This is a genomic window from Mucilaginibacter sp. PAMC 26640, from assembly GCA_001596135.1.
GTDB lineage: Bacteria > Bacteroidota > Bacteroidia > Sphingobacteriales > Sphingobacteriaceae > Mucilaginibacter.
Genome location: CP014773.1, coordinates 3,229,601 through 3,287,271 on the forward strand (window position 1 = coordinate 3,229,601; position 57,671 = coordinate 3,287,271).

Genomic DNA, 57,671 nt, shown 5'->3' on the forward strand with positions numbered 1-57,671 from the left:
TAAGGTGCAACTTTTGCGGCAAGCGCTAATGCTTCCTCTGTTGTCAATAAGTCTATTGCTACTTGTAATTTTGCCATTGTATTATTTATTAATGTTAAAAATGATATGATTAATTTATTGATTACTCCATGTTCGCGTGACGTTTCCAAAGCTCTTCGGCAGGTGTTCCTTCAAGTTTCCATAACTCCATAAATACCGCATCGCGTACTAAAAGAACTGCCTGTTCAAATAGGCTCCCGGCATATTGCGTTGATTTGGCTCCGTTGTGGTCTTCTTTTTCTGCTGCGGGAATCAGGATGTGTACATCTGCAATTCCGGCCAGCGTTGAGGATGCATCAGTGGTCATTGCGATAACACATGCACCAACCTGTTTAGCCTTTTCGGCTGCTTTCACAATCGTGCCCGTCGTTCCAGATCCTGACACGGCCCATAACAGATCTCCTTTTTGGATAGCCGGGGTAGTTGTTTCGCCAACAAAGAAAACTTTAAGTCCCAGGTGCATTAAGCGCATCGCTACCGAACGCATAGCAAAGCCGGAACGGCCGGAAGCGATCAGGAAATGGCAGACGCCTCGTTGATGTTGCTGATCAGTTTTCCGAAATTGCAATAGTCGATCGTCTCTGCCAGGGCAGTGTTCTCCTGTAATACCTGTATCAGGTTCGCTTGTATGGAAGCGGCGGTCTCTTTGTTGTGTTGATCTGTTAACTCCATTTATAAGCGTTTAATTCTTCGACAAAAGTATCTGCTCTGCCATCGGAAACGGTTATACAAACAGCACCATTGGGTGGACTATCTGGAAATAGGATCAATCGAAAGTCATATAAAGGGAGGCCCAAATAGATTATTTCCGAATAGTCCACCATTATTATATGATTATCCACCACCTTAATGCTGAAGTAGCTACCTTTACGTAATGACAAATGATACGAAGGACAATCGCTTGGAAAGTGCGATGATCTACATCAGGAATTTGAATAATTGCCCGCCCAGTTATTTAAATGATCCTGGAAGAAAGGACTTCTTTGAGATCGTATGGTTAAAAAATGAAGATCCGCTGCACGCCCTGAAAACCAATGATTTTGAGGTTAAAGGAGACTGGATCTACCTGATCCCGCCGTACCGTGTTCACCAGTTGAACAAAGCCGGTAAAAACGGAGAATTGATCTCCTTTAAAAGAGAGATACTGGAAGAAGAGGACAAGGAATTTTTACTGGATATTTTCAAGATATTTAATGTGCAGGGCGAATTTTCCTGTCTGCGTTTGGACAAGGCTGCGGCAGATGATCTTAGCGGTGTTTATAATCTATTGATCGGCGAATACCAGAAGTCATCTGAAGACCTGATAATCTTGAAAACGTTGCTGAAAGTTTTTCTGTTAAAGCTGATCAAAGTTAAAGAGGAGGAGTTCACCACACATGACATTCAACAGAAAAGGGTGTACGAGTTCCTGATGCTGCTGGAAGGGAATTATCTGCAGGTTCGAAATATTGACTTCTATGCCGGCAAACTGGACATCAGTTCCAAGAGGCTGAATCAAATACTCAAAGACAAATTGGGCAAAACAGGTACACAGATCATTCATGACCGGATCATACTGGAGGCGAAGCGGCTGATCATCCATAGTGAGCACACCATTAAAGAGATAGCCTATGAACTTGGATTTTCTGACCGGCCTTATTTCAGCCGTTTTTTTAAGAAACAAACGGCCCAAACGCCGGACGAATTTCAGAAACAGGCGCAAAATCATTTAAAACTAAAATCTAATACGCTAATTTAACCGTAAACTCAACTGACTTGGATACTCAACATTTGCCGGTTGCTTCATTAATCAAATTTTTTGAACAATACTTCCCGCTTAATATGGCTGAACGTAAAGAGGTAACAGCCCGGTTTACCGAACGCAGCGTCAAACGACGTGGTTATATTTTACAGCAGGGCGACGTAGCCAAATATTTCACCTTTGTGGTATCCGGATGTTTCAGGCAATACGTGATCGATGAGACGGGGAAAGAATACAACTTGCAATTTGCAATCGAGGATGATTGGATCACTGACCTGTGCAGTTTTTATTCAGAAACGGCAAGCAATACTTATGTAGAGGCGCTTGAGCCATCCGTCATTTTGCAAATCAAACATGATGATTTAATATATCTATACACCCATTACCATAAGTTTGACCGCAATTTTCGGATTATTGTCGAAAAGAAATACATCGATCTTCAAAACCGTGTAATGCAGAATATTAGTATTACCGCCGAAAACCGGTATTCAAACTTTATGGCCCGTTACCCAATTCTGGCCAACCGTTTACCTAATGTTCACATTGCCTCGTACCTGGGTATAACGCCGGAATTCCTGAGCAAGGTTCGGAAGAAACTGGCGCGCCCGGCCTGATTCTTAAACTTGTTTAAGATTATTTCTTAACATATGATATTGGCCTGTAGCCGTTGCTCTGCCCATCTTTGCATCGTTTAACAACAGAGACGATGAAAGGATCAAAAACAATAACAGCTTTAGGTAAAATCAAAATAGCAGCTTTTGCAGCTCTTCTAATTTTAGGCGGAACTTTTACCGCGAACGCGCAGGAATACGTGTCACTGACCAATCCGGCAAAACCCGGCAAGGCGCCCGGTGCAAAAGTTAAACTGTTAAGTACGAACGGAAAAACAAAAACCTACCTGTTGGTGCTGGCGACGGGTGACGAAGTAACCTCAGGTATCGCAGAATTTGCCCAAAAATACCAGGTGAAAAATGCGCATTATACTGCATTCGGTGACGCGAGTTCGGCTAAATTTGGCTGGTACGATAAGGATCGCAAAATGTTTAAGCTCTCGGACATCGCAGAACCATCCGAAGTAACCGGCCTTGTAGGCGATATTTCGCTTTACAACGGTAAACCTTTCGCCCATTCTCATGGCAGCGTTGCTACAAGTGACGGCATCTGCCATGGTGGCCATTTGCTGGAACTGATCGTTGGACCAACCTTTGAATTCTATATTACCGTTGAGCCGACCGCAGTCTATAAAAAGATCAGCCCGGAATTTAATGCCCTGGTTGTGGATCCCGATTTAGATAGATAAATCAAAGGTGTTCGTTAAACAGCTCAAAGAATAAAATCAAAAAATCATGTTATTAAATACAAAATCAGGCTTTCTGCTGATAGTTATATCTTTAATATTTTCGTTGGGTATTGATGCTCAGGATCTAAAGCACCTGAGGGGCTTTATGCAGGCCGGTCCGACTCCTGTTAATGCTATTCCTTATGGCAACAATCCGAAGGCTGGCCACTACCTGAATACCGGCAACGCACGGATTTACTATGAAGTGTATGGCAAGGGTAAGCCCTTTGTTATTCTACATGGTGGAGTTTTCGGGTCTACTTATGAAATGGGAAGATTCATTGATAGTCTTTCCAAAAACTATCAGGTCATAGCGGTCTCTACCCGGGGCCATGGCAAATCAGAAATGGGAACTACAGAACCTACCTATGAGCAAAAGGCCAATGACGTAAACGCTATTGTAAGCACCGTGACCAAAGACAGTGCGATAGTTTTAGGGTTCAGTGATGGTGGTTATACAGGTTATTATTTTGCCGGTCTTTACCCCGAAAAGGTAAAGAAACTGATCACCATCGGCGCAGGAGAATGGCTAAAGGGATCGCGGTCATTTAACATCACCCGCAAAGATGCGTTTTCACTGGATAGTTTGTATTGGAAACAGCAGCTTGCCTTAAGTCCCCATCCGGAAAAATTTGATGAGTGGCTGGTGTCGATCAATCAATATTACAATACAGTCAATGTCAGTAAAGAAGTGTTTGGTAAAGTTCGTTGCCCGGTATTGCTGATGGCAGGTGAGCTTGATCAGAATGCAGTGCTGAAAACAGTAATCGCAGCATACTACATGTTTCCGAAAGTACAGTTGGCTATTATACCCAATGCCCCACATCCGGCATTCCTGGTCAATTTTCCGGCAGTTTGGGCAGATATAGTTCCTTTTATGCGGCAATAACTGAATTAAGCACTATTTAAATTTAAAAGATTGATATGAGCACTAGAAATGAAAAATTGTCCGCAGAGCAAGTATTACACGGCTATGCGGAAGTATTGAACAAAGCTAATATCGCGTCAATTTCATCCTTTTACGCTTCGGATGGCTTATTTATGCCTGACGGTTTCAAGACGCTATCAAAAAAAGAGCTGGATGCGGTAAGCGGCAAATTTTTGAAGGACGGAAATTTTAAGATCAACTACGACATCAAAAATATTAACGTCGAAAATGAATTTGCATTTATTGATGCCACCGCCAGGACTACAACCATCGGCCGCGGCGGAGAAGCAGCAAGTAAGAACAGCCGGGACTTTTTCGTGTTAAGAAAAGACGGTGCAGATTGGAAGATCTACCGGTACCTGTTCAACAAAGTACAGGATTAATAATCGCTGATAAGCCATGCATAACATGAGAGCAGCATTGATTTATGAGCCGGGAGGTCCCGAAAATTTTATTTTGGAGGAGATCCATATACCAAGGCCGAAAGATGGTTGGGTATTGATTAAAGTTAAAGCTTTTGGCCTCAACAGGTCGGAACTGATGACCCGGAAGGGTTACTCTCCTGACGTCGTTTTTCCGCGGGTGCTCGGTATCGAATGTGTTGGCGAAGTGGCTGATGATCCTTCCGGAGCGTTTAAACCGGGACAAAAAGTAGCCGCCTTTATGGGTGGTATGGGAAGAAATTTCAACGGCAGCTATGCGGAGTATGCCTTATTACCTAATTTCCTGCTTACTTCCTTTGAAAGCCAACTTTCCTGGGAGCAATTGGGTGCCATGCCCGAAATGTTTCAAACAGTATATGGTTCATTGCATTTGTCCCTGAAGATTCAGCCGGGAGAAACGATCCTGCTCCGTGGCGGTACATCTTCTATAGGTATGCTGGCAACGCAACTTGCTAAGAACAGCGGCCTGACGGTAATCGCGACTACACGGAACCCGGACAAAAAGCAAACACTGCTGAAAAACGGCGCAGAGCAGGTTTTGATCGATGATGGTAATCTGACCGCTCAAATAAACGCCCTCTTTCCTGAGGGTGTAAATAAAGTATTGGAATTGGTAGGTACTTCGACGCTTAAAGACTCCCTCAGCTGCGCTGCTCCTGGTGGTCTTGTGTGTATGACGGGAATGTTGGCAGAGCAATGGTCATTTAACGAATTCGCCCCAATGGAATACATCCCCGCTACCGTCGGCCTGACCGTTTATGACAGCGGACAGATCCGAGTTGATGCACAAAGCTTCCAGCAGTTTATTAATGATGTTGAAGCGGAAAACGTCAAACTTCCAATTGGGCGCACATTTCATCTTTCTGAAATAGCAGCTGCACACCAGTTAATGGATAGTAATGCCGCTGGGGGCAAAATCGTCATGCTCACTTAAAGTTTAATTAGTCAATTTAATAATACGCCCAACCAACGGCCGCTCAGAAGATCAGGTTGTTAAAAGCATCTACGCACATTTTTAATAAAAAATCTATGAAAAGAATCCATCAAATAATTCTGCTTATTAATTTATGCACGATTGCTGCCTGTAAGCAAAAACTTACTTTAAAAGATCAGTCATTCGAATTGGTGAACGTCACCGGGTCTGTCATTAAACTTAATGGCGAGGAAGTACTGAAGGTTGAAAGGGATTTAAAGACATTGCCTTTTGATATCAAACACTTAGGCGCTACGGTTAATGGGCCTTTGTACGCAAAATTGAAGAATTCAAATTTTGAAAACGGAACTATAGAGGTAAAAGTATTGAGCCGGATACAAAAGAACACGCCCTATCCGGACTCCTGGGGCTTTATCGGCCTTGCCTTTAGGATTAACGACGACAATTCGGCATTTGAATCGATGTATCTACGGCCTAAAGTTGGCCGCTCGTCTAATGCATTTGTAAGAAGTCAGGCGGTTCAGTATTATTCCTATCCGGATTATAAAATGGACAAGATAAACAGTACACCTGGTGGGCCTTTTGAAACAAGTGCCGATATTGGCCTCAACGAATGGATAACACTAAGGATAGAGGTGAAAGATCAACAGGCAACGCTTTATATAAATGATAAAAAAGAACCCGCCCTTACCATAAAAAACATGAAAGGCAACTTAAAATCTGGCGCAATTGGTTTGTGGGTTGATATAGGAACAGAAGGATATTTTAAAGATTTGAAGGTTACAAATAGACCCTGAACGGTTGATATTCCTACAGTCAGTCATCTACCAAACTTGACTTTAAAGTTAATCTTCAACAACCGAAAGTGTTGAGTTGATTTTTGTTTACACTTTAATGGGTTATGGATTTTGAAAAAATCATAGTGCCGGGTATAACTTATCAGTATTACCTGAATTCGAAAAGATGATTTGCGTAGTCCAGCTGGAAGGAAGTTTTAAATTTTAACACAATCTCACTTAAAAGTTAAGCAGAGATCATTCATATATAATTTAATCAAATGAATAATTCAATTAAAAAAGTGCTGGTTACCGGCGCAAGCAACGGTATCGGTTTTGAGCTGACAAAAAAATTACTGGCCGAAGGAGCGGAAGTAATCGCTGTAACGCGTTCAGGTAAAGTCGGCGATTATACACATGATCATCTTACGGTTTTCCAGGGCGACATCAGTAATAAAGAAAGCATTAATAAAGTTGCCCAACAGATCGAAGAAGCAGGAATCAAATTAGATGTACTGGTGAATAACGCGGGCGTTGGTTTAGATTTAGGCGATGAAGTGCCTACAGCTGATTTACTTAATGCAACTTTTGCCACGAATACCACAGGCACGGTGTTGTTCACCGAAGCATTATTAAACAGTTTGAACGATGGCGGACAGGTGGTATTTTTATCGACAGCAATGGCTTTGCTGCGTAACCTTGCGCCGAACGCACCGGGTTACCGCATGTCGAAAGCAGCCATTAATGTCTATGCCGTAATGCTGAGCCAAAGGCTTGCCGAAAGAAATATCAGGGTAACACCATTGCACCCGGGATGGGTACAGACCAGGATGGGCGGCGATACCGCACCCATTACTATTGAAAAATCAGTTAACGGTATTTTTAAAGCCATTACCGAAAATACAGAAACCGGTAAATTCTGGAATATTGAGTTAGGCGGATTAGAAGATTACTAATCTTCTGTTAACTCTTCTTTTGCTACCGATTCACTTTTGGTAAGTAAGTAAACTCCCGAAGCTTGCCGATACGACATTTACAAAAAATTAACGGTTCAAACAAGGCGGTCAGATTTGACCGCCTTATTAATAAACTTGAAATCGTGTATAAAAGTTATGGGCTAGGCATCGTGACAATGTCGTTATCTCTCCATGATTTATTGTTATATTTAACCTTTAATCCTGATTTTATCTATGTCCCTGAAAAAAGTATTGTTTATCGATGATGATGAGGATTTACTTTCTTTAGTTGCATTATTATTAAAAGAGGAGAACATTGAGGTAATATCAACGACTGCTTCCTTATCGGTTGCTGAAATATCAGCTATAAATCCGGATCTTATCCTACTCGATGAATGGCTTAGGGATAAAAATGGAAGTGAAATTTGCAAAGCCTTGAAAAATACACCGGGTTGCAGCAAAATCCCTGTGATATTATTTTCCGCTGTTAACAATCTTTCTACCATTGCAAAGCAGTGCGCTGCAGATGCGTTCATTGAAAAGCCTTTTGACATCGATAAATTGGTATCGATCGTAAATGCACTGATCTGCGTCGAGCTTACCACAAAAATCTAACAGCACGTAACAAACGACTGGATTTCGCTTACTAAATGGGATTCCCGATTTGATAAATTTACCTATTACCAAAGGGGCAGATGATTCATGATCTGCCCCTTTGGTTAGATACAAAACATTACATCGTAATGCCGCCATCCACGGCAATAGCCTGGCCGGTAATTCTTGGTGATCTGGCGATAAAGACAACCGCTTCCGCGATATCTTCCGGTGTTTGGTCAACCCCCTGGGGAATGATTGCTTTCTTATTCCTTTCCCACGATTGCTCTTCAGTCTCCCCTTCCAGCTTCCAGCGGTCAGCTACGCCGCCTTCTCCGCGCCACATGCCTGTACCAACGATGCCCGGACATATCGCATTGACAGTGATGCCGTCTAGTGCCACTTCTTTTGCAATGCTATTGGTAAATCCAATGACCGCAAATTTGGAGGCCACGTAATGAGAAAGATGAGCCATACCCATTTTTCCGGCAATGGAAGCCGTATTGATAATGGCGCCGGATTGCTTTGGTTTTAATATTTCAAGTTCTGCCTTTGTGCACACAAATATACCTTTAGCGTTAACGCCTAATACGCGGTCCCATTCTTCAGGTGTAATTTCTTCGATACTGCCGATACCAACCACGCCGGCATTGTTAACCGCGATATCCAGCGTTCCGAATGTTTCCACTACTTCCTTTAGTGCTGCTTTCACCGAGTCATAATTGGTAACATCTACGGTTACGCCTAACACGTCAGCACCCTGCTCCTCCAATATTTTAACTGTTCCGGCAACGAATTCCTGCTTAATATCACCAACAACAACTTTAGCGCCTTCTCCGGCGAACGCGGAAGCGATCGCTTTTCCAATTCCACCACCAGCTCCGGTGATAAAAACTACTTTTTCTTTTAAGTCATTCATAGTACTAAATTTTAAGATGTAAGAAATGAATATGCAACTGATTAAGGCTTATTTAGCTTCGGCATTCGGGAGCTCATGTTCTTTAATAGCCGGCCGGACAATCATCCTTAGGTATTGATCCTTCGAAATGTAAGCTGCGCTCCAGCTGAACAGTGTTTTTATTTTATTCCTGAAATTGACAAGCGAAAGCAAGTGGACGAACAGCCACATCAACCAGGCAAAGAATCCCTGGAAATGAAGAATTGGTTTAGGAAGATCGGTTACTGCTTTGTTCCTGCCAATTATTGCCATTGATCCTTTATCATAATATCGGAATGGCTTTAAGGGGTGTCCGGTCAATTCTGCATGAATGTTATAGGCAAGGTTTTTTCCCTGCTGTATGGCTACCTGTGCCAGCTGTGGATGGCCGTTGGGGAAACCTTTATCCAGAGTTAACAGGCAGCTGTCTCCGATCGCGAAAATGTTGGTTGTGCCTTTTACTCTATTACAAGCGTCCACCAGCAGCCGTTTACCGCGTCCATAAAACTCAGCCGGTATACCTGCAAAGATCTGGCCGGTTACCCCGGCGGTCCAGATCAAGGTTTTGGTTTCGATCCGTGAACCGTCGCCAAGCAACACACTTTCGCCGTCATAGTCTTTTACTAATTGATTTAAGGTAATGATGGCACCCATAGACTCAAGCGATTTTAGCGCATACTCTTGTGATTTTGGGGTCATTGGGGCCAATAGCGTCGGCAAGCCGTCCAGCACATATATATCAAACGGCAATCCTGCCAGTTCAGGATAATCCTTTTTGAAAACGTTTTGCTTAAGTTCCGAAAGCATTCCTGCTATTTCTACGCCAGTAGGGCCGCCTCCTGCAATGACGACACTAGTGAGTTTTTTTTGCTCAGTCGGATTGTTGCTAAGTGTAGCCTCTTCGAGTCTGGTAAGAAGCGTGTTTTTTAACAACAGTGCATCGGCAACGGTTTTCATGGGAAGGGCATGTTTCCGGACGTTTTCGTTTCCGAAAAAATTACTTGCCGTTCCGGTGGCTAAAATGAGTTTGGAATACCGCAGTTCCCCTGAAGATAAGACCACCAGGTTTTCTTCAGGTTTGATCTCCAGCAGCTCGCCCATTCGGAAGGTGAAATTAGGATGATTCCTGAATAATTTCCGGTAAGGGTAGCTGATATTAGAAACGTCTAAAAAGCCTGTCGCTACCTGGTACAGTAGGGGAGGAAAGAAGTTATAATTATTTCGGTCTACCAAGGTAATGTGCAAGTCTTTAACTTTGTTCAAAAGGTTTTGAGCGACATTTATTCCGGCGAACCCTCCGCCGATAATGACGATATTATTTCCATATGGTGTCATGATATTTTTAAATTAAAGCTGTGTTTTAGCTGGTTTTTTAATTGGGACAATGATGACAGGGAAACCTGCGGGTATTTGACCGGAAAGGCATCTGGCATAACTTGTTATATTAATATGATCGCCGGCACGAACAAGTCTGGTTGCCGGGCCGGAAACAAAACATGTCTGGCTGCCAATACGTGCCTTAAGCGCGTAAGTGTCGAACCTTGCGCCGTTTGAATGATTACAGATCAGCACTTTTTCGTTCTCCAGAATGAGTGCCTTTTCTAAAATGGCCTCGTCAAGCAGCAAATAATCTTCTCCATCAGGATACACCCTGATGACCGGCATGTCTTGTATTTCAGATTTGAGGAATAATGACGTAAGCTCCATGATATATGAGTTAATATTGTTCCTTATCACTGGGAAATTTTCGCGACTTGACATCTGAGACATAGGCATTAGTCGCGTTGGTGATCTGGCTATACAGATCCAAATATCTGCGCAGGAACCGGGGAGCAAAATCCTTGGAAATGCCTAACAAATCGTGCATCACCAGCACCTGTCCGTCCACATGTTTGCCCGCACCAATGCCGATTACAGGTATTTGAAGCGACTCCGCAACTGTTTTTCCAAGGGTTGCCGGAATTTTCTCTAACACGAGAGCAAAACAACCGGCCTCCTGCAATGCCTTTGCATTATCTAATAACATATTTGCCTCGTCCTCCTCTTTTGCCCGAACAGCATAGCTTCCAAACTTGTAAATAGATTGAGGGGTCAGCCCCAGGTGTCCCATAACTGGGATACCTGCCTGGATCAGCCTGCTAACCGAATCTATAATTTCTTTTCCGCCCTCCAGTTTTAGCGCATGTGCTCCGGCTTCTTTCATCAGTCTTACCCCTGAACTAAGCGCTTGCTTACTGTCGCCCTGATAGGTGCCGAAGGGGAGATCTGTGATGATCATCGCCCTTTTAACCGCTCTTGCTACGCTTTGCGTATGGTAAATCATATGGTCAAGGGTGATCGGCAGGGTTGTGTCGTAGCCTGCCATGACATTCGCAGCAGAATCGCCCACCAGCAGCACATCAACTCCTGCCTCATCGAATATCCGGGCCATGGAAAAATCGTAAGCGGTGAGCATACAGATTTTCTCATCGTTGGTTTTCATATCCTGCAAAACTTTGCTGGTGATTTTTGGAAATGCGGTTTGTACGGACATCATTTTTTATAGTTGCCAGCTGTCATGTTAATAACAGCTTATATGGTCAGTGCAATAGTACAGGTCAATTTTTAGCCGTTTTCGTCGTAATAGCTTCAGAGTTCGTTCAAATGGAGCAAACGGACATATTTTAGGATAAATAGTGGCAAAAAGAAATTTCAGTTATTTTAATATTGTATTTTCACGCTATTGGAAGAAATCAAAACATTTTCGCTTTCCAGGCATAGCCGCCTTTTTTCTGTTGCAGATAACAGCAAAGAATACTTGTTCATATCCGCGGCAAGCCATCCTTATCCGGAAGAACCATACCGGGCGGAGAGTTACGCCATGGCTTATCTTACTGAGGGAAGTATTTATCTGCAAGCAGGTCTTAACAGTTTTGAGATCGAAGCACCCTCTCTTATCACCCTTGGTCCGTCAGTGATCCGCAGTTTCCGTAAAAGAAGTAACCAACTGAGGATGGATATCATTTTTTTTAAAGACACCTTTTTACTGGAACAATATGCTGACCGGCTTTTCCTTAACAAGTATGATTTTTTTGAAAATAATGATCTCCACGTATTGGCTATTGGGGATGCCTATCAGATCAAATTCAGCAAGATCTTTGAGATTATCAAATCAAGCCAAGCTACAGCCAATTATCATCAGGCCGAGATTATACGAAATTATATCTTCGCGTTGATTTACGAAATCGATGCCTATCACAGACAGCATACAGCGGGAGTTCATTCTTCACTGACCGGCTATACGCTTTTTGCAAAATTCAAACAACTGCTCAACCGCAATTACATGCACGAGCGCAAATTGGAGTTTTATGCTAACCATCTGCATGTCCAACCCAAGTCTCTTTCAGCTGCTGTCAAAAAACACACCGGAAAATCTGCCGGTAAATGGATCGATGAAACGATTGCGTTGGAAGCTAAAGTGCTCTTACAGAACAAATCGCTTACCGTTTCTCAGATCAGCAACATGTTGAACTTTTCAGATCAGTCCGTTTTCGGTAAGTTTTTCAGGGCCAACACCGGCCTTTCCCCGGTAGCTTATCGGAAAAGGTTCCTTTAATAAACAATTTCTTCTGCGCCAATGGTGTAAAATAGATAATTAATACGCCATTTCGACGAACAATGAGGTAATACAGCCGAGTTATGCCGCTGATTTCGACGGAAATTTGTCCTATCAAAAAAGATAAACAGGACATGACCGTACCGACAGATCATTCTACTCAAGATAGCAGGCAGCTCTTACTAAAAGGTGCTGAAGAGCTATTTGCCAGGCATGGCTTTGACGGGACGTCTATCAGGCTTATTGCAAAAGAGCTGGATATTAATTCCGGGATGATCAGTTACTACTTTGGATCGAAAGAAGCCCTCTATCTTGAAATATTCAAGAACAGGCTAATCGAAATTACGGCAGAGATCAAAGGGTTTGATAAACTTAAACTTGATGCCGAAAAAAAATTAAGGGGCTATCTACTCCTGTACATCAAAAGGATCTCTTCGAATAATAGTTTTCATCGACTGCTTTATAACCAGTTAGCCACGCGCCGCCATCCCGCTGTAATTGAAATGGTAACGGAAGCCCGCGTCCAGATTTACCGGTTCCTGCTGAAGATCATTCAAACCGGTATGGATACAGGGCATTTTAAGGCCATCGATGCAGAGATCTTTGCGCTCAATATCCTGTCATTTATCCCTTCTGTCTTTACAGGTAACCTGTCTTCACTAATGCATCTATACGAGCCGGTAAGAGATGATATGACCGGGCGAATGATCGACTATATCTTGTTAATGGTCGTCCCTGAAAAACACCCTTCAAACAATTTAAGTCATGTCTAAGTGCTGCTTCTATGCTAAAAACCCCTGCCTGTCTGTGGCTATACTGTTAGTTGTTATATGGACTGGGCATTCAGAGCGCCTGTTTGCCCAGGTAAACGGTCCGGCTAGTTTCAACGTTTCTTTATCTGAAGCAATTCAGTTTGCTAAAAGCCAGAACAAATGGGTTCAGGCAGCCCGGATCGAAGAAAGCGCTACCGGTGAAGACCGAAAAGACGCTTACCGGGCGGCACTCCCAACGGTCAATATGAGCGGATCTTATCAGCGTTTTTCTGACCTTACTTTATTTACCGAAGGTCTTAGTCATTCCACAACCGGCCCGCGGAAACCAACTCCAAATGCTGCTGCCTTTGGGGTGGATGCCTTATTTAATATTTACAGTGGCGGACGTCAGCGGGCCTTCCAAAAAGAACAAACTTCGCGGCTGGACCTCGCAAAACTAAATGCCGAGGACCAGTCAGGAAACATCGCGCTGCAAACTGCAGGTCAATACCTTGATCTGGTCAGGCTTGCTGACTTGAAAAAATACATTCAGGATCAGTTAAAGAGAGCGCAAACCCGCCTCAAAAACATCAACGCACTGTACAAAAATCAAAAGGTTACCAAAAGTGATGTATTACGCGCTGAGGTTATGCTTTCTAACGTTGAACTTTCCCTGCAGCAAACCGATAACGATATCAGTATAGCTAATCAAAAGCTGGACGTACTGATGAATGTGCCGGACAGCGTTAGTTTAAATCCTACCGATTCTGCCGCCATGCCAAAGCCAAGGCCTGATTCCCTGCTCCAACTGATCGAACGGGCCGGTATATCTTCTATCAGCGTACGTAAAGCAGGGGAGAATGTGGAAATACAACGTGCGCGGGTGAGTGGTATTCAAAGTGCCAATTTGCCATCCTTAGCTTTTTATACCGCTTACGGCTTAAATTACCCGAATTATCTGTTTTTCCCTTCCGTGAACCAGGCGTATGCCGTTGGCTTTGTAGGTCTCAAAGCACAGTACAGCATTTCCTCACTTTATCACAATAGAAGCAAAGTAGCTGCCGGTAAGCTTAGGGTCAAAGAACTGGAACTGCAGCAGCAGGCAACCGCAGATAATATCACCACCGATGTCAAATCTTACTACATTAAATATATAGAGGCACTGAACCGGATCGCTGTTAATCAGCGTTCTGTGGAACAATCGCAGGTCAATTACCGCATCGTTACCACCAAATATTTCAACCAATTGGCTCTGCTCACGGACCTTCTGGATGCAGATAACCTGCTTCAGGAATCAAGGTTCAACCTGATCAGAGCTCAAACTGATGCACTCACCATTTACTATCACCTCTTATACACCAGTGGTAACTTGTAATTAATGCCTTCGACATGAAAAAAGAAAATCAAAAGATCCACCCGGGAAATATTGTCATCACGATCATCGCTGTAATTGTTGTTCTGACCGGCATATTTTACCTCATTCAATATTGGGGTTTTAGCCGGCATTACGAAGAAACCAATGATGCCCAGGTGGATTCCTATATCAACCCGGTATCTGCACGGGCAGGGGGATACATCGAACAGGTTAAGTTCGAAGAGCATCAACTGGTGAAACGCGGTGACACGCTGGTCATTTTGGATGACCGGGAATATAAAGCGCAGTTGGAAGCTGCCGAAGCGGCTATGGACGACGCGCGTGCGCAACTTACCGTACTGTCTGCCGGAATCCATTCATCCGAATTAGGAACTGATGTCAATAAGGACCAGATCAGGGGAGCCCAGGCCAGATACGTGCAACAGCAACAGGATATCAGGCGTTATAAAAATCTGGTCAAAGAAGAAGCCGCTACAGGTTCCGATCTGGAACAGGTACAGGCGCGATACGATGTAGCCGCCAGCGATTACAGCGCTGCGCAGAATAGTCTAAGAACCAATCAGGCACGGGTCAATGAGCTAAAAACACATTTCGCGCTGCTTAAAGCGGATATCAAACGCAAGCAGGCTGCAATGGATCTGGCCAGGCTGAATTTATCTTATACGATCATCAGAGCACCTTATTCGGGAAGGTTAGGACGGAAAAATATCCTGGAAGGCCAGCAGATCCAGCCGGGGCAGCCATTAGTCAGCATCATCAATGAAAATCAGAAATGGATTACCGCAAACTATAAAGAAACGCAGGTCGAGGGCATGTATGTCGGTCAGCCGGTCGACATCAGGGTTGACGCCATAGGCGGCAAAGTATTTAAAGGCCGGATCGAAGCGATAGCCGGCTCGACAGGCTCCCGGTTCTCCCTTTTACCGGCGGATAATTCGACCGGGAATTTTGTTAAGATCATTCAGCGGGTGCCCGTAAAGATTGTCTTTGATGCAAAAGACACTGATCAGTTTATACCCGGAATGAATGTGACCGTATCTGTTAAAAAGAAAACATCATGAGTAAGCCGGTTTATTTCAAGGACTGGATCAATGACTGGCAATGGGGCGTAAGGATCGCCTTGTTCCTCATCTTGCTGGTTTCGCTCATGCAGTTCGGGATGTTCTCACTGACCCAGAATTACATGATCGCCTTTCTCGGCGCACAACCTGAAGATATTTCGTTCGCCCTGTTGCTATGTTATGCCGGGATCATCTCCATACTGCCGGTTCAATTCCGTTTCCTCAAATATTTCGAAACAAGGAACTATCTGGTAACCAATATCCTTCTTGCGGTATTGCTGAACTGTTTGTGTCTGAACTGCCAGGACATTCATTACTTTTTTATCCTCCGCTTTTTACAGGGTATTTTAGTTGGTAATACCGCTGCCTGTGCGCTCATCCTCATCTTTACCCGTTTAGAAAGTGAACGTGCCCAGGCTATCGGTTCGGCGGTGTTTTACGGCACTATCCTCGCCAATACGGTATTAATTGGTTTGGTAGCAGCATTCGTGATTGTCTCGGCGGATTGGAAGGTGACCTACTATTATCTGATCGGATTTCAAATACTCACCCTGCTGATCTGTTTGCTGGCGCTGCGGGGAACATCGGGTCATAAGCCCTATCCTTTGTTCCAGATCGACTGGTCCGGATTTATATTATTTACCTGCACTTCTGTGGGGTTCGCCTATACCATGATCTATGGCTCTAAATACTACTGGTTTTCAGACCCGCGGATATTTTCCAGTACCCTGATCACATTGTGCGGCGCACTGCTGTTTTTCTACAGGCAATCTATCGTTAAACGACCGTTGATCCATGTCAAAGCGTTCAAATACTCCAACTTTTTAATCGGGCTTTGCCTGCTGGCTGTTTACTATGGCAGCAAGGACAGTATTAACCTGATCTATAATTACGCCGGAGGGATTTTGAAATGGAGCACCATGCAGGTTATCGCTTTAGGATTATGCAATGTAGGAGGGATTGTCGTATCGCTCATCTTCTCCACCAGGCTTACCTTAGCCAAACGTCATTCGACCAAGGGCTTTTTAGTAATTGGATTCTTGCTTTTGGTAGCCTATAATCTTTGGATGTGTTTTTTAATGACACCCGACCTGGCTTTTACCGACCTGTTGTTTCCCGTTATGATGCAGGGAGCAGCATCAGGTTTTTTGTTCGTTCCCATTATTATTTTTACAGTATCCTCCTTACCTGCGGAAACAGGCACTACCGGGCTTGTGGTAGCTGCTTATGCCCGGTTCATCGCGTCCTGTAATTCAGTAGCCGGCTATTATAACCTGCAGCTGTATTTCAACCAGCACTTCAAAGAAGGTTTTTTGGGTTACCTGACTGTAGACAATGTAATTACGGCAGACCGGATCAAAGACTTTAAAGCTTTGTATACTGGTAAAGGATTTTCTGCTGATCAGGCTTCAGCATTAGCTAATGCAGCGCTTGGCCAAAGTCTTGCTCAGCAAACCCAGTTATTAACCAACCGGGCTGTATTCCTAACCATCGCAATACTACTTTTCGGTGTGGCCATGCTTATCCTGATGATACCGGCGATCAACAAAACTTTTTTACACTGGAACCGGCGCATGGTAGTGCCAACAGGGAATTTATAGCTTATTCTAAATTTAACAGGAAATAAATTAATCACATTATTCAAAACTAAATTAAATCATTATGGAAATCACAGCAGCTGTCGTTAAAGCACAAGGCAGCGAATTTGAACTGACAAAAGTAATTTTAGACCAACCCAAATCTGATGAAGTGTTGGTCAGGATCGTAGCAACCGGTATTTGTCATACCGATATGGTGGCACGCGATTTCGTCATGGGTTCTCCCAACTTTCCGGTGATCCTGGGTCATGAAGGATCGGGTGTTATCGAAAGCATCGGCGAGGATGTTCATCACCTGAACGTAGGCGACCACGTGGTACTGACCTATGGCTATTGCGGAGAATGCGAGATCTGCCGTTCCGGTACGCCGGCTTACTGCTATGAATTTTTTCCGCGGAACTTCTCGGGTGCCCGTATGGATGGTTCGCATAATCACCATTATCCGGATGGCAAGGTGCTTAATGACAATTTCTTTTCACAATCGTCTTTTGCTACCTACGCCATAGCGCATAAAAATAATGTGATTGCAGTTCCCAAAGATGCGCCATTGGAAATATTGGGCCCATTGGGTTGCGGTATCCAAACTGGTGCAGGGGCCGTTATCAACTCTCTGAAGGTTAAGATCGGCAGCTCTATTGTGATCACAGGCACCGGTGCAGTAGGATTAGCGGCATTAATGGCAGCCAAGGCGTCTTCCGCTACCGTCATCATTGCCGTTGATATCAATGAAGAAAGATTAAATTTTTCTAAAGAGTTTGGTGCAACCCATACCATTAACAGTTTAACCGAGGACGTATCGAAACGTATCCTGGAGATATTGCCCAATGGTGTGCAGTATGGCATCGATACAACCGGCAGAAACGAAGTGATCAACAATGTTTTATCCAGCCTGGCGCCATTGGGCGAAATGGTCTGTATCGGCGTGGCCCGTAAGCCGCTCGAACTGGAAACCAATATCTTTTTGACCAAAGGTTACAAGATCAGGTGGATCAACCAGGGCGACAGTGTCCCGCAGGAATTTATTCCTAAACTGATCCATATGTATCAGTTAGGTCAATTCCCTTTCGACAAGCTGATCAAAACATATGCTTTCCAGGATATTAACGAGGCGGTTGAAGATTCGGAAAAAGGAAGGACGATCAAGTCTGTGCTATTGATCGGCGAATACAAACAATAGGCTGGCAATCTTATTAATCATACACAGTCACATCAATATTTGACCCAAACTAATATTTATTAGTTTGGGTCATTTCACCCTTATTCAACCATCAAACAAATAAAATCATGAGCAAAACAATAGGTATTCTTGCTGGAAGTCTGCGCAAGGAATCATTTTCAAAAAAATTAGCAAACGCTGTATTAAATATGGCACCGGAAGGATTCAAATTTAAAGTTATCTCTTTAGCTGATCTTCCGATTTATAACCAGGACTTTGATGATGACAACGAAGTTCCCCAGGCCATTGTAGCGTATAGAGAGGAGATGGCATCAGTTGACGGCGTTATATTGATAACACCGGAATATAACAGATCCGTTCCAGCTGTTTTAAAAAACGCCTTAGATGTAGGGTCAAGGCCTTATGGAAAGAGTGTTTGGGATGCAAAACCTGCTGCAGTTTTTAGCAACTCACCGGGGAATTTGTCTGCCTTTGGCGCTAATCACCATTTAAGGCAAAGCCTGGTATTTTTGAATGTACCCACCATGCAACAGCCGGAGGTTTATCTCCCGAAAGTTAATGAGCTATTTGATGATGATGGAGTAATAAAAGATGGAAGCACTAAGGACTTTTTGCAGAAGGCGGTAGATGCTTATATAATTTGGTTTCAGAAAAATAGTTAATAAATCTCAATTTTATGTTATGGAAAAAGTAGAATATAGATCGGCAGCTACGCATGCCGAACCGGGAAAAGCTCCCGCCATGAAAGTAAAATTGTTAAGTGCTGTCGAAAATGTCAGCACTTATCTAGTCAGTTTTTTTAAGGGCGATGAAGTTGTATCTGGTTTGACAGGGTTTGCTTTGGAGTACAATGTGAAAAGTGCTCATTTTCAAGGCATAGGAAGTGCGTTCAGTGTGGAGCTGGGTTGGTTTGACTTTGATCGACTGGAGTATGAAGTAATCAATGTAGGAATTGCTGAAGTAACGTCTCTTGACGGGAATATAACCTGGTATGAAGATAAACCCGTAGTTCATGCCCATACCACAGCTTCAGAAAAGGGTGGTTTCGTTAAGGGAGGTCATTTATTAGCCATGCACGTCGGACCAACCGTAGAGGTTATTGTAACGGTTGAACCGACATCGTTGCATAAAAAATTGAATCCTGAATTTAATGCAACGATGATTGATTTTGATCAATAACGCAAAAGTTGGATAATTTTAGCGTTAAAGCTGTTTTCTTACCCTGCTTAAACTTTCCGGGGTAATTCCCAGATATGAAGCAATGTAAATCAACGGTATACGCGCAGCAATTTGTGGGAAATCGCTTATGATAAGTCTGTACCGCTCTTCTGCATTCTGACTTACCGTCGAACTGAGGCGTTGCTGAAGGCTGACATACGCCCGCTGAAATAACTGCCGAAAATATCTTTCCAGCGCAGGTACTTGGTCATAAAGCAGATCGAGTTCGTGATGTGGTAACAACCAAACTTCACTATCTTCGATTGCCTCAATACTGACATTTCCAGGTACCTGCGTTATAAAGCTGAGCAAATCTGCAATCCAATGATCTTCAATGGCCAGCTGAATAACATGTTCTACACCGTCTTTATCCGTAGTGTATGATCGAAGTGCACCTTTTTCAATAAAATAGATGTATCGGCTGATATCGCCCTGAGTGAGTAAGGCCCTTCTTTTTTTAATGAACCTTTTAACAATTACCTTTTCGATCTGTTCAAAATCAGTTGCCGTAATCCGGGCATATTTATTAAAATTGTCGAAGAGGAGCGTTGAAAGCATGCGGATAAATTACACCGCAATTTAAAGACTTTTGGCTGAAATCCAATTAACCAGGTCAGCAAGTTCTTGGTCACCCACGGTGTGCACCATGTTGTATTCGTTAAAAGTGATGTTATCAGTCAGCGGTTGTAAGTAGGCAAGCGCGTCATGAGCGTAAGCTAAAGGTAGCACAGGGTCATTTTTGCCATGGGCAATAAAAATGGGCAAACTTTGAAGTTCCTCTTTTGATCTGATCAAAGGCTTAACCTCTGGCAGCAACCTGCTGCTCAAAATAAATATTCCTGCTAATTTTTTAGGGAAAGTGAGTCCGACACTATAAGACATGATCCCGCCCTGGCTGAAACCACCTAAAAAGACCTTATTTGAATCAAGATCATATTTGTCAGTCAACTGGCTGATAAATGTATTGATTACCAAACGGCTCTTTTCAGCCTGTTCTGCGTTTATTACCCGCTCTCCATTGCAGAACCCTAATTCAAACCAGGTGTATTTACCGGTCGAGATCGTATATGGTGCTCTGGCCGAAACAATAACAAAATCAGGTGGGAATCTATCAGCTAACCTGAAAAGATCTTCTTCATTACTACCGATACCATGCAATAGCAGGATCAAACCCGGCTTTTTTTCTGACGCTACTGGTTGATGTACTTTATATACGAGCATCAGCTCTTCCCCCTTCAGGGCGTTCGTTTTATTTTCCATTATATATTTTTTGAATAATATTACCCGGCCTGAAAACAGCGCATGCTTAAACTGCCAAACTGATAGCCTTCATAAATGTGTTTGATAGACTCGTTTTTGTCGATCAATCCCAGCGCATACATCAGCGGCATGTAGTGGTCATTCGTTGGGATAGACAAACGCGCAGCTGCTCCTGCTTTTTCATAATTGATTAAAGCCTCGAAACTCCGGTTTTCTAATTGATTCTTTACAAATTGGTCGAATTCCAGATTCCAATCATAAGGTTTGGCATCAATATCCCGCCAGTCGATCATTCTTAGGTTATGCACTATGTTGCCGCTGCAAAGAATGAGTACACCCTTACGGCGCAGTTCTTTAAACTGTTTGCCTAATTGATAATGGAATGCCGCTGGCTTCGAATAATCCATGCTCATTTCAAATACCGGTACATCGGCATCGGGCCAGATAAATTTCAATACTGTCCATGCTCCGTGGTCGAGGCCCATATCGTGATCTTCGATTACATCAGTAATGGAAACCATTGACTTTAATTCACGTGCCAGTTCGGGATGGCCCATTGGTTCGTACCTCACATCAAATAACTCCTTTGAGAAACCGCCAAAATCATGGATCGTGCGTGGTTTGGGATTGACGCTGACATACGTCCCAATAGTTTCCCAATGCGCTGATATAACCAATACCGCACTCGGTTTATCCATGTTTTTACCAAGTTTCGTAAGCGTTTGCGTAAAATCATTATCCCACAAAGCATTCATGGGATGGCCGTGCCCGATAAACAACATGGGCATCGTTTTTTCCCTAACCGGGAAATTTCCGGCGATGTTGGCCAGTTCCTGCAGTTTCATTTTTTTTATCCTTTAAGCAGGCATACTTTCGAAGTATGCCTGCAATATTATATTTGATTACTTGCCTAAACCAATTTGGTCAAGGTAGGCCTTGTTATCCCAGAATAAATGCTCTTCAGTCATTACACCATCTTTCCAGATGCCGATGGTTGCCATCGGGATATTGAATTTTTTGCCGGTCGGCTGGATGAATTTTCCATTGCCTACAGGCATAGGTTTTGTAAAAGTACCTTCGAAAACACCGGTAACAGCCGTAAAATTTCCAGAACCGAAGCGAATAGGGTGTTGTTTGATGCGCGTATCAGGCGCATAAACAAATAATGCTTTCATATCGTCAACATGTTTAGCCAAACCAGTTGTGATGTGACCATCCGGCCAGTATACTTTAATATCCTTACCATGGCTTTCGTGAAAGCGGGCCCATTGCTGGCCGCTGAATACGGTATAGTCTAACGTGTCAAATGTTTTTAAATGTTGTTGAACTAATTTGTCTGCTGCTGTCAGTTGTTTTAACTGTTGCTGCATCTTTGCGATTTCCTGTTTGGATTGTGCTTTTACACCTAAACCCATTGTGCTTACTATTAATAATAGTATCACGGTAGCCTTTGATAAAGTTTTCATGTTTTTGATTTTTAATTTGTTCTTTAATTAACATGACAAAGTTGGTGCTAATTGCGCTGCATCTATTTGACCTATGGTAAGAAATACGCTTGAGCTATGTTAAGATGGAGCGGCCTATCCAGAGGATCTGCCGATGGCAGAGATTGAAGGAAAACTGCTGTAACAGCTTGGTTTACCGGCTGGTTACTTCCGGATGCTCTAATTATGAACACTTTATTCCCGCGCAAGTGCTATCACAAACGCTATATATATTATCGAAATCCGAGATCAAATAAAATTCAAATTCTATGGAAGGGTGTCCGGGAATCGACAAAGTGGTAGGAAATGGCAATATGCACGATGGCAATTCTCCCGAAATCATCCGGTCGCGAATCTTTGCAGTTATCATCTGTAAAAGATTAAGTGGAGGAGATAATACGCTCATGATCCCGTCACTATCAGTTCAGCCGCAACAACCAGGTTTCCTAACCAGGCATCGCCCGGATTCAAACGAATTTACGGGTGCTGATGGAAAATAGTCTCCCTAGGAGCACTTATGAGGTTTCAATCGACAATTGAAGACTCAACTGATCGGCCCAAATTATATCGTTTGTTTTTTCCGGAATTTCATAGCCAATTGATCAATAATGAGGTACATCACCGGAACAACAAATAATGTCAGTATCATGGAACTGGTCAATCCGCCGATGATCACCCAGGCCATACCGTTCTTGATCTCCGAGCCCGCACCAGTAGCAATAGCAATGGGAAGCATGCCCAGGATCATGGCCAATGTGGTCATCAATATCGGTCGTAAGCGCTCTTTGCCCGCTTCGATCAATGCCTCTTTAGCGCTATAACCATCCAGATCTTTTAACTGATTGGTAAAGTCAACGATCAGGATGGCATTTTTGGACACCAGGCCCAATAACATGATCAGGCCAATGATCGAAAAGATATTCAGCGTTTCCATGGCAAGCGCCAACGCGAGCAAGGCACCGATTAAGGCCACTGGTATAGAGAATAACACGACAAAGGGATAGATTACGCTTTCATAGAGCGCGACCATAATGAGATAAACCAGGACAATGCCGATAATGAGTGCAAGGCCCAGGCTGCCAAAAGCATCTGCCTGATTTTTAACATCACCAAGATATTCCACCGTAATTCCTTCGGGAAGTTTGATCTTTGCCGCCTTCAATTTGATCTCACTGGCAACTGTGCCCGTTGGACGTCCGGCAACATTGGCGTTAACCGTGATCGAACCCATCCGGTCGCTTCGCTGTAATACACTTTCCCCCAGCCCGTCTGAGACTTCTGCAAATTGGCTCAGCACAAAGGCTTTGCCGTCACTATTGATAAAAGGGAGGTTGCGCACGTCGTTGATATTAGACCGGTCATTACGGTCCAGACTGATCAGTATGTCATATTCATTTCCTGACTGTTTGAACTTGCCTTGACTGTTGCCACTAAAGGCATTTTGAAGGGAGCCTCCGACCTGGCTCGCATTGATGCCCAGCAAGGTCATTTTATCCCGGTTCAGCTTCACGTCCACCTGCGGCTTTTGGTCTTTTACCGACAGCTGCACAAACTTGGTTCCCGGTATAGCAGTTACCAGGCTTCGATAGCGTTCCGCCACGCTGCGAACAGCCTGTCGGTCCACCCCTTTAATTGCGATCTGTATAGGCGCGGAACTGGCGTTGCCGGTGATAGACGTCGATGATGCTGTTATTTTAACACCTGGAATTGCAGCACTCAGTTTTTGTTGTATCAGTACACCGAACTCGTCGGCAGTCATACCCCTTTCTTTACGATCTTTAAGGCTGACCGTAAGCTCAGCCCTGTTCGCATTATTACCGGTACCCACGACACCGCCGCTTACAAAACCGATACTGGAAAAGACTTTCTCCACTTCCGGCCGGGCCATAACTATTTTTTCCACCTGCTGGGTGACCATATTGGTCTGGTAGATGGAGGCCGCCGGTTCAAGTTCCAGGTTAAGCAATAATTCGCCCTGATCACTCACAGGGATAAAGGAAGCGCCGATAAAACCTTTGCCGACCAGCATGAGCGACCCAATGATGAGCAAGATTACCATGGACAGCAACCAGCGTTTTTTGTATAATACGACTTCCAGTAATTTACCGTACTTTTCTTTTAACACATCAATTATATGTTCAAAGCCCAGGTTCAGGCGGCCCCAAAGCGTCTCTTTTGTCAGGTGCTCCAGCCTGCCGAAACGGCTGGCCAACATGGGAGTTACCGTAAAAGACACAAACAAACTCATCAGTGTGGAGAATACGACAACCAGAGAAAACTCCCGCAAAATCGAACCGATCATACCACCGGACAATGCCAGGGGCAGGAAAACAACAACATCCACCAGCGTAATCGCCATGGCTGTAAAACCGATCTCGTTACGGCCATCCAGCGCCGCCTTACGGCGATCAGATCCCATTTCCAGGTGCCGGTAGATATTCTCCAGCACCACAATGGAATCATCGACCAGGATGCCAACGACCAGTGACATGGCCATCAGGGTCATCAGGTTAAGTGAAAAACCAAGGCAATACATTGCAATAAAGGTTGGTATAATAGAAGAGGGCAGCGCGACCATTACGAACATGGAACTGCGGAAACTATGCAGGAAGGCTAACATGACCACCCCTACGATCACAACCGCAATCCCAAGGTCTTCCATTACCGCGTCCGCCGAGCGAAGCGTATAGGTGGATTGGTCGCTTGAAACCGTAAAACGAATGCCTTGTGCCTTATATTGGCTTTCCAGTCGGCTGAACATCGCTTTTACACCTTTACTAACGTTTACCGCATTAGCGTCGGTTTGTTTGATCACCTGTACACCAACGGATGGCAAACCATTGATGTGATTGATAGCCGTCACTTTTGCCGTCGCATCAACCACCTCGGCAATGTCTTTCAGGTAGATGCTACCGCCGCCTGGCTGTTGTTTGATGATGAGCTTACTGATCTGACCTACAGAGGCCACGTTAGCATCGAACTGGATGGAAACCTGCTGGTTTTGGGTTTCTATCCGGCCTGCAGGAAAAGACCTGTTTGCGTTATTAATCGCTTCGCTTACCTGGGTAATATCCAATCCATACGCCCGTAGCTTTCCCTGATCGATGTTGACCTGGATCTCCCTTTCGTCGCCGCCGATGATATTGATTTGCCCCACACCGCTAACATTCTGAAGCAGGGGGCGAAAGTCCTGATCAACCAGGTCATACAGTGCTTTTGGCGCAAGCGTTGACGTTACTCCTGCCCGAATAACGGGTGTTTCCTCCAGGTTGATCTTGTTAACTATTGGACGGTCGATATTATCAGGCAGGTCATTTTGTGCCTGGTCAGCCTTACGTTGTATTTCACGTTCAGCCTGATCCACATCTGTCCCGCCTTTTAGCTGTACTGCGATCTGGGATACGCCCTCCTGTGAAGTTGAACTGATCTTATCCAGGCCTTCTACAGAAGCGAAGGCATCTTCCAGTTTTTTAGTAACGGATGTTTCTACCTCCGAAGCAGAAGCGCCGGGATAGACCGTACTTACAGATACAGTTGCGACCTCAATGTTTGGTAGGAGCTTGTAATTGAGCTTAGAATAGCTTAACGCGCCAAACAGGAAAAGTACGGTAAAAATGACGATGATGAATAAGGGCCGTTTAACGGCAATCTCTGCTATTGACATGTACCGGTGTATTAGTTTGTAAAATGGATCTTGTGATCTTTATTTTCAGATAGATTTGCAGGACGATTACCAACAGCAGGATTATACCAACAATAATAGTTTGCCGGGATGGCCTGCCTTGCTGATCATTCGCCGTCACGCCGTTACTTATTTGGAAATGCTTACCGGCGTACCATCCTTCAGGTTGATCTGACCCGATGTGACTACCTGATCTCCGGCCTTCAAGCCGCTGATCACAGCGATCTCGCCGACCGTTTCTATCCCTGTTTGAATGCTTCTTTGCCTGGCCAAACCATTTTCAACCACATAAACGGTCGCATTTTTAATGCTTGCCGTCAGTGCCTCACGTGGAATGACCAGCATGCGCTGAGACGTTTTGCCGGAGAAGTCGGCATAAACAAATGTTCCGGAACGCAATAAGATTTTCTGCGGATTATCGAACTGTATTTCCACCGGGTAATTATGTGTCTGGTCTGCCTGCGGACTGATAAAAGTGATTGCGCCTCCAAACACCTTTCCCGGGTAAACATCGGTGGTAATTTTAACCCGCTGCCCCTGCACGACCCGGTAAACTTCGGTCTCGGTCAGGTTGACCTGTATCTTTGCTTTAGACAGGTTGACGATCGTAGCGATCTCAGCACCCGCATTTACAAAAACGCCCGCTTCAACAGGACGGGCGGAAATGATCCCGCTGGTAGGTGCCCGGACCGCAGCGTCTGCCAGATTTTTGCGTGCCTGGGATGCCTGATTAAGGGCATTTGAATAATCCTGCCGGATATTATTAACCTGCTCCTGCGTAGCAGCTTTACCTTGTAGCAGCTCGGTGTAAGTATTCAGGTCGTTTCGCAATTTAGCCACACTCGTCTCGGCCTTTTCCAGTTCCAGGCGCTGACTGCGGGTATCGGTGATGGCCAGAACCTGTCCTTCGTTTACCTGATCACCTAATTGAAAACGCACTTGTAATAACGTCCCCCCGGTCTTGGCAAGGGCTTTAGCCTCTTTGAAGGGCGCCAGGTTTCCGGTTTTTACCATAGCGATCACCACTTCTTGTTCTTTTGCTACAAAGGTTTTAACGGGAATGCGGACCTCTTTTACTGGCGCCGGCCTGTTCTTTTCATCCAGTTTCCGCTTATTGGAAACCAGCCGGAATACGACTATTACTGAGATCGCTAGCAGGGCGGTAATGACAATATATTTAGTTTTCATGTGCTGATGATAATCCGGAATAGAAATTCTTTAATGTGCCACCTGCTTTTTCCAAATCCATGCGGGCCTGGAAAAAAGTGTAAAGTGAATTGAGGTAATTATTTTGCGCTTCTTTTAACGAGTTTTGCGCATTTAACCAGTCGGTAAGGTCAGTGGTGCCCTTCTGTAACTGCAAGTCGGTTGTCCGGAGTACAGATTGTGCCAGTGCAATATTGCGGCGGTTATTTGCCACATTGCTTTGTTCTTTAAGCACCTTGGTTCGCGCGTTTTCGTAGTCCAGCTGGTATTTGTCTTCGTCCAGCTTCAGGTTTTCCTGCGCGTTCAGCCGCTTATATTTGGCCTGGCTATATTGTGCATTACGCTTAAAGAAATCAAATAGCGGGATGTTCAGCTTAAGGCCTATCGCCGAATAGGGTGACATACCGGAAAAGGCTGGCCCAAGCCGGTCGCCGAAACCGATGAAACCATATTGTGCATAAGCGGTCAGTTTTGGTAGCGCACCCGCCTTGATCCGGCTTTCGTCGATCTCCAGGAGTTTGGCATTTACATGCGAAATGCGGTAGTCGGTACGGTTAGCCGCCGTAAATGAGCTGTTACTGGCAAACGTCGGGGTGACAGGCATAAACACATCGACGGAAGTTGTACTGTCAATGGTCATTGTATCGTTGATTGGGTAACCCATCTCATATTTGAGCTGATTTTCGGCAAGGGTAAGGTTGCTCTCGGCCACCTGAATCTGTGATTGGGCGTTATTATAGTCAACGGTCACTTTATCCGCATCCTTTTGCAGGGCCGTACCCTTTTTTACCTTAAGGGAGATAATTTCCATTTGCCCCTTGTAGGTTTCCTGATTGGATTTTAACAGGTTAAGTTGCTCCCGGTAAGCGAATATCTGCGAATATGCCGTACTGATATTATAAATGATGGTTTCGTCGTTCTGGCGTTGGTTCAGATCTGCTTGCTGAACATTGTATTTATTCGCTTTTAAACCGGTAAGCAATGTCTGATCATAAATGGTTTGATCGACGCGTGCCACATGATTGGTATTAAATTTCTTAGTGAACGCAACGCGCAGGTCGTTTGGACCAAAGATCCCGGCAGGGATCACCGATACCTGAACCTTTAAGTTGTCGTCCAGCGTACTGCTAACGCCGATGCTGGGCAAATAAGCGGCTAATGCCTCTTTGGCTTTGGCATCAGCCATTTTTTTTTCATTGGCGTATACGGCGTTACTCCGGTTATTCTTTAACCCATAGTCAATGCAGGTTTTAAGCGACCAGGTGGACTGGGCGGCTAACCGGCAAGGTAGAAATGCGAGTAATAGAATTAAGATATTTTTGCTCATGATACAACGGATTAATCCTGCCGCTGGTGTTTGATGATGAATGCCTACCGTCTTTTTCTGGCAAAAGGGTTGAACGATAGGCCAATATTGAAATATGGGGAAGCAGCTGGTTTGGCCTCAAATATTTGATCATTAAAAGATTCCTGCCGGTCAAATATCCTTGCTGAAGGGTTCAACTTCAATCCGCCTTTTGCGGTCAGGATAAAGTAGTTGAAGAGCCGGTGTTCGTAGATCAACCCGTTATTAATGTCCACTTGGCGGAATTCATACGTCTTTCCGGTGTTATCCAGATTATATAAGTAAAAGCTTGTACGGTCAAGTTCGGTTCCAAGGGTTATCCTGCCATTCCGGAATACGTGTTTACGGATAAAAATATTACGAGGCAGGGTGATATCGACTATTAGCCCATTGTCAAAACGATGTTCGTAGGCTATAATGGGCAGGATAGGTGTTTGCGTGCTAGGATCAAAATTGCCAAGCAAGCCTACGGTCAAGCGGGTCTTCGCATTGGATTTCAATACCATGCTGGCTGTTACCAACCCTCGTTTACGCTCGAATTGTTTTTCGCTACCGTCAATGGTAAAAGTTCCGGTAAAGACGGTCGTTTTATTAAACAATCTCGATATCTTAGTTACGTTCAGGGACGAAGCATGATACTGAAAATTACCATCAAACGTGCTGTTTAAGCCTGATACCGGCTCATCCAAAGCTGCGGTAAGCGATGTTAGGCGATAACTAAAAGATGCACCTACGATCCAGCTTCTGGTCTGTATGAAGTTAATATTCGCACTGGCCCTGGCTTGCATAAACTTGGTTATCCTTCCGGCAGGCAAAGCTTCTCCCCTAAGCGTAGAGGTGAAATTGGTAGCCCCGGCTCCGGAAAATTCGAAATTGAAAGTTCTCGTTGACGGGAATTTATTGGCAGCTATGGCGATAAGCCGTTGTGTTAGACTATCTTTCCTGGCCAGGCTGTCCCTGGTCTGGGCTGAACTGGCATTCGCCACAAATAATGCTGCAAATGCAAGCGTAAAATTAATCGTGATTTTCATGTGATTTGATAATATGGATTGCTGATTGAAAAAAGTCGAAGAGGAATATTTTGTCAAAAACGGCGGGCAGATCATAGCTGTCGATGAGTTCCTTAAAGAAGGGAGAACGGCTCGTCAAACCATTCGCAACAAATACCAACCAAAGTTCAGAGATATTGGTACCTTCAGCCACAACGGGGAAATTTTGATCTTGAATTGCCGGGCAGGTACTGAAACGCGATGGCAACTGCAGATCACAAAAGGCAATCCCCGTTTTAACACCCGCATCTTCCATAATATAAATTGGGTGACGCTGCCAGTCAGCGATACGCATAGCCGGACGATAACATTGCGTGAAGTGGCACAAATAGGCCAATTCCGTGAATTGACTGCAAGATTGTTCTGCGTTCAGGCCCGGTAAGGATGACAGTTTTTCTGATAATATTTGAACTATTTCCCGATTCATATCGCATTCGTTTAGCCCAAAGAAAGGCACTATAACAAAGCGGGATTTTGTTTTTATACAAAACCCCGTGTTTTTTATACAAGAACCCGGTATTGAAGAATTTTTGGTATAAAAAAACAGTGCCTTAGTATAATTTCGGATATACCTAAACTGCAATAGCCTAATTTTGAATTCAAATAATAGAATACATGAAGGAATACGCTGAAACATCAAATAATGAGCAGATCATTTATATTCTGATCGATAAGCGCTATCGCCTTGTCAGGCATACCGTGTTTATAATCGGGCTTTTGCTTTTTGTATTGGGTTCAAAAAGATTGAATGATTATAGTGGACTGGCCAGGTGCGGCAGGATGATGTCTGTTTACCTGGGTTTTCTGGCCATGTTTTACATCAACATGTATGTGCTTATTCCCAAATTCTTTTTTAAGGCTAAGTATGTGCTGTATTTGTTATTACTGATTGTCATGGTTATTACCGGACTGTGCTTTATTTCCTTAGTGATGAATAAATTCTTTGATGATCCCGTAGTAACTGCAAAAAATAAAGATGATATGGGTTTTTATGCCGGTACACTTGTATCCGCGGCCATTATTTTGGTGACGACCAGTATGAAACTTTTTGTCAGATGGATTAAAGATCATAAGCGGATGACAGAGTTGAAGAACCTGACTTTGAGCATGGAGCTTAATGAATTGAAAAACCAGATCAATCCGCATTTCCTGTTTAACATGTTGAATAATGTAAAGGCCCTGATCCGTATTGATCCGGAAAAAGCCACCATGGTCATTATGAAACTATCCGAGTTCCTGCGATACCAGCTTTATGAAAACGGAGACCAAAAAACATCGCTGAAATCAGAACTTGACTTTCTTTCTAATCTGGCAGAATTGGAAAATATCCGACGGGATAAGTTGACTATCACCATGGAAGTTGCCATCCACCCGGAGCGCCTGAAAACAATTTTTCTGCCACCCAACCTTTTTACAACATTCCTGGAAAATGCCATCAAATACAGCGTGGATATAGCAGAAATGCCGGAATATATTCGTTTAAATATCTCGGTTAGCGAGGAAAGTCTTAACTTCAGGTGTGTCAATTCCAGGGCGGCGGATATTTGGACTGGTGATCGTAAAAATAGCGGGCTTGGCTTGCCTAACATTAAAAGACGGCTGGAGCTTTTATATCAGGAAAATTTTATGCTGAATACCTTTTCAACCAATAAAGCATATTTTGTAGATTTAACGATACCCTTATGAATTGTATCATTATAGATGACGAACCGTTAGCCAGAAACGAAATGGAAGTCCTGATCAAAGAGGTTTCATCAGTTGAGGTGTTAAAGAAATTTTCCAATGCATTTGCAGCGATGGAATACATGCGTGCAAACGAAGTCGACCTCCTTTTTCTGGATATTGAAATGCCGGGACTAAACGGTATTGATTTCGCAGCCAGCCTCCCCGGAAAATCCCTCACCATCTTTACAACGGCCTTTCCACAGTATGCGCTGAGAAGTTACGAACTTGACGCGATCGACTATTTATTGAAACCCATTGATAAGGCTCGCCTGGAGAAAGCGATCCGTAAAGCGGAGTTGTACTGCAAGATGTTAGCTGATGATACTACAAAAGATGTCGTAGAAGATAATACCAACGAATATTTCTTTATCAAATCGGAACGTAGGACCTATAAGCTTAACTTCACGGATATCCTTTACATTGAAGGGCTGAAAGATTATGTGGTCATCTTTACACATAATCAAAAGTTAATTACCGCAATGAATTTAAAAACAATTCATCAAAAAATTCCGCAGGGTTTATTTTTTAGAGTTAGCAAATCGTTTTTGGTAAATATGGAACAGGTTTCCTCGTTTGATAACCATGCTGTATATATAGGAGCAACGGAAATTCCACTTGGAGAAATTTATCGGAATGATTTTGCCAAAAAATATATTGACGGGCATTCTGAAAAGGGTTATTAAATTAAACACGGCGCAACTATTGTTGAAGTGGGCTGGGTCGCTCGAAATACTTTTTTAAATTATGGTATGGAAAAGTTGTTTATCGTTGGCTTCCCGAAAGACCTGGAGGAAGTAGAATTAGTAGAGATGTTCAGCTTATACGGAGCGGTTGCCAAAGTGACGATTGTCACCGATCAAGTTACTCATGCCAGTAAAGGCTATGGTTTTTATTTTTATGGCTGATCAATTCGGAGCAGAACGCGCTATAGCCGCCATGGATGGCGCAACAATAGACAGTCGCACCATCGCAATCCGCTTTGCTGACAACAAGCAATCGCCGGCAGTAATTTTATCATCCCTGCCCAGGAAGAAAAGACCGAGGCGATAGCCGGACACATAAATTCATTGCATTCGGACTTGCTTTCTGTATGGTTCAGCGTTCATTCATTGACCCTATCAACCAATCACCTCATATCATAGGGGAACGCTAAACCGTCATTTTTTAAGATCACCATTAACCACTCATGTAACCTAAATTAAAGGCACCCGCTTCACAAGATGCCTTTAACTAACTATTATGATCTTAAAGAACGTATGAAGACTTTGATGATTTGCCCAGCGGGTATTCAGTGTAACCAGTCATTAATTAATTTTAGGTCTAAGCGTAAAAATAATCTCGTTATGTTCATTTAAGAACCTCTGGCTGTAGCCAACACTTTCTTTACTACCAAGTAGTTTTATCAATGTGCCATTATTTAATACGGTTGATAACGGCTCATTATTCTCCAGTTGCTCCTGCAAATAGCCTAACCAAAAATCATTGCTTCTTAAGGCAAGTTCATCTTCCCTTGACTGTTCTGCTTTAAATTTGTTCAGGTCGTCCTGGCTAACACCGTTTTTGGCAAGCAAGAATATTTCCTCTTGGGTTGCTTTAATTAATTTATCCATTTTACCGGGGTCACAATCAAAGGTTATCATCAGCGCGTAAAAGCCGATAGGTTCTTTAGCTTTGGTAACATAAACCGCAGGGGAGTATACACCTCCTTCTTTTTCACGCAGTCGTTCTGTCAATCTGAAGTTCAGCGCAGATTTCAGCAGATCCAGGTATAGATTATTCTTACTATTAAAATCATATTTACCGCTTAATACCAGTTGGACGCTGGCCTTATCACCTTTACCTTCCATCAGGTCTTTTCGTATCCGGCCCTCCGGAACACGAATATTCAAATCCCTTGCCACCTCTTTGGTACCATTGCCGGGCAATGAAGCCAAATAATGTTCAACCCATAATCTTAAAGAATCAGTTTGCACATTGCCGGTAAATACAAAATTGAAGTTTGATGCGTCTTTAAAACGTTCCCTAAAAATAGCATGTACTTTTGCAGAGTCAATCTTATCCAAATCAGCTATGGTCGTCGGCTGCCGGCGGGGATGATTGCCACCAAGCACTTTGGTTATCGTGTCCGAAAAATCACGGTCCGGATTGCTTGTCCGGTTTCTAAAAGCTGCCTTTGATTGTTGCATGATCAGGCTAAAGCGGGCTGTGTCCAACCTGGGTTCGCTCATGTAAGCATGCACCACTTCAAGTGCTATACGGAGGTCTTTGGTTGAGCTTGCTCCAGAGATACCTTCCGAGCGATCTTCAATATAAGGTTTCACCTGCAGGGCTTTGGTATTTAAAAAGCCATTGAACTGGTTTGATGTAAACCGCCCCAGGCCGCTGCTTGCTATGATGGCCGCTGCGCTTTTTGCCGAATAAAAATCAGCCAGGTTGTAGAGCGATGTCCCGCCTTTGCTAAACCCGGTAAAAAGCACTTCGTCATTTTTAAAAACGGTGGGTTTTACGTAAACATTCATCCCGTTAGATAGCTGCCAATGCAACAGACCCAACTTTTCTATTTTTTCTTCTTTTAAAATTTTGCCGGGCTCGGGTTGCTTTACCAGCAGCGTTTGGCCTGTGGCTTCCGATTTAAAGGCAATAATTGGTTGTGCAACTGCTGCTGTTTCCCATTCAGCTATTCGGCTTTTGTCCGGTAAGTTGCCTTTGCTTTTTTCGGGACCAAGTACAATTATAGTTCTATCGGCACTATTTAAAAATTTGGATAAATAGGTTTTCAAATCGGCTTGGGTAATCTGGCCTATAAAGCGTTTAACCAGCTGATCTCTTTCCGCTACGCTTAAATACGCATCACCTTTCGTAAAGTATTGGAGGTAATCATCAGCATAGTCCGCAGATTTGGTTTTATTTTTTTCGGAAACGGCCAGTTCCATTGCACGGCTTAGTCTGCTTTTCGCTGCCTGCACCTCTTCTGCCGTAAATCCAAACCGCTTTATCCTTTCCATCTCCAGCCAAAAAGCTTGAAAACCTGGTTTAATTAGTTCGGGATTGAGCGAAACACTCAAAGTTAATGCATCAAGGTTTCCCACAAGTCCACCGACCTGGGCTCTCGCACCTAAGTAAGGCATTTTACTATTACTCATTAATTCACGCAGCCTGTTGGCGTATAAAGCATTGGTTAATTGCCGGACGAGCTGAAGCTCGAAATCGTGCTCGGTACGTAATGGGGTTGCAACAGCTTTATAATAGTATTGAATAACATATTGCTCCAATTCCGGATCGGTTACTTTTAAGAATGATGATGAATCACGAAGCGCGATCGGATAGCGCGGACGTACGACCGGCTTTGGAGATAGCTTAAGATCTGAAAACAATGCGGTGATCTGCTTTTCAACTTTAACAACATCAATATCGCCCACTATGATGAGTGCCTGTAAATCCGGGCGGTACCATTTTTTATAAAAAGTGCGGGCAACATCTACGCTTGCACTATCAATTACCTTGTCCTTACCGATGGGCATGCGGTTGGCATACCTCGAGTAATTATACAGCAAAGGCCGGTACAACTCACCAACTCTTCCCGAAGCCGTATTCCTGAGCCTTTTCTCTTCCCTGATCACGCCTCTTTCCTGCTGAAAATCTGTTTCGCTCAATGTAGCATCCGCTGCCCAGTCCCGCATAATCAGTAAACCTTTTTGCCAAAGCGTGGCATCATCGGTAGGCAGCGGCAGTTGATACACGGTTTCATCAAATGAAGTAAAGGCATTCAGGTCGGCGCCAAATTTCACACCTGAACGTTCCAGGTAGCTGATCAATTCATTTTTGGGGAAATGTTTGGTTCCGTTAAAGTTCATGTGCTCAATAAAATGAGCAATGCCCTGTTCCTGATCTGTTTCTAAAATGGAACCCACTTTGTTAGCCAAAAAAATGGTAGCCCTGCCTTTAGGTTCCTGGTTATGCTTTATAAAATATTGAAAGCCATTTTTTAGCTTTCCTGTGGTTACGTCCGGATCGTTTTTTAATGCGGCATCCTGACCGAATAGCAGGTTGGTCGATAACATGGTTAAGGCCATCATGGCCATTACGCCTATTAGTTTTTTCATAAAATATTAGCGTCTTTTTCTTACAATCAATACGGATGATACACTTACACCAATGATGAGGGGTAATATCCCTAACCAGGCCCATCTTATCCATTTCAGCTGATTGCTGTTCATCATAATTTGATCATCATGGCTTTCGGGGCGGGTAGTATCAATAGGGAACTCGCCGTTACTGAACCATTTAAATAAATCGGTCATGAAGCTAAAGTTGATTGAGCGGGGATTAGTACGTCTTAATTCGGCATTGTTCATAAAATCAGCATCCGCAATAACAAATACACGCTGTTCGCCAGTTTGTACTTTTCGTTTAAGAGCTAATGCTACAGGATATGATTTCTTATCTTCATTTTTCCGAATATCATTGAAATCCTTGGTCCTGTCTACCTGCAGACCCGGTATCAGCCAGGTATTGGCCGCTTGTGATACCAAAATGGGTAAGCTTACAAAAGGCGTATTGGGTACTACTTTTAAATAGCTTGCGGTAGGAGTAGTCACAAAGGCGCTGTCATGTTTTAAATAATCGGCAGTACCGGCAATTTTGAGCCAGTTTTTGGTAGCTAAACCACTTAAAACAAATGATGGTTCAAAGTTCTGGCTCTTTTGCACCAGCATGCCTTCGCCGAATTCTGCACCAACTAATTTTAAAATAGGGTCTAAAACGGTTTGGCTGCCTGGCTCGCCTGCAATAAGCAGGTTACCACCTTCAGCTATATACAGCTTTAGTTTTTCCAGTTCAGCTGCAGTGTAGGCTGTTAACGGGTCGGCGATAACCAATATATCCACTAACTTTTTTAAATCAGGATCATCAATTTTTACTGAGCGGATATCGAACCCTTGATTGAGTAGGGAGTAGCGGAAGGCTATTTCATTAGTGGAAACTTCATAATCACTATCACCTGTTTTGGTGATATTGCGTTCGCGGTGGCCGCTTACAAAACCTACCCTGGGTGACCTAAACACTAACTTTTTCAGAGCGGCAGAAATCTCTTTTTCGGAAGGATATTTCACCAGATCATCGAACATCCGCAAAAACACTTTTTTATCTTTGTAAGTTAGCGTACGTACTATTCTGTTTCGTTCAGGTTTAAGATCAATGATCTTTTTTATTTGTTCGGGCCGCAAAAACTCATCAAAATCCATGTCATTGATCTTTGCTATTTTTTTGGCCAATTGTTCGTCGGTTAATCCCGGATTTTCCTTGTAAAGACGCTCGTTTTCTGAGTGGTCCCAGTAACAAACATATTCCATGCGCATGTAAGGCATAAAGCGGAAATACTTATCGAATGCTTTTTTGTCATTGTTTTGATTGCTGGGTAAACCGAAAAAATAGTTTTCATCTAAAAGGTTTACATAGGTGGTCATTACCACTGGTTCGTCCATTTTGGCTATTACATCCCTGCTCGGTTTTGTTAACGTACGATTCTGATTAACCGTCATATCAGCATATAGAATAAATTGAGGCAATGAGCTCACATAACCGATGATCAGCATCAAGGAGATCAACCCGGCGTAGCCGGCCACTTTGCGCGACAGCGTGATAGTTCGGCGTTCAAACTGGAGCTTTAAAAAGGTTAGTCCGATGAACATCACCATAACGATCAGGAAATACAGGATATCATTACTCCCTAACAGACCTGCAATAGATTCTTCCGCTCTGCCCGATATGGACAGGAAATAGGTAATGTCACGAACAAAGGCCACGTTCTGCCATAGGTCGCCGATAAAGTTTAAAATAGCCAGCACCACCAGCGTGCTGATAGCAGCTACAACCTGGTAGCTGGTCAAGCTCGACATAAATAGCCCTACCGCCGAGTATGCACAAACCAGCAGATAAAGCCCAACGATTCCTGAAATAATGAAGGTGAGATCGACATCTTTGATCGTGAAAATTGATAATACGCCCAACCCTGATAAGACGCTCATTAAAAGTAAGCAATAGGTGATCATAGCCAGATACTTTCCGGCAACGATATCAAATACCCTGATGGGAGATGAATATAATAGTTTGATGGAGCCGCTTTGTGTTTCGCGGCTGATGAGGCCCATGGTAAGCAAGGGAATATAAAGGTACAAATACTCTTTTACGGCAGGGAACAAGCCCCTGAAACCAGCAAAAAGCGACTCGGTAAGACCATTAAACGACATGCCCATTTGCTGAGCCTGTTCCTGGCGTTCCATCAGCGACATGTACACCCAGCCCGACTGGATAATGAACACCAGCAGTATGATCCAGGCTACCGGCGAATAGAATAAAAGACTAAGCTCGATGCGGGCGATCCTTAAAATATTTTTCATGTTTAGTTTTGAGGTGATTTGTTTGATAATTGGGCAAAAACTTGCTCAAGCGAACTTTTTTCGAGGGTGATTTCACGCATCTTCCAATTTTGTTCGATACCACGCTGTATCAGGCGTTCACTTATTTCGGGCCCGCCCGAAAAGTGGATGCGGAATTTCTGATCACTGATTACTTCTACACTTTTCACTTCTTCCAGCTGTTCCAGTAATGTAACCGGCGGCGGGTTTAACAGCGACATAATTAAACTGTCTGGCTCAATGTAGTTGTTAAACGCATCCATGCTGTCTGCAAAAACCATTTTACCGTTCTCAATCATTTTTACATGGCTGCAGGTAGCCTGTATCTCTGAAAGAATATGGGATGAAAAAATAACCGATTTCTCTTCACCGATGGTTTTGATCAGTTTTCGTACCTCGGTGATCTGGTTGGGATCGAGCCCATTCGTAGGTTCGTCAAGCACAACCAGTTTGGGCTCGTGAATAATAGCTTGCGCAATGCCCACCCGCTGTTTGTACCCGCCTGATAAATTGGAAATAAGCCGGTTGTGAAAATGGGTAACACCGCATTTCGCCATAGCTTTATCCACAGCATAAGGAACATCTTTTTTATCGATCAGTCTTAAGTGAGCGCACTGGGTAAGATATTCCTTGACCGTAAGTTCCATGTACAGCGGCGCGTTTTGGGGCAGGAAACCGATCAGTTTTTTAGCAGCAATAGGGTGATGCTGCATATTGAATCCGCCTACCTCCACTACGCCTTCCACTTGGTTAAGCACACCGCACATAATGTTCATTGTAGTTGACTTGCCGGCACCATTGGAACCCAATAGTCCAAGCACCCCATGTTCACTAATTTCGAAGCTAATGTCCCTGATAGCCCATGAAGCCCCATACCGGTGCGAGAGCCCCGTTAGACGCACAATATTGTTTTCCATAAATTTTGAGTTTTGAAAGTGGTATCCCGGTGCTTATAGGCCGGGATACCACTTGTTATTTTTCTACCTGTATCCCTGGTTTTGTGTAAGATTAGGGTTAGCATCAATTGCCGTTTGCGGAATTGGGTATAATTGGGCACGCGGTTGCCAGGTCGGTTTAAGTGCGCCAATAACGGCGTTAACCCTACCTGTCCTTTTCAGGCTCAGCCAGCGGTCGCCATGTTCGCAAAATAGCTCCACCCGGCGTTCCTGTTCTACAGCTAAACTCAAGTTTACCCCCGCTGAGAGCGGTTGCAAACCAGCCCTGCCTCTGATGATATTTAAATCAGCCAAAGTTGCCGCTGTATTGGCAAGTGCCGCATTAGCTTCGGCCCTGATGAGGTATATTTCGGCCAACCGGATTATGGTTGGCGCCTCATTCCTGCCGGATGCAACAGCATCATCGTTATCAGAATTTTGATACTTGTAAGGCTCCGATGCGTCAACCCCATCCAGTGATACCGCGCGCACCCAGGCAGAGCGCCGCAGGTCATTGGACTCAAAAGAATTTAGTAAACCATTGGTTAACGTATAAGGAAGGGCAAACGTAAAGTCGTTGCTCACAAACTCCTGCCCTTCATTGGTATAACCAGATGTTGCATTCAGGGCTGGTCCTAATTGTAGGATAGCCTCCCTCGATCCGGCCAAAAACACATCGGTTAACCGGTTGCCTGGCAATAACTCGTACAAATCAGTATGGTTAATTACTTCGGTCGCGTTAGTAATTGCCCCCTGCCAGTTTCCGGTAGCGAGGTAGGCCTGTGCCAATAAAGCTGCAGCCACACTTTGGTTGACCTGTGAGCGGCCGCTTACACCGGCATTTGTTGCATAGGCAACACTTAGTCCTGCTTTGGCTTCGGTCAGATCCTGTATGATTTGATTATACACATCGGTAACAGAACTCTTGGGTAATAGTGCAGAAACATTCACATTAGTGGTAATTACCAACGGAACCTCACCAAAATGACGTACTAACTGCAAGTAGCAATATGCCCTCATGGCTAAAGCCTCCGAGCGCATTTGCCGGGCAATGGGCTCACTTATAACAGTATTGTTAGTTAAGCGCTCTATGATACTGTTAAAGCTATAAATAGACGTATAAGTATCTCCCCAAATGTCTGAGATGTAGCTGCTGTTTTGCGCTTCGTAGGTGTTATTTTGTAATAAAGCAAATCGTGGAGAACTGGAAAGTGCACGAAGCTCATCTGCTGCCAGGGCATCGGCAAGGGTTAAGTTTACACTATAGGTTTGTGAGCCCGAAAGTTGACTGTAGGCACCCGAAAGCGCGCCCCTTGCTGTTTCTGCCGAGTTAAATATGACCGCTGAGGGAAGCTCATTTTTAGGAGGATCTATATCCAGTAATTTTTTACAGCCGGATACCACCAATATAAACGAGGCCAGCACGGCAGTTTTAATAAGTTTTGACATACTAATCATTGCAGTTGGATTAAAAGGTAAATTGGACAACGCCGACAATAGTTCTTAATGGCGGAAGGTTAAGGCCTTGAGATTCCGGGTCAAAACCAAGGTAGTTGGTTATCGTGAACATATTTTGCGCTTGCACCTGAAGCCTCAGTTTTTGCAGGCCAGCCTTTTTTAACCAGTTGCCTGTAAAATCATAGGCTACATTGATATTCTTCAACCTGATGAATGATGCATCCGTAAAAACAGCATCAGATGCCGTGTAGTTGGAATAGGCGAAATATGCATCATCATAAGTATTGGTGATCTGCGGCTGACCCGGCAGCCCGGCATTGATGTATTGTAAAATAGGTTTTGAGGCCCCGTTATACATCATACCTGGCGGATAAAACGACTGCGATAAGATCGACAGGCCTCTTTGCTTAACAAACTGGAAAAGGAAATCAAGCGTGATGTTCTTATACACCAACGTATTGGTTAGGCCACCATAATACTTAGGCTGCAGGGAGCCTGCGTAATAACGGTCGCCGCGGCCGGTTTCAGAGAAACCAAAGTTCAGGCTGGTATTCCCGTTTAGTTCAGCAAACGTTGGCAGGCCGGTTTGAGGATTGAAACCTGTGTATTGAAATACGTATGCGCTGCTAAGTGGCTTCCCTACCAGGTATCTAGAATAATAAGAGGTATTCTGTATATTGGGGAAAGACAGTAACTTGTTTTGATTGAACGATATATTGAAAGTACTGGACCACTGGAAGGCAGCGGTTTTGATGTTTTGAGAACTCAGGGTAAATTCCCATCCTTTATTTTCCACTTCTGCAGGCATATTTGCCTGGTAGCTGGTGAAGCCCGACTGGATACTAAGCGGATAAGACACTAACTGATTACCTGTGCGGTTCCTGTAAAATGCTGCGGATACAGATATTTTGTCTTTTAAAATCGATAGGTCGATTGCTGCTTCAAACTTTTTAGTTTGTTCCCACTTATAGGTTGGGTTGGCAATTCGGGTAGGCACCAGCCCGGTAGCACCGTTGTACACATAGGGTACTGAGCTGTAAGAATCCAGGAATTGATAGTCGCCAATTTGATCGCTACCAACAATGCCATAGCTGGCCCGTAATTTGCCAAAGCTGATAATTGGCAGGGCCTTCGCAAATTTCTCTTCGGTAAACACCCACGCAGCACCCGCAGAACCAAAGTTTCCATAACGGGAATCAGGCCCGAAACGGGATGACCCGTCTCTTCTGAAGTTAAGGTTAACAATGTATTTCCGCTCCCAATTGTAATTTACCCGCGCGAAAAAAGACAGGTATTTGTATTGGCTGGATGTGCTGCTGGTCGTTACATTCTGAGCCGAGCTTAAATTTTCCAGCAGATCATCCGAAGGAAAATCAGAGGCAAGTGTATAAAAAGGCGTACGCGTGCTTTGATATTGCCAGGTGCCGCCCAGCAAAGCGTTTAATTCGCCCTTTGCAATTTTTTTACTGTAGGTCAATTGCGGTTCAACAATGTAGTTGTTGCTTACATTGTAAGAAAACAAACTGCGGGACTTGTTGAAGCTTACGCCTGGGTCCATCGACGACATTGGCGTTAAGCGCTTTTGATCCATATCCGAGCGGCTGAAGCCAAAAGAACTTTTAAATGCCAGCCCATTCGCGATATGATAGGTAAGCATCATATTGCTGATAAGTGTACTGCCTTTATTAGATTGCAGCTCGTTAAGTTGGCCTAAAGGATTGCGCGGAACGCCAAACGAAACACCACTCCAGTACAAGCTGCCATCAGGATTGTACAGCGGGTAATTGGGAGGAAGGTAATACGCTGCAGAAGTTTGATCGAGCACCGTAATGTTATTTTCGTCGCTACTGTAAATAGTAGATAAATTGACTTCAAATTTTTGATTGGAAGATTTATGCCCGAGATTGAAATTCAGGGAACTACGCTTATAACCCTGGTCGCCAATAAAAACGTTTCCCTCACGGTGATGGGTGCCGCTGATACGGAAATTCGTATTCGCATCACCGCCGCTCAAAGCAAGATTGGCATCTGTAGTGTTCGCCGTATTACCGATCAGGAGTTTCTGAAAATTGGTATAGGCTTTTTGATCCCAAAGCGTTAAATCCAAAGCGGCATCATCAAGCGGATCAATGCCTGTATTTTGATAGGCCTTCTGCCTGATCGCAAGATACTCGGGCGTAGACAGCGTTTGCACATAATGATTAACTTTTGAAACGCCATGTTTGACCATTCCATCCAACTGGAGATTACCCTGCTTGCCTTTTTTGGTAGTGATGAGCACTACGCCGTTCGCACCGCGTGAACCGTAAATGGCAGTGGCATCAGCGTCCTTCAATACGGTTATATTTTCAATATCGGCAGGATTGATACTATTGAGCGGACTTGTTGGCCCGTTCGCCGCATCTATTGAAGTAATGGCATCAGCGAGGTAAGGTACACCGTCTACTATAAACAGTGGGTTGTTGCCACCAGCAATGGAGTTGGTTCCCCTGATGGTAAACTGCATGGGGCTGCCCGGCAAACCGTTCGCCTGCGTAACGTATACACCGGCCATCCGGCCTTGTATGGCCGAGGCGGGGTTAGTCGCAGGTGTATTGATCAGGTCCTTCGCTGATATTTGAACTTGTGAGCCGGTACTCGTACGCTTGGTGGACGTACCATAACCAATGACCTGAACCTCATCAAGTTTGCCGGGATCTGGCTCCAATAGGAATACCATATCCTGATCTCTTGTTGCTTTTCGTTCCGCTTTCTTGTAACCAATGAAGGTAAAGACCAAAACGGTTTCATCATTAGGGATACCGATAGCAAAATTGCCTTTGCTATCGGTTTGCACCGCGTTGGTGGCGTTACTAAGCCTGATACTTACACCGGGCATCGTTTCGCCTTTTTCATCCTTAACCACTCCCATTTGTACAAACCCGGTTTCTGAAGGCCGATTTAACGGAATTGTTTTAAGCGGGGCTATCGCGGGTCCGTTGCTTTTTAAAACAATATATTGATCGCCAATTACTTCATAATTAATTCCAAACTGATCATTCAGCCAATTCAGTATAGCAGAGAGACGCTGATCTTGAAATGATCGATTCAGTGTTATCTTTTTATCGAGCAGTTTATCATTATAAACGAATTTAATGCTGCTCTGCTTCTCGAGCTGCTTAATTCCATTTTCGAGAGATACATTATTGAATGAAATGCTGACTGTTTTGTCTGCGGTACTTTGAGCTGAAGATGTTTTTGCAATCGTGAACAGCGATACAATTAAGCAGATAGCTGCAAATGAGCTTTTGCGTAAATACCTGATATTGAATGCCCGGATACTTATTTGCATTAGATTTTTTACACGGAGAAATATGGCAATAAAGAGCCATATCAAATCTTTTTTATACATTTGATAGGTTTGATTTTTGAGAAATAAAAAAATTAGGAACCAATGGACGGGGGTGTTCGCAGCACCTCCGTTTTGTTTTTATGTATATTATTTATTCATCAAAACAGCCTCCGCCTGTTAATTGAATTTTGTTATCGTGTACTTTATAAATGGCATTAATGGAACTGCAAAGGATCTTAAGAGACTGTTCAAGTGATTGATCTGTCAGGTCTGCTGTAACTTTACATGATTTATATTCGCCGGTGTAACCTTCAAAGTGTACATCGAACTTTTGCTCGAAGCGATGCATGATCTCTTCAAATGGGGTTTTGTCAAAAGTCATGTTATATTGAGTGCCGGCTGTTACCAATGGAATAATACCTTTTATCCCTTCCATAGGTATGGCTTCAGTTTTACCGGACATCATTTTAAAAGTTTGATTTGCGGAAACAAATATTACTTTAGCCTCATTACCCGGTATTCTCCTCACCACACCAACTTTCCCCGTTAGTACGGCAAGGTCGAATTCCTGGCCGTTTGCATCAGATTTGAGATTAAAACTGGTACCTAATACCGTTGTTTCGTATTGGCCTGCTTTTACAATAAACGGATGCTTCTCATCATGCTTGATCTCAAAAAGAGCTTCGCCTATAAGCGTAACCTCTCTATGATGTTTCCCAAACACAGCAGGATAAATAAGTTTACTATTTCCTTTAACCCATACGATACTGCTATCAGGCAGAATTATTCTCTTGATGGCGCTGGTAGTGACAACGAATTGTTTTGCAGGTATATTTGATGCTGTATAAAAATACTGGTAAGTCAGCAGGGATAGTCCAAGGAACAATGTGACAGAAGCCGCTATCTTCATCCATAAAGGCAAACGTCTAATTTCTTGATGATCTAGATCTCCAAGTTCATTCCTGATCTTTTGAAATAGCAATCCTTTTACCTGTTGATCACCTTCGCCATTCATCTCGATAGATTCAGGAAGCGGTTGATTATACCAATTATTTAATTCAACCTTTTCTAATTCGGTTAAACTACCTTTTTTCCATTTCAGGCTTAAATATTTAACGCGTTCTGGAATAATCATTACTACCGATTTTGTTATCTCAATAGTATAGCCTGTTTTTTTGCGACGAACACGTACGGGAAATGAAAAGAAATTTATTTTATTTAATAATTTGCCGAAAAAGACTAAAAAAAGAAGGAATTGAGATTTTTAAGCGCAACTCGAAGCACTTTTATGGCTTTACTTATTTGAGATTCGACCGTTCTTGGGGATATATTGAGCTCTTTGGCGATTTCCTGTGTCTTAAAGCCATCGTTTCGACTCATTTTAAATACGAGGCGGCACTTTTCCGGAAGGTTGTCTATAATTTGATTAACCTGCTTTTGAAATTCTTTCATTTCAAGCGAAGAATGGGAATCATTTTCAGCTGCAAAGTCAAATATACCCGCTTCTTCAACAGATAAATTATTCTTCAGATAAGTCTGAGAAGCCACAAAGTCCAGTATTTCATAACGTAGCGCGGCGTATAGATAAGTTTTAAAAGAATATTGTAATTCAATTCTGTCCCGGCGCCGCCAAAGTTTGATAAAAAGTTCCTGAATAACTTCCTCTGCATCTTCCTGGCTTTTTAATCTACTGTAGGCCTTAGCCAACATGGGGTTCCAGTAACGATCATAAAGCACGCCAAATGCAGAAATATGCCCTGCCTTTACTAAGGCAAGCAATTCTTCATCAGAAATGGTGCTTAAATTATTCATCAGGAACTTTTAAAAACATTCACAATATAGGAAAACAAAGCATAATTTATTGGTACGGCCTTTTGTCAGAAGTGTACTTTAACTTTTGTGGTTACGCTATTAAGCAATTTAAACTGTAACTGATTTGGAAATAAACGACTATAATCGAGCCTGTTATTTACAGATTACTTTTCCTTCATTATTGCTAAACAAGCTATGTTCATATCGCGATCTCGCATGGCATCCAGTTCCCCAGTGTAATGCCATGAACATATTCGAAAATCTTATCAGGGATATCCACAAAAGCGATTAACTGGAATACGACAATCAAAAGGGTTATTAAAGTATTCCCTTTGTAAAAAAATATAAATGTGTATTCGGGCTTTGCAAAAAGTCTTGCCAAAGTTAAGGTTTCTAAATTACGGTATTGGGCTTAAATAGGAAGAACAGCGGAAGGTATGCTCCAAGTTTTACAGAGCGGATTCTGCTTCGAAAGAAGTCACGAATTTGGAACCGGGATTTGATGAATATGATTAAATATGCCGAAGCCACGTACCAAACAGCCATATTAAAAACTTTCTGCTTTAAGATTACGCCTAATTGAGCTTTGTCGTCAATGAGTTAAATGGATTTTAAAATACTTTTTTTAATCCGACTCGGATTACATCGGGTTAAATGTAAAGCCTGATTACCCAACTTCGCTGAACAAATATTCACAACTGCATTTACAGCTTTCTGCATTTGCACAAAATATATAACATGGCAAAAATAATCACCTTAGCCCAGCAGAAGGGTGGAGTTGGCGAAAGCACATTGCTGTTAAACCTTGCACTTTGTTTCAAAGATCAGTTACATGAAGCTTTGATCGACTCAGATTAAAAGGGTAGTATTTATCATATCAAGAAAGATTTTCCTGAATTGGATCTTCTGGCTCCTAAAAAGACAGGCGAGATACCGAACCTGGATTATGACCTGGTCATTGTTGATACGCCCCCCTAATATAAACTAAATTGCAAGTTTAAACTACACCCTGAGTTCGGGTAATCCATCGAATGATTAACAGATATCATTTGGAATCTTTACCTTTGATGAAAATGAAATACTTAGCTCTCATATTAAGTGTCTATATGACTTTACTGTCTCTGCTTCCCTGCCAGGACAGTGACGATATGATTGCCAATGCTACCCATGTAACTGTTCAAAGGAGCAGTTCATGTAATAAACAAGGAAGCCAGGAAAGTTGCCCGCCGTTTTGCACCTGCTCTTGCTGCTCTACCGCAAGATATGTTGCCGCCAACCAGGTAACAACCATATTCGTTAAAACTTTAGTGCCAGTTTACCCTGACTACAGCAGCCTGGCCGTTCAGGAACAACCGATCAAGATCTGGCAGCCCCCACAAATAGCTTAATACGATTTTTTACAATGTTTTTGCCCACAATTCATTTGTGAGGCCTTTTCGTATCGTATTAATTTTACATTTTATGTTAGATGCCATTATACGGTTCAGCATCCGTAATAAACTGGTGATCGGCTTTTTTACTCTTGCGCTTATTGCCTGGGGTATCTGGAGCACATCACAGATACCGGTAGATGCTTTACCCGATATTACCAATAACCAGGTGCAGGTCATTACCAAAGCACCCACTTTAGCAGCGCAGGAAGTTGAGCAATTCATTACCTACCCGGTGGAACGCTCCTTGTCCAACCTGCCGGATATTACCGAAATGCGCTCGATGTCCCGCTTTGGGCTAAGCGTGATCACTATCGTATTTAAAGAATCTGTCAACGTTTATTTCGCACGACAACTGATAGCCGAGAAACTGAACGAGGTACAGGAGCAAATACCCAAAGGAACCGGCAGGCCGGAAATGGCACCGGTAACAACTGGTTTGGGTGAGATCTACCAATATATCCTGCACCCCAAAAAGGGCAGCGAACACAAATATTCAGCGATGGATCTGCGCACGATGCAGGACTGGATCGTTACCCGCCAGTTATATGGCATTACCGGGGTAGCTGAAGTGACCGCTTTCGGAGGGGTAGCTAAACAATACGAGGTCGCGCTTGACCCGGACAAACTCAAAGCGATGGATGTTACCATTCCCGAGGTTTTTACGGCATTGCAAAAGAACAACCAAAACACCGGCGGCGCTTACATAGATAAAAAACCCAATGCCTATTTTATCCGTGGCGTAGGGCTTATGTCGGGCATCCCCGATATAGAAAATACGATCATAAAAAGGCAAGCCAATGGTGTACCCATTTTAATTAAAAACGTCGCCAAAATACAGTTAGGTTCTCCGCCACGCTACGGCGCAATGACTTACAATGGCGAAAAGGAGGTGGTGGGTGGTATTGTGCTGATGACCAAAGGTGCGAATAGCGCCGAGGTAGTAGGTTTGGTGAAAGAACGCATGAAACTGGTGCAAAAGTCTTTGCCCGGTGATGTGATCATTGAGCCATTCCTTGACCGCACCAACCTTATTAACCGGGCGATCAGTACGGTAGAACGCAACCTGATAGAAGGAGCCTTGATCGTCATCTTCGTGTTGGTGCTGTTCTTAGGCAATTGGCGTGCGGGCCTGATCGTGGCTTCGGCTATCCCTTTAGCCTTGTTATTCGCGCTTTCACTGATGAACCTGTTCGGGGTATCAGCTAACCTGATGTCATTGGGTGCAATAGATTTCGGATTGATCGTGGACGGCGCGGTAATTATCGTGGAAGCGACCATGCACCACCTGATACTCAAAAAAAATACTGGACGATTTACGCAAGCGGAAATGGACGAGGAGGTATTTCAATCTGCGTCACGTATCCGTAATAGCGCGGCCTTTGGTGAGATCATTATTTTGGTGGTATATATCCCGATCTTAACCTTGGTAGGGATTGAAGGTAAGATGTTCCGTCCAATGGCACAAACCGTAGGTTTCGCCATTTTAGGTGCGTTGCTGTTATCGCTCACCTACATCCCGATGATGTCCGCATTGTTCCTTTCCAAAGATGCCATACCAAAAAAGACATTATCTAACCGGATGATCGGATTTTTGCAACGCAAGTATGAACCGGTATTAAAAGCGGCTATCCGTTTTAAATACCTGGTTGTAGGGATTGCCATCGCCTTGCTGATCATCAGCGGTATTATCTTCTCTAAAATGGGTGGTGAATTTATCCCGCAATTGGAAGAAGGCGATTACGCCATCGAATTTGTATTGCCGCAAGGAACTTCAGTAACGCAAACAGTAGAAACCATTATGCAGGCTGAAAGGATGCTTAAAAAATACCCGGAAGTGAAAATGGTGGTAGGTAAAACTGGTAGCGCCGATGTGGCTACTGACCCTATGCCGCCTGAAGCATCCGACCTGATGGTGATCCTGAAAGATAAGTCGGAATGGCCGTCAGGCAAAGGCTTTTACGAACTGGCGGAAGATATGCGTACCACCTTGGCTGATTTGCCAGGTGTGATAGCAGAAACCAGCCAGCCGATCCAAATGCGCTTCAATGAATTGATGACCGGGGTGAAACAGGATGTTGCCGTAAAGATATTTGGGGAGAACCTGGATACGCTAAACCTGCTGGCAGCAAAAGTTGCCCAGGCCATCAAACCCATTGAAGGCGTTACCGCACCGCAGGTAGAAAGAGTTAGCGGTCTGCCACAGATCACAGTTAAATACGACCGTGCCCGGATGGCTAACTATGGTTTGAACATCGAAGACGTGAACCAAGTGATTAGCACGGCTTTTGCAGGAACCTCTACGGGTTCCATCTATGAAAATGAACGGCGGTTTGACCTCGTAGTGAGATTAGATTCGGCCCACCGTAACGCGATAGAAAATGTAAGCGACTTGTTCATCCCGACAACGGATGGTAACCAAATCCCTTTATCACAGGTAGCGACAGTGGCTTACGAAACCGGACCTGCGCAAATCAGCCGTGAGAATGCACGGCGGCGCATCGTGGTCAGCTTTAATGTGAGCGGACGGGATGTAGAAAGCGTGGTCAAAGAAGTGCAGGCTAAACTCAATATCAAAGTGCCCTTACCTACGGGCTATTATTATACCTATGGCGGGACATTCGAGAATTTGCAGCAGGCTTCGGCAAGGCTGATGATCGCCGTTCCGGCGGCATTACTGCTCATTTTTATCCTGCTTTACTTCACGTTCAAATCCTTTAAACAGGCTACACTTATCTTTACCGCTATACCCATGTCGGCGATCGGGGGTGTGTTCGCATTATTGTTAAGGGGGATGCCGTTTAGTATTTCGGCAGGTGTGGGCTTTATCGCCTTGTTTGGTGTGGCGGTGCTGAATGGTATCGTACTCATTGGCACATTCAACCAGTTAGCTAAAGATGGCGTGGATGATGTATTGCAGCGCATCCACCAGGGCACTAAAGACCGATTGCGGCCGGTGCTGATGACCGGCGCTGTAGCTTCGTTAGGTTTCCTGCCGATGGCGGTATCGTCCAGTGCGGGTGCCGAAGTGCAGAAGCCATTAGCTACGGTTGTGATTGGCGGGCTGTTGACAGCGACCCTGTTAACTTTGATCGTGCTGCCATTGCTTTATTTGATCTTTACTAAAAATACAAAACCTTTATCTGGTAAAATGAAAAAAGCTTTGATCATTCTATTGGTTTTGGGTGTTAGCATGCCATCTTTTGCGCAAATCAATCCAACCAATCGAATCACTTTAAATGGCGCTTATGAGATAGCCCTTCAAAATAACCTGCAACTGCGTTCATCGGGTTTCAAGATCGATCAGCGTAAAGAGTTGGGTAAAACAGCTTTTACCTTACCTAAAACCGGCGTTTTTGTAGAGAATGAGGATATCAACCCGGATGACCAAAAAGGGATCTTGAAGATCGGTGTGTCTCAAAGCCTGGACTGGCCGGGTTTATACAAAGCGCGGAAAGTTTTATTAGACGAACAAACCCGTTCGGCAGAATTTGCCAAACAATCACAAATTGCTGAGATCAAAAGAGATATTGCCGGAACGTACTATAACCTATGGTATTATCAGAGTAAACAGCGCCTTTGGCAGCGACTCGATAGTATATATTCTACACTGGCCAAAGCTGCCGTACTAAGGGTTAAGACAGGTGAGAATGCCGGGCTTGACAGTATCGCCGCACAGGCCAAAGCGAAAGAAACCACAGTGCAATTGCGTTTGGTCCAGCGGGATATCAATAACCAGCAGCAAGCGTTAAAACGCCTGTTAAATACGCAGTTGAACTTCTTGCCGGATAGTGCTTCTTTACAAAAAGTCCAATTGGAAGGTGCCGCGCCGGATACGGTTGCCCACCCCTTGTTGAAATTGCAGCAACAGCAGGTCAATATTGCCGGGGCAGAAGCCAAAGTAGCCGGGCAAGGCCAGATGCCGTCATTTGAAGGGCGGTTCTTTTCGCAGCGCTTGTATGGGGTGAACCCGCCGTATTCCGGCTTTTCGGTTACCGTAGGTATTCCCTTGTTTGGCCGAAGCCAATATAAGCACTCGGTCAAAGCGGCCTTACTGGAAAAAAGTTACCAGCAAAGCGTATTGACTGATCAGCAACTGGCTTTCAGTACCTCCTATAACCAGGAAAGGGAAACTTTGCAGAAGAACAGCGACCTGTTGGACTATTATACCTCCACCGGGCTGAAGCAAGCGGATGCGATCATTAAAGCGGCCAACCTCTCTTACCGTTCCGGCGAGATCGGTTTCGCCGAGTTATCGCAATTCCTGACCCAGGCCATTGACATCCAGCGTAATTACCTGGAGGTGCTGAACGAGTTTAACCAGTCGGCTATTCAATTGAACTATTACACAAATAACAGTAAATAAGATATTCCATGAAAACGCATCTAAAATACTATAGCTACTTGCTCCTTGTCTTCGTGGCGTTTTACGCTATTTCCTGCGGACAGCCGGAAAAACCAAAGGAGGCGACGAAAGAGGAAGCTGCACCCAAAGCGACAAATACCGTAAGCCTTACCGCTAACCAGATCAAAACGGCGGGTATTGAACTTGGCACGATTGAAATGAAGAACCTGGCCACCGCAATCAAAGCCAACGGCTTGTTATCGGTGCCTAATCAAAACAAGGCACTAGTTACATCTGTGACCAGCGGCACCATTCGGACATTGACCATTCAACCGGGTAACTATGTAAACAAAGGCCAGGTTATCGCCACTATTCTTAATCCTGAAATAGCACAGTTACAACAGCAATCGCAAACCACACAGGCACAGCTCAAACTGGCTGAACAGGAATATGAGCGACAAAAAGAATTGGTGGCCGGCAATGCTGCGCCACTAAAGAACCTTCAAAAAGCCGAAGCGGAATTAAACGCGTTAAAATCTTCCAAACGGTCACAGCAGATGCAACTGTCTGCATTAGGCATTAACCAGACCGCTACCAATAAAGGCCGGATCGTAACCAGCATCCCGGTACGCGCGCCCATTAGCGGTACAGTAAGCGAAGTATCGGCACAGATCGGTTCTAATGTAGATGCCTCAACGCCCATCGCGCAGATCGTGAACAACTCGCAACTGCATTTGGATCTGTTCGTATTTGAAAAGGACCTGCCTAAAGTTAAAGCCGGACAGCGTATCCATTTTACCCTGACCAATAGCGCGGGTAAGGAATACGACGCGCAGATATATTCTATCGGAACCGCCTTTGCCAGCCAGTCCAAAACTATCCCCGTACATGCCGTGGTATTAGGTGATAAGGCCGGGCTGATCGAAGGGATGAATGTTACGGCCATTATCAGTATCGGAAAAGCTGTAGTGCCGGCAGTGCCAAGTGAGGCCATCGTTAGTAACGGCGGGCAGGATTATATTTTCCGGGTACAACAACAAGATGCTAATGGGATTGTCTTTGAACGGGTGCCCTTAGCCAAAGGGGAATCGGATATTGGCTTTACCGAGATCACTCCTGTAAAGGAATTAAAGGAAGGCTCAAAGATCGTCGTAAAAAAGACCTTCTTCGTGCTGGCTAAAATGGTAAACACAGGCGAAGAAGAATAAGAAACTTATGAAAAAGCAAACTCAACATAAAGCCGTAACGGCACAAAAACAACCGGGCGTTGATATATCAGCTGCAAAAGATAAAGAGAAAAAACATGAGCATGAGGAGAACGATACTGTTCACGATCACGAGCATGGCGGCATGTTCGGTAAGAATACAGAACTGATCTTTGCTGCATTATCAGGTTTATTCCTTGCCCTGGGCTTTAGTTTATCCTTCATACATACCTTGCCTGCAATAACGACCACGATCTTGTATGGTATTGCCTATTTCTTTGGTGGATTTTACACGACCAAAGAAGCCTACGAGGCCATCAGCACCGGTAAATTCGAGATCGACTTTTTAATGCTGGTCGCAGCGGTAGGCGCTGCCTGCCTGGGTCAATGGGCAGAAGGTGCACTGCTTTTATTCCTGTTCAGCTTGGGTCACTCCCTCGAACATTATGCAATGGGTAAAGCTACTAAGTCCATAGCGGCTTTGGCAGACCTTGCGCCTAAAACCGCGATCGTACGCCGGGATGGTGAAGAAACTGAAGTGCCGATTGAAGAATTAGCATTAGGCGATACCATTATCGTTAAACCTAACAGTAAAATATCTGCTGATGGCGCGGTTGTAAAAGGTGAAAGCAGCGTAAACCAGGCACCGATCACCGGCGAAAGCGTACCGGTAGACAAATCACCGGTAGCCGACCCGAATAAAGACTACGACGATAAGGCGTTGAAACCAGAAAATAAGGTATTTGCCGGAACGATCAATGGCAGCCAGGTCCTGGAGATAAAAGTAACCAAGCTGGCAGCTGATTCAACTTTATCGCGACTGGTTAAACTGGTGAACGATACCGAAGCGCAGAAATCCCCAACACAATTATTTACCGATAAGCTGCAAAAGTATTACGTGCCGGCCGTGTTGGTATTGGTAGGCCTGTTATTGCTGGCATTCCTGGTCATTGACGAGCCATTCAGCAAAAGTTTCTACCGGGCAATGGCGGTTCTGGTCGCTGCAGGTCCTTGTGCACTGGCCATATCAACGCCAAGTGCTGTTTTAAGCGCGATTGCCAGAGCGGCAAGAAGCGGCGTATTGATCAAGGGCGGCGGCCCGTTGGAAGAACTGGGGAGCATCACTGCCATCGCATTCGATAAAACAGGAACACTTACGGAAGGCAAGCCCCAGTTAACGGGTGTTGTGGCATTAGCTAAATTATCGGAAGATGAGGTTTTAGAGATCGCCATTTCCGTTGAGAAATTGAGTGACCATCCCTTGGCAGCCGCCATAGTAAAGGGCGGCCTGGATAGATTGAAGCAAAAAGATATTCCATCGGCCAAAAACCTGCAGTCCGTTACCGGCCATGGCGTTAAAGCCACAGTAGGCAATAAAAAAATCGTTATCGGCAACCGCAGCCTGTTCAAAAAATTGGCTGATGAAGTGCATACGCAGGTAGAAAAGCTCGAAAAGGAAGGCAACACCACGATGCTCGTGGAACAGGAAGGTGAAATCATCGGTTTGATCGCCTTAATGGATGTTCCCCGCAAGGAGGCCAAAAAGACGTTAACGGAATTAAAAGATCTGGGCATAAAGCGCATGATCATGCTGACCGGCGATAACCAGCAGGTAGCCGAAGCCGTAGCCAAACAGATCGGCATTACCGATGCAATGGGCGGTTTACTGCCGGAACAAAAGGTAAAGGCCGTTCAGGACCTGATCAAAAAGGAGAAGAAAGTAGCCATGATCGGCGACGGTGTAAATGATGCGCCCGCCATGGCAAAAAGCACGGTCGGTATCGCTATGGGTGCCGCAGGTTCTGATGTGGCACTGGAAACCGCGGATATCGCGTTAATGGCCGACAGGTTAGATAATCTTCCGTTTGCTATCGGTTTAAGCCGGCAGTCCCGCAGAATCATCAAACAAAACCTGTTTGTAAGCCTGGGGATGGTGGCTATACTGATCCCTGTAACTATTTTAGGCATAACAGGTATCGGCCCGGCGGTGATAGGCCACGAGGGTTCTACGTTGTTAGTGGTTTTCAATGGCCTTCGCTTGCTTGTTTATCAAAATGGTCATAAATAATTTGCAGGCATATCGTACGTTCATTTAACACCATAGCAGGATCGGCGCTGGCATCGCACTTATCGGTACTTGCATAATTATCTACATGCCTCGCTACTAAGTAGTTTAATTACTACTGTATATTTGCCCATATGATCAAACCAATAGCGATAAGCGATTTTCTAATAATGGATATTCCTGTTCCGCTGATTGATGTACGCACACCAGCCGAGTTTGAGCATGGACACATTCCTGGTGCATCTAATCTACCTTTGTTTAGCAACGAAGAAAGGGTAAAAGTGGGTACTACCTATAAGCAGGTTGGCCGGGAGGAAGCGATTCTGTTGGGTTTTGATCTAACGGGTTCAAAATGGTCGGGGTTTATCAAGGAAGCTTTGATTATTGCACCCGATAAAAAGATAGGGGTACATTGCTGGCGCGGCGGTATGCGCAGCGGCGCGATGGCATGGGCGCTCGATTTGTACGGCTTTGAAGTTTTTCTGATACAGGGCGGCTACAAAAAATACCGTAACTGGGTACATCAGCAGTTTGAGCAGGCTTATCAGCTTCAAATTCTTGGAGGCATGACCGGTTCAGGTAAAACAAAACTATTGAAACAACTGAGCTTTACAGGGGAGCAGGTAGTTGACCTGGAAGACCTTGCACAGCACCAGGGTTCGTCTTATGGCAGTATGAATAAAATGATACAGCCTACGCAGGAGCAGTTTGAAAACAACCTGGCCGGCCGGTTAAAAGAGGTTGATAAAAAGAAAAAGTTATGGGTGGAAGATGAAAGCCTGACCATTGGTAAACGTTCCATACCCAACCCGTTCTGGCACCAGATGCGGGATGCAGCGATAATTGATATCAAGGTGGACGTACAGCGACGTGTTAATGCATTGGCTGCTGAATACGGGTCTTTAGATAAAGATTTTCTCATGGAATCTACCGAACGTATCCGCAAAAGGCTTGGCCCGGAGCAAACTAAATTTGCAATCGAAGCGATCATGGAAGGCCGCATGAAAGATTTTGTGAAGATAGTGTTAGTGTATTATGATAAAACTTACCGCACCGGTTTAAGCAAACGAGACGCTTCGAAAGTCGCATCTCTTGACCTTGAAGATACAGACGTTGCCACGCAAGCGAACCATATTTTAAATTTTATAATCAACGCTCCAGCTAAATAATGGATACGACATCAATAAAACTCACGCAATATTCTCACGGTGCAGGTTGTGGCTGTAAGATCAGCCCTGCCATTTTAGACAAAATACTGCATAGTAATATCGCCTTCGTTACCGATCCAAATTTATTGGTTGGTAATGATAAAAGAGACGACGCTGCAGTGCTAGACCTGGGTAACGGCACCGCTTTGATCTCTACTACCGACTTTTTTATGCCGATTGTTGATGATGCATATGATTTCGGGCGCATCGCTTCTGCTAATGCCATCAGCGATGTTTATGCGATGGGTGGTAAACCGGTTTTAGCCATTGCTATTTTAGGCTGGCCGATTGATAAACTTCCACCTGAAGTAGCCCAAAAAGTTTTGGAAGGTTCCCGTGCCGTCTGCGCCGAAGCGGGTATCACCTTAGCAGGTGGCCATAGCATTGATTGCCCCGAGCCTGTTTTCGGCCTGTCGGTAAACGGTATGGTCAATATCCCGCAATTGAAACAAAACTCCACTGCAACCCCCGGTTGCAAATTATATCTTACCAAAGCTTTAGGGGTTGGCATTTTGTCAACGGCTCAAAAACGAGGCGTATTGTTGCCGGAAGATGCAGCTATCGCGTTAAAGAGCATGACCACATTAAACAAACTTGGTGAAGTATTCGGCCAGATGGATGATGTAAAGGCCATGACAGATGTAACCGGCTTTGGTTTGTTGGGGCACCTTTCTGAAATGTGCGAAGGCAGCGGCTTGTCAGCAGTGATCGAATTTGATAAAGTGCCGGTGATACCGTCTTTAGCAGGTTATCTCGAACAAAAATGCTTTCCTGGTGGTACGGTGCGTAACTGGAACAGTTACGGAAGCAAGATAGGCGCTCTGACCGAAGAACAGCAATATATCCTGGCCGACCCGCAAACAAGTGGCGGCCTGCTGGTAGCCGTTGCCGAGGATGGGGCAGCGGCTTTTGAAGCAACACTACAAAGCCTTGGGCACAGTTTAGCACCTATCGGTTGGTTAAAAGTGCCGGATGACGATGCACTGATAAAGGTGATTTAGTGTTTTAATTGATGCTATGCTTTTTAAAGCTGCAGAACAGAAAGTTTTGTTTGGTTTTAAAAGGGGTGATATGATCTTCATTGATACACCTGATCTTTTTAAAACCTTTTTTCAACTGGCTTTGTAATTGTCCTTCGGTGTATTGTTTAATGGGTAATCCGCTGCATTTGTCCGGCCCGTTTTCAGAAAATGTGCCAACCACCCTATAGTTATTGATTGACCTGCCCGCAATTTGCAGGTAAGCAGCGATCTGGCTTTTGCTGGTCAGGAAATGAAAAGTTGCCCGATCATGCCAAAGGTCAAAATGATCGTTTGTTTTAAATTCGGTTATGTGAGAGACCACCCATTTAACCAGATTGCTTTTTTCGCCAAGCCTGGCTTTCGCCTTATCAATCGCCGCTGCCGAAACATCCAAACCGGTAATGTTCTCAAAGCCCTCCTGTAAAAGAAAATCTACCAGTTTGCTATCGCCCCCGCCAATGTCGATAATGCTGGCATTTTTGGATAAGGCAAACTGGCGAATGAAATCCAAGGATGTCTGAGGAACTGCCTGCGTCCAGCTTACCTGGTCTGAAGTTTTATTGGAATAAACATCATCCCAGTGAGCTTTTTGATTACCTTCATACATAAAATCTGATCTTTATATTAATGGTCATCATCATATGTACCAAATGAGCAATAAAATATAGTTTAAAAATTGTGGCTGCTATTATCGCCTTAGTTCCGATTGTCTTGATATTAAAGTCCGCTAAAGGGATGATCAAAAGACAGCCGGAGTTGGTACTCGAAAATGAGGGGTTTTATACTGAAGAGACAGGTTTTCTTAATTGGGATTTAATCTTTAATGAAAAAGTGACCCGGGCACATGAGGGAAAAAGAGAGGTTAGGTTTACTTTCAGCTTTCGGTGGTAGAAAATCCGACAACGAAAAAGATCGCTACCAAAGTGCTTATTCAGGGGAATATCAAGGATCTAAAAACAGACGGCTGGAAGACTTTTGTTGGTGTTTTAAAGAACGTTTTTGTAAAGGCATTCCGGTAGGGTATTGACGGTGAGGTAAACAATTAATTGAACCAGTGTGTCAAACTAATAGTGATTTGAAATGCGACAAGACATTGGTTTCGTAATTTAGCGGTGTAAGAACCAACTTTAGTCGCGGTATCTTCATTCGGAACTCTTCGGCAAAATGATTTAACAAAGAATCAGAATTATTTTCTTCTGCTATTGCTAATTTAACGTCTGAATATACTTT

50 protein-coding genes and 2 pseudogenes (2 of these 52 running past the window's edge) are annotated in these 57,671 nt (G+C 44.1%); 27 read left to right on the forward strand and 25 right to left on the reverse strand.

Translation table 11 applies throughout. The annotated features are described in order from the left end of the window. Both A0256_14015 and A0256_14020 read right to left on the reverse strand, forming a co-directional pair. A pseudogene (locus tag A0256_14015) lies at window positions 1–77 on the reverse strand (3-hexulose-6-phosphate synthase); it reaches 163 nt to the left of the window's first position. A gap of 44 nt (window positions 78–121) precedes the next feature. Beyond that, window positions 122–669, reverse strand: a pseudogene (locus tag A0256_14020) (6-phospho 3-hexuloisomerase). 244 nt (window positions 670–913) lie between these two features. Between A0256_14020 and A0256_14025 the strand changes: the two are divergent. The 9 genes from A0256_14025 to A0256_14065 all read left to right on the forward strand — a co-directional run bounded on the left by A0256_14025 (window position 914) and on the right by A0256_14065 (window position 7,771). After that, window positions 914–1,777: an AraC family transcriptional regulator gene (locus A0256_14025; GenBank protein ID AMR32461.1), complete on the forward strand. Its 864-nt coding sequence runs from the start codon at window positions 914–916 to the stop codon at window positions 1,775–1,777. 83 nt (window positions 1,778–1,860) lie between these two features. Beyond that, entirely contained in the window at window positions 1,861–2,394 is a 534-nt protein-coding gene (locus tag A0256_14030; protein AMR34551.1) for a cyclic nucleotide-binding protein, read from the forward strand. A gap of 92 nt (window positions 2,395–2,486) precedes the next feature. Beyond that, entirely contained in the window at window positions 2,487–3,080 is a 594-nt protein-coding gene (locus A0256_14035; protein AMR32462.1) for a hypothetical protein, read from the forward strand. Window positions 3,081–3,126: 46 nt separating this feature from the next. Beyond that, window positions 3,127–4,008, forward strand: a complete 882-nt coding sequence (locus A0256_14040) for an alpha/beta hydrolase (GenBank protein AMR32463.1) — start codon at window positions 3,127–3,129, stop codon at window positions 4,006–4,008. Between the two features lie 35 nt (window positions 4,009–4,043). Continuing rightward, window positions 4,044–4,430 (forward strand): hypothetical protein, encoded by a 387-nt coding sequence (locus A0256_14045; protein ID AMR32464.1) that lies wholly within the window; start codon window positions 4,044–4,046, stop codon window positions 4,428–4,430. Between the two features lie 25 nt (window positions 4,431–4,455). After that, window positions 4,456–5,424, forward strand: coding sequence for an NADPH:quinone reductase (locus A0256_14050; protein ID AMR32465.1), 969 nt, complete (start codon window positions 4,456–4,458; stop codon window positions 5,422–5,424). A 95-nt stretch (window positions 5,425–5,519) separates the two neighbouring features. Beyond that, on the forward strand, window positions 5,520–6,221 hold the full coding sequence (locus A0256_14055) for a hypothetical protein (GenBank protein ID AMR32466.1): 702 nt from the start codon (window positions 5,520–5,522) through the stop codon (window positions 6,219–6,221). A gap of 260 nt (window positions 6,222–6,481) precedes the next feature. Then, a complete protein-coding gene (locus tag A0256_14060) occupies window positions 6,482–7,156 on the forward strand; it encodes a hypothetical protein (protein AMR32467.1) in 675 nt (224 codons plus the stop codon). Between the two features lie 234 nt (window positions 7,157–7,390). Further along, entirely contained in the window at window positions 7,391–7,771 is a 381-nt protein-coding gene (locus A0256_14065; protein AMR32468.1) for a hypothetical protein, read from the forward strand. A 118-nt stretch (window positions 7,772–7,889) separates the two neighbouring features. On the opposite strand, the gene A0256_14070 is transcribed toward A0256_14065, so the two are convergent. Genes A0256_14070 through A0256_14085 form a run of 4 tightly spaced genes read right to left on the reverse strand, consistent with a single transcriptional unit; the run spans window position 7,890 to window position 11,223 of the window. Beyond that, window positions 7,890–8,669: a short-chain dehydrogenase gene (locus tag A0256_14070; protein AMR32469.1), complete on the reverse strand. Its 780-nt coding sequence runs from the start codon at window positions 8,667–8,669 to the stop codon at window positions 7,890–7,892. Window positions 8,670–8,717: 48 nt separating this feature from the next. After that, complete coding sequence (locus A0256_14075) at window positions 8,718–10,022, reverse strand: NADH dehydrogenase (GenBank protein ID AMR32470.1); 1,305 nt, start codon at window positions 10,020–10,022, stop codon at window positions 8,718–8,720. Window positions 10,023–10,034: 12 nt separating this feature from the next. After that, window positions 10,035–10,394 (reverse strand): hypothetical protein, encoded by a 360-nt coding sequence (locus A0256_14080; GenBank protein AMR32471.1) that lies wholly within the window; start codon window positions 10,392–10,394, stop codon window positions 10,035–10,037. 10 nt (window positions 10,395–10,404) lie between these two features. Next, entirely contained in the window at window positions 10,405–11,223 is an 819-nt protein-coding gene (locus A0256_14085) for a 3-methyl-2-oxobutanoate hydroxymethyltransferase (GenBank protein ID AMR32472.1), read from the reverse strand. A gap of 174 nt (window positions 11,224–11,397) precedes the next feature. Here A0256_14085 and A0256_14090 point away from each other — a divergent pair, with 174 nt between their 5' ends. The 8 genes from A0256_14090 (at window position 11,398) to A0256_14125 (ending at window position 19,424) form a co-directional block, all read left to right on the forward strand. Then, the gene (locus A0256_14090; protein AMR32473.1) at window positions 11,398–12,282 is read left to right on the forward strand and encodes an AraC family transcriptional regulator; all 885 of its coding nucleotides are present in this window, start codon (window positions 11,398–11,400) and stop codon (window positions 12,280–12,282) included. An 83-nt stretch (window positions 12,283–12,365) separates the two neighbouring features. After that, complete coding sequence (locus A0256_14095; protein AMR32474.1) at window positions 12,366–13,055, forward strand: hypothetical protein; 690 nt, start codon at window positions 12,366–12,368, stop codon at window positions 13,053–13,055. Further along, window positions 13,048–14,409, forward strand: coding sequence for a transporter (locus tag A0256_14100; GenBank protein AMR32475.1), 1,362 nt, complete (start codon window positions 13,048–13,050; stop codon window positions 14,407–14,409). Before A0256_14095 ends, A0256_14100 begins: the two co-directional genes overlap by 8 nt. Before the next feature lie 14 nt (window positions 14,410–14,423). Continuing rightward, complete coding sequence (locus A0256_14105; protein AMR32476.1) at window positions 14,424–15,470, forward strand: secretion protein HlyD; 1,047 nt, start codon at window positions 14,424–14,426, stop codon at window positions 15,468–15,470. Beyond that, window positions 15,467–17,071: a hypothetical protein gene (locus A0256_14110; GenBank protein AMR32477.1), complete on the forward strand. Its 1,605-nt coding sequence runs from the start codon at window positions 15,467–15,469 to the stop codon at window positions 17,069–17,071. The genes A0256_14105 and A0256_14110 overlap by 4 nt, the downstream gene beginning before the upstream one ends. A gap of 61 nt (window positions 17,072–17,132) precedes the next feature. Further along, the gene (locus A0256_14115; protein AMR32478.1) at window positions 17,133–18,245 is read left to right on the forward strand and encodes an alcohol dehydrogenase; all 1,113 of its coding nucleotides are present in this window, start codon (window positions 17,133–17,135) and stop codon (window positions 18,243–18,245) included. A gap of 107 nt (window positions 18,246–18,352) precedes the next feature. After that, a complete protein-coding gene (locus A0256_14120; protein AMR32479.1) occupies window positions 18,353–18,907 on the forward strand; it encodes an NADPH-dependent FMN reductase in 555 nt (184 codons plus the stop codon). 19 nt (window positions 18,908–18,926) lie between these two features. Continuing rightward, window positions 18,927–19,424: a hypothetical protein gene (locus A0256_14125; GenBank protein AMR32480.1), complete on the forward strand. Its 498-nt coding sequence runs from the start codon at window positions 18,927–18,929 to the stop codon at window positions 19,422–19,424. Window positions 19,425–19,448: 24 nt separating this feature from the next. Here the strand turns inward: A0256_14125 and A0256_14130 are convergent, their stop codons facing one another. The 4 genes from A0256_14130 to A0256_14145 all read right to left on the reverse strand — a co-directional run bounded on the left by A0256_14130 (window position 19,449) and on the right by A0256_14145 (window position 22,189). Then, complete coding sequence (locus A0256_14130; protein ID AMR32481.1) at window positions 19,449–20,021, reverse strand: hypothetical protein; 573 nt, start codon at window positions 20,019–20,021, stop codon at window positions 19,449–19,451. 21 nt (window positions 20,022–20,042) lie between these two features. After that, window positions 20,043–20,723 carry a hypothetical protein gene (locus A0256_14135; protein ID AMR32482.1) on the reverse strand — a complete coding sequence of 227 codons (681 nt, stop codon included), beginning with the start codon at window positions 20,721–20,723 and terminating at the stop codon, window positions 20,043–20,045. Between the two features lie 20 nt (window positions 20,724–20,743). Further along, entirely contained in the window at window positions 20,744–21,511 is a 768-nt protein-coding gene (locus A0256_14140; protein ID AMR34552.1) for a dioxygenase, read from the reverse strand. 114 nt (window positions 21,512–21,625) lie between these two features. Next, window positions 21,626–22,189, reverse strand: coding sequence for a polyketide cyclase (locus A0256_14145; protein ID AMR32483.1), 564 nt, complete (start codon window positions 22,187–22,189; stop codon window positions 21,626–21,628). A 287-nt stretch (window positions 22,190–22,476) separates the two neighbouring features. On the opposite strand from A0256_14145, the gene A0256_14150 reads away from it, so the two are divergent. Then, window positions 22,477–22,707, forward strand: coding sequence for a hypothetical protein (locus A0256_14150; GenBank protein ID AMR32484.1), 231 nt, complete (start codon window positions 22,477–22,479; stop codon window positions 22,705–22,707). Window positions 22,708–22,769: 62 nt separating this feature from the next. Here the strand turns inward: A0256_14150 and A0256_14155 are convergent, their stop codons facing one another. The 5 genes from A0256_14155 to A0256_14175 form a co-directional block, all read right to left on the reverse strand. Then, a complete protein-coding gene (locus A0256_14155) occupies window positions 22,770–25,871 on the reverse strand; it encodes an acriflavin resistance protein (protein ID AMR32485.1) in 3,102 nt (1,033 codons plus the stop codon). 147 nt (window positions 25,872–26,018) lie between these two features. After that, window positions 26,019–27,077 carry an efflux transporter periplasmic adaptor subunit gene (locus A0256_14160; protein ID AMR32486.1) on the reverse strand — a complete coding sequence of 353 codons (1,059 nt, stop codon included), beginning with the start codon at window positions 27,075–27,077 and terminating at the stop codon, window positions 26,019–26,021. Continuing rightward, window positions 27,067–28,422, reverse strand: coding sequence for a transporter (locus A0256_14165; protein ID AMR32487.1), 1,356 nt, complete (start codon window positions 28,420–28,422; stop codon window positions 27,067–27,069). Before A0256_14165 ends, A0256_14160 begins: the two co-directional genes overlap by 11 nt. A 44-nt stretch (window positions 28,423–28,466) precedes the next feature. After that, window positions 28,467–29,471: a hypothetical protein gene (locus A0256_14170; GenBank protein ID AMR32488.1), complete on the reverse strand. Its 1,005-nt coding sequence runs from the start codon at window positions 29,469–29,471 to the stop codon at window positions 28,467–28,469. Next, a complete protein-coding gene (locus A0256_14175; GenBank protein AMR32489.1) occupies window positions 29,455–29,784 on the reverse strand; it encodes a hypothetical protein in 330 nt (109 codons plus the stop codon). The genes A0256_14170 and A0256_14175 overlap by 17 nt, the downstream gene beginning before the upstream one ends. A 320-nt stretch (window positions 29,785–30,104) precedes the next feature. On the opposite strand from A0256_14175, the gene A0256_14180 reads away from it, so the two are divergent. Next, window positions 30,105–31,175, forward strand: a complete 1,071-nt coding sequence (locus A0256_14180; protein AMR32490.1) for a histidine kinase — start codon at window positions 30,105–30,107, stop codon at window positions 31,173–31,175. Then, window positions 31,172–31,897, forward strand: a complete 726-nt coding sequence (locus A0256_14185) for a DNA-binding response regulator (protein AMR32491.1) — start codon at window positions 31,172–31,174, stop codon at window positions 31,895–31,897. The genes A0256_14180 and A0256_14185 overlap by 4 nt, the downstream gene beginning before the upstream one ends. A gap of 621 nt (window positions 31,898–32,518) precedes the next feature. Here the strand turns inward: A0256_14185 and A0256_14190 are convergent. The 8 genes from A0256_14190 to A0256_14225 all read right to left on the reverse strand — a co-directional run bounded on the left by A0256_14190 (window position 32,519) and on the right by A0256_14225 (window position 45,548). Beyond that, a complete protein-coding gene (locus tag A0256_14190; GenBank protein ID AMR32492.1) occupies window positions 32,519–35,317 on the reverse strand; it encodes a hypothetical protein in 2,799 nt (932 codons plus the stop codon). Window positions 35,318–35,323: 6 nt separating this feature from the next. Further along, window positions 35,324–37,612, reverse strand: coding sequence for a hypothetical protein (locus A0256_14195; GenBank protein AMR32493.1), 2,289 nt, complete (start codon window positions 37,610–37,612; stop codon window positions 35,324–35,326). A gap of 2 nt (window positions 37,613–37,614) precedes the next feature. Beyond that, window positions 37,615–38,547 (reverse strand): multidrug ABC transporter ATP-binding protein, encoded by a 933-nt coding sequence (locus A0256_14200; GenBank protein ID AMR32494.1) that lies wholly within the window; start codon window positions 38,545–38,547, stop codon window positions 37,615–37,617. A gap of 63 nt (window positions 38,548–38,610) precedes the next feature. Then, a complete protein-coding gene (locus A0256_14205) occupies window positions 38,611–40,014 on the reverse strand; it encodes a hypothetical protein (protein ID AMR32495.1) in 1,404 nt (467 codons plus the stop codon). A gap of 19 nt (window positions 40,015–40,033) precedes the next feature. Beyond that, entirely contained in the window at window positions 40,034–43,414 is a 3,381-nt protein-coding gene (locus A0256_14210; protein AMR32496.1) for a hypothetical protein, read from the reverse strand. A 91-nt stretch (window positions 43,415–43,505) separates the two neighbouring features. Then, window positions 43,506–44,489, reverse strand: coding sequence for a hypothetical protein (locus A0256_14215; protein AMR32497.1), 984 nt, complete (start codon window positions 44,487–44,489; stop codon window positions 43,506–43,508). Window positions 44,490–44,593: 104 nt separating this feature from the next. Continuing rightward, window positions 44,594–45,166 carry a hypothetical protein gene (locus tag A0256_14220; protein ID AMR32498.1) on the reverse strand — a complete coding sequence of 191 codons (573 nt, stop codon included), beginning with the start codon at window positions 45,164–45,166 and terminating at the stop codon, window positions 44,594–44,596. A gap of 199 nt (window positions 45,167–45,365) precedes the next feature. Next, window positions 45,366–45,548 (reverse strand): hypothetical protein, encoded by a 183-nt coding sequence (locus A0256_14225; GenBank protein ID AMR32499.1) that lies wholly within the window; start codon window positions 45,546–45,548, stop codon window positions 45,366–45,368. Window positions 45,549–46,314: 766 nt separating this feature from the next. Here A0256_14225 and A0256_14230 point away from each other — a divergent pair. The 6 genes from A0256_14230 to A0256_14255 all read left to right on the forward strand — a co-directional run bounded on the left by A0256_14230 (window position 46,315) and on the right by A0256_14255 (window position 56,420). Then, entirely contained in the window at window positions 46,315–46,554 is a 240-nt protein-coding gene (locus tag A0256_14230) for a hypothetical protein (GenBank protein ID AMR32500.1), read from the forward strand. 73 nt (window positions 46,555–46,627) lie between these two features. After that, the gene (locus A0256_14235; protein AMR32501.1) at window positions 46,628–50,962 is read left to right on the forward strand and encodes an acriflavine resistance protein B; all 4,335 of its coding nucleotides are present in this window, start codon (window positions 46,628–46,630) and stop codon (window positions 50,960–50,962) included. Between the two features lie 38 nt (window positions 50,963–51,000). Then, window positions 51,001–52,149, forward strand: coding sequence for a hypothetical protein (locus A0256_14240; protein AMR34553.1), 1,149 nt, complete (start codon window positions 51,001–51,003; stop codon window positions 52,147–52,149). Window positions 52,150–52,156: 7 nt separating this feature from the next. Further along, window positions 52,157–54,214, forward strand: a complete 2,058-nt coding sequence (locus tag A0256_14245; protein ID AMR32502.1) for an ATPase — start codon at window positions 52,157–52,159, stop codon at window positions 54,212–54,214. A 131-nt stretch (window positions 54,215–54,345) separates the two neighbouring features. Continuing rightward, complete coding sequence (locus A0256_14250; protein ID AMR32503.1) at window positions 54,346–55,380, forward strand: tRNA 2-selenouridine synthase; 1,035 nt, start codon at window positions 54,346–54,348, stop codon at window positions 55,378–55,380. Beyond that, entirely contained in the window at window positions 55,380–56,420 is a 1,041-nt protein-coding gene (locus tag A0256_14255; GenBank protein AMR32504.1) for a selenide, water dikinase, read from the forward strand. The genes A0256_14250 and A0256_14255 overlap by 1 nt, the downstream gene beginning before the upstream one ends. 4 nt (window positions 56,421–56,424) lie before the next feature. On the opposite strand, the gene A0256_14260 is transcribed toward A0256_14255, so the two are convergent. Continuing rightward, complete coding sequence (locus A0256_14260; protein AMR32505.1) at window positions 56,425–57,048, reverse strand: SAM-dependent methyltransferase; 624 nt, start codon at window positions 57,046–57,048, stop codon at window positions 56,425–56,427. 71 nt (window positions 57,049–57,119) lie between these two features. Here A0256_14260 and A0256_14265 point away from each other — a divergent pair, with 71 nt between their 5' ends. Then, the gene (locus tag A0256_14265) at window positions 57,120–57,332 is read left to right on the forward strand and encodes a hypothetical protein (GenBank protein ID AMR32506.1); all 213 of its coding nucleotides are present in this window, start codon (window positions 57,120–57,122) and stop codon (window positions 57,330–57,332) included. Window positions 57,333–57,670: 338 nt separating this feature from the next. Here the strand turns inward: A0256_14265 and A0256_14270 are convergent, their stop codons facing one another. Then, window position 57,671, reverse strand: partial view of a hypothetical protein gene (locus tag A0256_14270; protein AMR32507.1) — a 1-nt sliver only. It continues 1,004 nt past the right edge of the window; only 1 of the gene's 1,005 nt is visible here; the start codon falls outside the window, past its right edge; the stop codon is cut by the window's right edge — 1 of its three bases falls inside, at window position 57,671.

Bases quoted from the DNA above. Each gene is read 5' to 3' on its own strand.
- A0256_14025 (AMR32461.1), top strand. From the start codon at position 914: ATGACAAATGATACGAAGGACAATCGCTTGGAAAGTGCGATGATCTAC.
- A0256_14030 (AMR34551.1), top strand. From the start codon at position 1,861: ATGGCTGAACGTAAAGAGGTAACAGCCCGGTTTACCGAACGCAGCGTC.
- A0256_14035 (AMR32462.1), top strand. From the start codon at position 2,487: ATGAAAGGATCAAAAACAATAACAGCTTTAGGTAAAATCAAAATAGCA.
- A0256_14040 (AMR32463.1), top strand. From the start codon at position 3,127: ATGTTATTAAATACAAAATCAGGCTTTCTGCTGATAGTTATATCTTTA.
- A0256_14045 (AMR32464.1), top strand. From the start codon at position 4,044: ATGAGCACTAGAAATGAAAAATTGTCCGCAGAGCAAGTATTACACGGC.
- A0256_14050 (AMR32465.1), top strand. From the start codon at position 4,456: ATGAGAGCAGCATTGATTTATGAGCCGGGAGGTCCCGAAAATTTTATT.
- A0256_14055 (AMR32466.1), top strand. From the start codon at position 5,520: ATGAAAAGAATCCATCAAATAATTCTGCTTATTAATTTATGCACGATT.
- A0256_14060 (AMR32467.1), top strand. From the start codon at position 6,482: ATGAATAATTCAATTAAAAAAGTGCTGGTTACCGGCGCAAGCAACGGT.
- A0256_14065 (AMR32468.1), top strand. From the start codon at position 7,391: ATGTCCCTGAAAAAAGTATTGTTTATCGATGATGATGAGGATTTACTT.
- A0256_14070 (AMR32469.1), bottom strand. From the start codon at position 8,669: ATGAATGACTTAAAAGAAAAAGTAGTTTTTATCACCGGAGCTGGTGGT.
- A0256_14075 (AMR32470.1), bottom strand. From the start codon at position 10,022: ATGACACCATATGGAAATAATATCGTCATTATCGGCGGAGGGTTCGCC.
- A0256_14080 (AMR32471.1), bottom strand. From the start codon at position 10,394: ATGGAGCTTACGTCATTATTCCTCAAATCTGAAATACAAGACATGCCG.
- A0256_14085 (AMR32472.1), bottom strand. From the start codon at position 11,223: ATGATGTCCGTACAAACCGCATTTCCAAAAATCACCAGCAAAGTTTTG.
- A0256_14095 (AMR32474.1), top strand. From the start codon at position 12,366: ATGCCGCTGATTTCGACGGAAATTTGTCCTATCAAAAAAGATAAACAG.
- A0256_14100 (AMR32475.1), top strand. From the start codon at position 13,048: ATGTCTAAGTGCTGCTTCTATGCTAAAAACCCCTGCCTGTCTGTGGCT.
- A0256_14105 (AMR32476.1), top strand. From the start codon at position 14,424: ATGAAAAAAGAAAATCAAAAGATCCACCCGGGAAATATTGTCATCACG.
- A0256_14110 (AMR32477.1), top strand. From the start codon at position 15,467: ATGAGTAAGCCGGTTTATTTCAAGGACTGGATCAATGACTGGCAATGG.
- A0256_14115 (AMR32478.1), top strand. From the start codon at position 17,133: ATGGAAATCACAGCAGCTGTCGTTAAAGCACAAGGCAGCGAATTTGAA.
- A0256_14120 (AMR32479.1), top strand. From the start codon at position 18,353: ATGAGCAAAACAATAGGTATTCTTGCTGGAAGTCTGCGCAAGGAATCA.
- A0256_14125 (AMR32480.1), top strand. From the start codon at position 18,927: ATGGAAAAAGTAGAATATAGATCGGCAGCTACGCATGCCGAACCGGGA.
- A0256_14130 (AMR32481.1), bottom strand. From the start codon at position 20,021: ATGCTTTCAACGCTCCTCTTCGACAATTTTAATAAATATGCCCGGATT.
- A0256_14135 (AMR32482.1), bottom strand. From the start codon at position 20,723: ATGGAAAATAAAACGAACGCCCTGAAGGGGGAAGAGCTGATGCTCGTA.
- A0256_14140 (AMR34552.1), bottom strand. From the start codon at position 21,511: ATGCCCATGTTGTTTATCGGGCACGGCCATCCCATGAATGCTTTGTGG.
- A0256_14145 (AMR32483.1), bottom strand. From the start codon at position 22,189: ATGAAAACTTTATCAAAGGCTACCGTGATACTATTATTAATAGTAAGC.
- A0256_14150 (AMR32484.1), top strand. From the start codon at position 22,477: ATGGAAGGGTGTCCGGGAATCGACAAAGTGGTAGGAAATGGCAATATG.
- A0256_14155 (AMR32485.1), bottom strand. From the start codon at position 25,871: ATGTCAATAGCAGAGATTGCCGTTAAACGGCCCTTATTCATCATCGTC.
- A0256_14160 (AMR32486.1), bottom strand. From the start codon at position 27,077: ATGAAAACTAAATATATTGTCATTACCGCCCTGCTAGCGATCTCAGTA.
- A0256_14165 (AMR32487.1), bottom strand. From the start codon at position 28,422: ATGAGCAAAAATATCTTAATTCTATTACTCGCATTTCTACCTTGCCGG.
- A0256_14170 (AMR32488.1), bottom strand. From the start codon at position 29,471: ATGAAAATCACGATTAATTTTACGCTTGCATTTGCAGCATTATTTGTG.
- A0256_14175 (AMR32489.1), bottom strand. From the start codon at position 29,784: ATGCGTATCGCTGACTGGCAGCGTCACCCAATTTATATTATGGAAGAT.
- A0256_14180 (AMR32490.1), top strand. From the start codon at position 30,105: ATGAAGGAATACGCTGAAACATCAAATAATGAGCAGATCATTTATATT.
- A0256_14185 (AMR32491.1), top strand. From the start codon at position 31,172: ATGAATTGTATCATTATAGATGACGAACCGTTAGCCAGAAACGAAATG.
- A0256_14190 (AMR32492.1), bottom strand. From the start codon at position 35,317: ATGAAAAAACTAATAGGCGTAATGGCCATGATGGCCTTAACCATGTTA.
- A0256_14195 (AMR32493.1), bottom strand. From the start codon at position 37,612: ATGAAAAATATTTTAAGGATCGCCCGCATCGAGCTTAGTCTTTTATTC.
- A0256_14200 (AMR32494.1), bottom strand. From the start codon at position 38,547: ATGGAAAACAATATTGTGCGTCTAACGGGGCTCTCGCACCGGTATGGG.
- A0256_14205 (AMR32495.1), bottom strand. From the start codon at position 40,014: ATGTCAAAACTTATTAAAACTGCCGTGCTGGCCTCGTTTATATTGGTG.
- A0256_14210 (AMR32496.1), bottom strand. From the start codon at position 43,414: ATGTATAAAAAAGATTTGATATGGCTCTTTATTGCCATATTTCTCCGT.
- A0256_14215 (AMR32497.1), bottom strand. From the start codon at position 44,489: ATGATTATTCCAGAACGCGTTAAATATTTAAGCCTGAAATGGAAAAAA.
- A0256_14220 (AMR32498.1), bottom strand. From the start codon at position 45,166: ATGAATAATTTAAGCACCATTTCTGATGAAGAATTGCTTGCCTTAGTA.
- A0256_14230 (AMR32500.1), top strand. From the start codon at position 46,315: ATGATTGCCAATGCTACCCATGTAACTGTTCAAAGGAGCAGTTCATGT.
- A0256_14235 (AMR32501.1), top strand. From the start codon at position 46,628: ATGTTAGATGCCATTATACGGTTCAGCATCCGTAATAAACTGGTGATC.
- A0256_14245 (AMR32502.1), top strand. From the start codon at position 52,157: ATGAAAAAGCAAACTCAACATAAAGCCGTAACGGCACAAAAACAACCG.
- A0256_14250 (AMR32503.1), top strand. From the start codon at position 54,346: ATGATCAAACCAATAGCGATAAGCGATTTTCTAATAATGGATATTCCT.
- A0256_14255 (AMR32504.1), top strand. From the start codon at position 55,380: ATGGATACGACATCAATAAAACTCACGCAATATTCTCACGGTGCAGGT.
- A0256_14260 (AMR32505.1), bottom strand. From the start codon at position 57,048: ATGTATGAAGGTAATCAAAAAGCTCACTGGGATGATGTTTATTCCAAT.